The sequence below is a fragment of the Paucibacter sp. PLA-PC-4 genome (assembly GCF_026241155.1).
In the GTDB taxonomy this organism is placed as follows: Bacteria; Pseudomonadota; Gammaproteobacteria; order Burkholderiales; family Burkholderiaceae_C; genus Roseateles_E.
Map to the genome: position 1 here is coordinate 1 of NZ_JAPFGP010000013.1, position 55,392 is coordinate 55,392.

Below are 55,392 nucleotides of genomic sequence, written 5' to 3' on the forward strand. Positions count from 1 at the left end.
CAGCCGCAGCGCGTTCAGCCGCAGCGCGTTCAGCCGCAGCGCGTTCAGCCGCAGCGCGTTCAGCCGCAGCGCGTTCAGCCGCAGCGCGTTCAGCCGCAGCGCGTTCAGCCGCAGCGCGTTCAGCCGCAGCGCGTTCAGCCGCCTGCTGCTCGGCCCGGGCTTCGAGCGCACGACGGCGCTCGCTGATGTCTTCGACATCGCTAACATCGTCCATATTCCAGCGTCCGGCACCGGGTCGGCGCGCAACACAGGCCGGCGCTGGGCGCTGCGAGCCCTCCAGCCGAGCCAGGGAGATCGTTAGGTCGATCGGCTTGTCACGCTCGCGCAAGCGCTCACTGAAATCACTCAGCAGCGCATCGAGGTCGTCGGGCTCGAAGCCGTCCGACACCATTGCCGTGCCAGCCCGCTCAGACCCGTGCCTTGATAAAGGCCACATAGCGACCGACCCAGGCCTGCACAAAGGCACGACTGCCCTCGTTAATGCCGCTGTCTGCATCGAAGAAGTCCTTGCCGGCGTGGATGAAGGCCTCGGGCTGGCCCAGCGTGGGCACATCGAGATAGGCCAGGATATTGCGCAGATGCTGCTGCGCCAGCGCGGTGCCGATTGCGCCCACCGAGGCACCCAGCACCCCGGCCGGCTTGCCTGCCCAGACGCTCTTGCCATAGGGCCGCGAGCCATGGTCAAGCGCGTTCTTCAGCACGCCGGGGATCGAGCGGTTGTACTCGGGCGTGACGAACAGCAGGCCCTGGGCGGCGCTGATCTGGGCCTTGAAGCGCTGCACCGCCTCGGCCGGGCTGGCGTCGTCGTCCTGGTTGTAGAGCGGCAGCTCGCCGATTTCGACCTGGCCGAAGCTCAGCTCCGGTGGGGCCAGTTTGGCCAGCGCTGTAGCCAGTTGGCGGTTCAACGAGTCGCGGCGCAGGCTGCCGACCAGCACGGCAATATGGATCGTGGCCATCGGAAGCTCCTGGAGTGTGTTGACAGCGTCCGATGCTAACGGATGACCAGTCATGCTTCGATGCGCTGGCGAACCCGACCCGTAATTTGTTCGTCCGCGCAGCGGACGGGATGCCAATCAGGCCTGCTGCAGCAGCGGGCGCTTGTCGAAGCCGTCGCTGGCACGCGCCAGCGCCCCATAGGCCTCGCGCGACGGTGTCGTGGCGGCCGATGGCAACACCAGCAACGACGGGCAGACCCTGACCCTGCAGGTGCAGTAGACTGCCCTGCGCGGCCCTGGCCGACACCGACAGCTGCAGCGTGGCGGCCGGCGTCGGTACGATTAGTCTCGCGCCGTAGGCGGCCTCCCATGGCGCCAGCGCCAGCTCGGAGCTGCAACGCATGCGGCAGCAGCTCGATCCGCAGATACAGATCGCTGCCCCGGCAGGCACAGGCGGCCAGCCGCAGCACTTGGCCGTCGCGCACGCCTTTGGGCATGTCGACCCCAAAGCGGCGCAGCACACCGGCCAGGCTCAAGACAATGCCATGATGGCGCCCAGATAGGCATGCTTTAACGCTATCTTCCGCCCGGCCTGCTGATCGCAATAGGGGGCGCGGACACCGCGGTTGGCGAACAGAAGCTTGGAGAAGTATCGGGCTTGGTGGTCCCCGGCGCCCAGTCGTTTGCTGGTCTGAGGGGAGCAGCTGACTCGCATGCGACGCCAGGTCGTGCGCGACGCGCTTACCGGCGTCGCCTAACACCTCGTAGGCCTCGGCCACCGCCTTGAACTGCGCCTCGCCGGCGGCCAGCTGGCGGACATCCCGGGGGGGTTAGCGCCGTGCCAGCCGACGGCGGGCCTGTTTGATGTTGGCGGGCGAGGCGCAAACTTCGAGCCGCGCGTAATGATCCTTGGTGCTCATCGCGGAGCGCGGCAGGCGACGGCCAATCGTGCGCCCAGCCGGGTCGGGGCAGCGGTGCGCTCGGCCACACTGAGCCCTCTCACTTGAAGAACCAGTAGCCCACCAGGATGGCCGCCACCACGCCCACCACGTCGGCGATCAAGCCGCAGGTCAACGCGTAACGGGTCTTCTTGATGTTGACGCTGCCGAAGTAGACCGCCAGCACGTAGAAAGTGGTCTCAGTTGAGCCCTGGATGATGGCCGCCAGCTTGCCCTCGAAGCTGTCAACCCCGTAGGTCTTCATCACATCGACCATCAGCCCGCGTGCGCCGCTGCCCGACAAGGTCTTCATCAGTCCCACCGGCAAGGCCGGCACAAAGTCGGTGGGCAGCCCCACCGCCGCCACAGCCCAGGCGATGCCACCCACCACATAGTCCATGCATCCGGTCGTGCGGAACACCGAGATCGCCACCAGAATCGCGATCAGATAGGGAATGATGGTGACAGCGACGCCGAACCCTTCCTTCGCGCCCTCGACAAATGCCTCGTAGACATTGATGCGCCGCCAGGCCCCCACCGCGATGAACATCACGATGACCGACAGAATCACCAGACTGCCAAGCAGGCCGATGTACTTGGCCATCAGCTCGGGAGGGTAACGGTGCAGCCAGCCGAACAGCGCCGCCATGATGGCGATGAAGCCGCCGAAGAAGGCCAACACCGGTGCGCTGAGCAGGTTGATGCGCTGGTAGGCGGCCACCGCGACCAGACCAGCCGAGAAAGAGATGAAGGTGCCGATCAATGTCGGCAGGAAGATGTCGGCAGCGTTAAAGCCGACTAGGCCCTGGTCAACCGCCAGCGCCTGGCGGATTGCGATCACCGAGGTCGGGATCAAAGTGATGCCCGCCGTGTTGAGCACCAGGAACATGATCATGGCGTTGCTGGCCGTGTCCTTCTGCGGATTGATCTCCTGAAGCTCCTTCATTGCTTTGAGACCCAGCGGCGTCGCGGCATTGTCCAGGCCCAACATGTTGGCGCTGAAGTTCATCACGATAGAACCGCCGGCCGGGTGGCCCTTCGGGATCTCGGGAAACAGGCGCTTGAAGAACGGAGCCATGCCGCGCGCGAACAATTGGATCACGCCGGCATGCTCGCCGATCTTCATGATGCCCAGCCAAAGCGACATCACCCCGACCAAGCCCAGCGAGATGTCGAAACCAGTCTTGGCGGTATCAAAGATGCCGGTCAGGATCTGCGAAAAGATCTGCAGATCACCCTGCAGCAGCCGCGCCAGCGCCACGGCGAAGCCGATCAGGAAGAAGGCGATCCAGATGTAGTTGAGCACCATGCGCAGGACGGTCGGGGTTGGCCAAAGAAGGCGCCCATTATTCCGGCTGCGCGATCAAGAGCCATGCCAGCTTGTGGGGGGCGGGATAACCGTGGGTGATAGGTGAGCTTATCCGTCGATGAGGGCGGTTGGTGGGCAGATTCCGACGCACAGCTGACCTCCGGATCTCGGATATCAATGCCGCAAGCGGTCGGCCAACGTTGAAGCTAACCGGCCCGCAGCGCCTTGACCAGCAAGCCCAAATGGAACCATCGTGGCTCCATTTGGATGGAGAGTGCCATGTCCACAACCTTGACATTAAAGAATATCCCCGACACCGTATACGGCCGGCTAAAGCTTTCTGCGGAAATGCACCGACGAAGCTTGAATCGCGAGGCCATCGTGTGCCTTGAGTCGGTATTACAACCAACCAAGATGATGCAGAGCGAGCCGATTTCTCGTGCTCGAGAACTGCGGGCGGCCTTACCGGCTGGCAAGTTCCGCGTGCGCGACATTGATGCGGTGAAGCGCAAGGACCGGCCATGATCGTGGTCGAAACGACCGTACTCGCGTACTTGTACTTACCTGGCGGATACACAGTCGCAGCTGAAGCGCTGCTTGAGCAGGATTCCGATTGGGCCTCTTCATTTCTCTGGCGTGGAGAGTTCCGCAATATCTTGGCGGGATACATGCGACGCAAAACCATCTTGTTCGAACAAGCGAACAGCCTCCAACGAGACGCAGTAAGCTAGCTTGAAGGAGCAGAGTTCGAGGTCGAGTCGTCGGCAGTGCTGGAACTCGTTCGGAACAGCGACTGCTCCGCATACGATTGCGAATTCATTGCTCTCGCGATGGAGCTCGACACGAAGTTGGTCACCATGGACAAGAAGCTGCTGCGAGCATTTCCGATGCGCACCAGCGTTCTTTCTGAGGGCTGACGTCGGAGCTGCGCCGACCGCAGCGGCTGGCTGCTTAGGGCCGAGAATAAAACGATGGCCAGCAACGGACATGTGCTCATGTCGGACACACCATGAGTGCGCTCATGCGCACCAATGAAAATCGCCCGGCCGAGGCCGGGCGAATGACTCAAGACCGAGCCGCAGTTGCGGCCAGCCGAGCGCTGATCGGCCTCAGAACGCCGGCACCACCGCGCCGCTGTACTTGCTGGCGATGAACTGCTTGACCTCGGCGCTGTTCAGTGCGGCTGCCAGCTTCTTCAGCGCGGGCGCGTCCTTGTTGTCGGTGCGGGAGACCAGCCAGTTGGCATAGGGAGAGCGGGCATCCTCGATGGCCAGCGCATTCTTGACCGGATTCAGCTTGGCTTCGAGTGCGTAGTTGGTGTTGATCAGGGCCAGATCGACCTGGGGCAGGATGCGCGGCAGGGTCGCAGCCTCGATTTCGCGGAACTTCAGCTTCTTCGGGTTGTCGGCGATGTCGCGCGGCGTGGCCAAGATGTTGTCGGTATTCTTGAGCTTGATGACACCGGCTCGGTCCAGCAGCAGCAGCGCTCGGCCTGCATTGCTAGGGTCGTTCGGGATCGCGACCGTCGCGCCGCGGGGCAGCTCGGCCAGCGCCTTGAACTTGGCCGAATAGGCCCCGAAGGGCTCGACATGAACGGCCACCACGGCCTGCAGGTTCGCGCCCTTGCCCTTGTTGAACTCGGACAGATAGGGCTTGTGCTGGAAGAAATTAGCGTCCAGGCGCTTCTCGGCCACCTGCACATTGGGCTGCACATAGTCGGTGAAGACCTTGATCTCCAACTCCACGCCCTGCTTGGCCAGGCCCGGCTTGACGAACTCCAGGATCTCGGCATGCGGCACCGCGGTGGCAGCCACGCTGAGCTTCTCGGCGGCGGCGAAACCGCTGATGGCCAGGGCGGCCAAGGCAATTGTGATTTTCTTCATAAATCTACTCCTCTTGGTACAACAAAAATTCAGCGCCTGGTGAAACGGTGCACCAGCCAATCGCCCAGCATCTGCAGCAGCTGCACCAACAGCAGCAACAACACAACCGTCACCACCATCACCTCGGTCTGGAAGCGCTGGTAGCCGAAGCGGATCGCCAGGTCGCCCAGCCCCCCACCGCCGATCACGCCGGACATGGCCGTATAGCCGACCAGGGTGATCGCGGTCACGGTGGCGGCCGAGACAATGGCCGGTCGGGCCTCGGGTAAGAGACCCTGCCAGACGATCTGCCAGATGTTCGCACCCATGGCCTGGCCGGCCTCCACGATGCCGCGATCGACACCGCGCAGCGCGCCCTCGACCAGCCGGGCAAAGAAAGGCACGGCCCCGACCACCAGCGGCGGGATTGCACCGGCCACGCCGAGAGACGTGCCAGCCACCAGCAAGGTGAATGGGATCAGCACGATCAGCAAGATCACAAAAGGCAGCGATCGCAGCACGTTGACCACCAGCGACAGCAGCGCATAGGCGCGCGGCGCGGCCAGCAGCTGGCCCCTGTCCAGCAGGAACAGCAGCACGCCCAGCGGCAGGCCCAGCAGCAGCGTGAACAGCAGCGCGCCGCCCAGCATCAGCAGGGTATCGACACCGGCCAGGCCGATCTCGGCCCAGTCCATCGCAACAAAGATATTCAACATCAGCGCAGCACCTCCACAGTCACACCACGTTCACTCAGCAGGGCCTCTGCGGCGGCCAAATTCCCGCCGGTCACTGAGATCGTCAGCTGGCCATAGGGCACGGTCTTGATGCGGTCGATGCGGCCCGACAGGATGCCGAAGTCGATGCCGGTGCGCCGCGCCACCTCGCCCAGCAGTGGCTCATAGGTGCGCTCGCCCCGGAAGGTCAGGCGCAGCAGCCGGCCCGGCACGTGGGCGTAATCGTCCAATTGCGCCTGCTCGTCGACATGCTCGGCCTCCAGCACAAAGCGCCGCGTCACGGCTTCGCGCGGATGCAGAAAGACCCGCACCACCTCGCCCTGCTCGACGACGGCCCCGGCCTCCAGCACAGCGACCCGGTCGCAGACCCGCCGCACCACCTCCATCTCGTGGGTGATCAGCACGATGGTCAGACCCAACTCCTGGTTGATCTCGGCCAGCAGGTCCAGCACATCGCGGGTGGTCTCGGGGTCCAGCGCGCTTGTGGCCTCGTCGCACAGCAGCACCTGCGGTTTCGTCGCCAGCGCGCGGGCGATGCCGACGCGCTGCTTCTGGCCGCCGGACAGCTGGGCCGGGTACTTGTCGGCGTGGGCGCTCAGGCCGACGCGGGCCAGCAGCTCGGCCACGCGCGGGCCGATCTCGGCGACTGGCTGGCCGGCGATGACCAGCGGCCACGCCACGTTCTGAGCCACGGTCTTGCTGGCCAGCAGATTGAAGTGCTGAAAGATCATGCCGATGCGCTGACGCGCGGCGCGCAGCCCCGCCTCATCCAGGTCTAGCAGCTCGGCACCGGCCACCCGCACGGCGCCCCTGTCGGGCCGCTCCAGCAGATTGATCACGCGCAGCAGGGTGCTCTTGCCGGCGCCCGATGCGCCGATGATGCCGAACACCTCGCCGGGCTCGACTCGCAGGCTCAAGCCCCGCAGTGCCGGCACCTGGCGCTCGCCAAGGCGAAAGGATTTGTGGATGTCGTCGAGTTCTATCACCGGGGCGGCGGGGACTGGCCCCGTCAAATTCGCAGCCCGTGATGCTAGTGGAAAACCCTAGATTTCCAAGAAAGGAATCGCAATAAGCAAATTCAGCCGCCGCACGAGGCGGTCAATAGCGCTGATTGGCCAGATCGCGCAGCATCAACTGGATGGCCTGGCGGACCGCGCCCTCGTTGGCTAGACGCAGGCGCTCCGGATGCGACAGCAGGGCCTCGCTGAACTCCGCCTTGTACACCGTGCGCACGCTGCGCTGGTAGACCACGGCGCCGCTGCTCTGCTCGACCAAGCTGAAATGCACGGCGCTCGCGACCTCGGTGTCCAGCGACACCAGCGGCTGCGACAGCGCCAACAGTTGGGCCTTTAGCCGAAAGCGCGCCGTCGGCAGGCTCGGCGCCCACAGGCCGACGCCCCGCAAGGACTCCTCCAGCGCATGCTCCAGGGCCAAGCTGCTGACCTTGGAGCCCCACCAGCGGCCGGTCTCGGCGCCGCCGCTGACATCGGCCAGCGCCACCTGGCCACGCAAGCCCTCGGGCATGAAGCCGCGCAGCTGCAGCGCATCGGCCGGGGCCAGCGCCATCTTGTGCGACTGCGAGGCCGTGCCGCAGGCGGCAAGCCCGGCCAGACATCCGGTCGCGATCAGCAAATTCCGCCTGCTCGTCACCATCACAAACGCCTGTGTTGCAGCGCCGGCAGCTGCTGCCGCAACTGGGCCAGCCGTGCCGTGTCGATCTCCGCCAGCACCACGCCCTCGCCCTCGGGCAGGCATGCCAGCACCTCGCCCCAGGGGTCGACGATCATCGTGTGTCCCCAGGTCCTGCGTCCATTCTGATGCGTGCCGCCCTGGGCCGGTGCGATGAGATAGGCGAGGTTTTCGACCGCTCGCGCGCGCAGCAGCAGCTCCCAATGGGCCTGGCCGGTGGTGTGGGTGAAGGCGGCGGGCACGCTGATCAGGTCCAGCGGACCGAGGCCGCGGTAGAGCTCGGGAAAGCGCAGGTCGTAGCAGACCGACAACCCCACGCGCAGCCCCTCGACCTGGGCTGCCACCGGCGCCTCGCCGGCCTGCAGCACCCGGCCCTCGTCATAGCGCTCGCGGCCGTTGTCGTAGCAAAACAGATGCATCTTGTCGTAACGTCCGGCCTGGGTCCCGTCGGGCGCCCAGACGATGCAGCTGTTGCGCACCCGGGCCGGATCGGCCGTGCGCAGCGGCAGCGTACCGCCGATGATCCACAGGCCCAGCGCGCGCGCCGCGTCGGCCAGCGCCTGCTGGATAGGGCCTTGACCCGGGGCTTCGGCAATCGCCAGCTTGTCCTCGTCCTTCAGGCCGATCAGGCAGAAATACTCCGGCAGCGCCGCCAGCCGCGCGCCCTGCGCAGCGGCCTCGGCCAGCCAGTGACGCGCCCGCGCCAGGTTAACGGCCACATCGGGCCCGGACACCATCTGGATCGCTGCAATCTTCATCTTCCGTTCTCCTTTCAGGGCGCGGATGCCGCCGCTTCGGCGCCGGCCTTGCGGTCCACCTTCTCGACCTTGGGGTCATCCCAGCTGCCGGTGACATGGAACTCTCGGGTGTTGGCCGCCATCATCGGCTTGCGCAACACCAGCTGGGCGAGGAAGGTGCCCAGGCCGACCGCCGGATTGATGGCCGCATAGGCCAGCGAGGCGCCGCCGGCATTGATCTCCGGCACGACCACGACGCGCAGGTCCTGGGTCTCTCGCGCCAGGTCGGCATGGCCCTCCATCACGACCACCGCCTGCACACCGCTCATGCGCAGGTTCTCGCTGCTCGCCACGCCACGCTCTATTCTGATATCGCCGCCGAAGCCGTCGAAGGCAAAGCCCTCACTGAACACATCGCGGAAGTCCAGGGTCAGCCGGCGCGGCAGCGACTGCAGGCTCAGGATGCCCAGCAGCCGGCCCACGCCCGGCTCGGCCTGCAGGAACTGCCCGGCATCCAGCGCCACCTTGAGCTGGCCCGTCATGCTGGGGTAGTCCGGGCTCAGCGGCGAACCCTGCCAGCCGAGCTGGCCACCCAGCTCGCCCTTGCCGCCACGCAAGACCCGACCCTGGCCGAGGCGCTCGAGCAGATTGCCGGCGTCGACCACATCGAGCTTCCAGTCCAGCACCGTGCGACGCCGGCCCGCGCCGTCGGCCAGCCAGCGACCGCTGGCATTGAGCAACGCATCGGGATGCCTGAGCTGCAGCTTGTTCAGCCGCCACTCGCGCTGCGCCCCGTGCAGCGAGGCCTCGACCTCGACCCGGCCCAGGCGCTTGCCACGCAGCTCGAAGTCATCGATCACGATGTCCAGCGTCGGCACGCTGTCGCTGGGTTTTTCCAGCAAGGTGCTGACCCCGTCGGCCTCACTCTTGGGCAGCGACAGCCGCGCCAGCCGCGCATAGATGCGACCGGGCAGCTTGTCATGGGCACTGCGCAGCTCCAAATAGCCGTTGAGCTGCTCGGCATCCAGATTGATGCGCCAACTGTGCTGCTCGGGCGCATGGGTGATGCCGGCCACCAGCCGGGTGAGCGTACGCCCGCCCAGTTGCAGCTCGCGGGCGCGCAGCGCAATATGGGTCGGCACATAGCCGCCCGTCTCGCCCAGCCCGGGCGACGCGGCAGCCGCGCCGCCCAGCAGGCTTTGCGAGCGCGCCTGCCAGGCATCGAGATCGACCCGGTCCAGCGTTGCCTGCAGCGTCACGCCCTGGACCGGCAGTGCCGGCAGCTTGTCCTGCACCGCCAGAGCGCCGGTCAGCACCCGGGGCGGGTCGACGCTGATGTCGCGCTGGTACTGGGCCAGCACCAGGCTGCCGAGCTCCAGCCGCAGCTCGTCGCGCTTGCCGGCCAGCAGGGAACTCTGCAGGCGTAGCGGCAGCGCCGCGTCCGCCTCCTTGCGCAGTGGGGCCGGCAGATCCAGCGACAGGCCTTGCAGGCTGCTGGTCAAGGTGAACTCGGTCTGGCCCTCTTTGATGCCCAGCTGCAGGCGGTAGGCGGTCTGGCCGCCCATCTGCTGGGCCAGCCGCGCCGCCAGGCCCAGCTCGCCAGCGCGCCGCAGGCCCTCGGCCGTGACCAGGCCCTGGCCGGCAAAACGCAGGCTGCCGTCGCGCTGGCTGCCGCCCTCGAATGTCGCGTCACCGCCCAGCACCCGGGCCGCGCCGCCCTGCACCGCGACGCTGCGGCGGTCGAACTCGATGCGCGCCCGGGCGTTGGCCAGCAGCGGCAACTGCGGGCCTAGGCGCACATCATTGCCGCCCAGCACGACGCTGCCTTTGACCGTGCTACGCTCGACATCGTCGAGAGGGATCTGCAGCGCCAGCCTCAGCGTGGCGGCACCGCTGGCTGTGGCGTCTTGCAACCCTTTGCCTATCCACTCGCCCACCGGCGAGAGCTTGATAAAGCGCAGCAGCTCGGCCATGGGTCCGCGCCCGCTGCCCTCCAGCGCCAGCACCGGGTGCTGCACCAAATCCTTGATGCCGCCATTGACGGCGCTGAGCTCATAGCCCAGCACCTTGGCGCGGGCATTGCGGATGCGCATGCTGCCCCGCTCAAACACCAGCTCGCCGTTGACCTGCTCCATCGCCGGCCAGCTGGAATCGGGCACATAGGCCAGGTCCACATCATGGGCCTGGACCGCGATGCGGAACTGGCCAGCCGGGCTGCTGTCGAAAGGGAAGTCCCACAGATCGCCGCGAACCCGGAACTGCACCTGGCGGCCCTCGCCGCCGCGCACCGCGCGCCGCACATAGTCGCGTGCCTGGGTACCGACGCCCAGCGGCAGATAGCGCGCCACCCGCGCCGCCTTGGCCTGGTCGAGCCGGCCGTTTAGTTCCAGTTGGCCGGGGAAGCGGCCGCCGCGACCGTTGACCAACTCGCCGGCCGGCCCGCCCTCGCCGGTGCGCCACAAGAGCTCCAGCTCGCCGCGCAGATCGTCATTGGCGAGCTTGGCCTCGCTGAGCCGCAGCTCCAGGGCCGCAGGCTTGCCGGCACGGGGCTGGATGCGCCAGTTCAGCATCGCGTTGAAGCGCTGCAGCGGCAGCAGCGGTTCCTCGAACACACCGGGCAGGTCCAGCAGCCCGTCCTGCAGGCTCAGCCGGGCCTGGCCGCCACCCTCATGAGCTTCGAGCTGCAGGCTGGCGCCGGCCACGCCAGGCCGACCCACGCCCTGCTCGGCCGATTGGGCCGCCAGCTGCAAACCATCGACCTTGGCCTTGACGCGGTAGCTCGCGGGCGCATCCAGCGGGCCGTCCCAGCGCGCCGTCAGGGCGCTGATCAGGCCTTGCGGCGCCAGCTCGCCGAGCCAGTCGCGCTGGGCCTGGCCCAGCGGTAAGCGGGTCGCGATCTGGCTCATCAGGGCCAAATCCAGGCGTTGGGCCTGCAGCTCGCCGCCGCTGATAGGGGGCAGCGGCTGGCCGGGCCTGGCGGCGGCACGCTTGAGCGACAGCGACCAGTCCGAGCGCGGCCAGGCCAGGCCGTCCGCGCCTTCGAACCCGAGCTGGGTGGCGCTCAGCGAATAGCCGTCGGCGCGCCGCTGCACCGCGACCCGGCCCTGAATGCGGGTCAGATCCAGCGGCTCCATCTCGGCGCCCAGGCGCAGGCGCACGGCGCGCAGGCCCACATCGGCACTGACGCTTTGCGGCTGACCGTCCTTGAATTCTGCCCAGGCACGCAGCGCACCATCGCCCTCCTCCAGCTCGAAAGGCAGGTCCAGATGACGCTTGAGCTGGCGCAGATCGGCATGGGGCAGGTCGGCATAGAGCTGGCCGCTCCAGTGCTGCAGCTCAGCGGGCCGCTTCAGCAGCGACTGGGTGAAGCGCCCGCGCAGGCTGAAGCGCTGGCCCCAGGCCGCCGGCGGCGTAGCATCCAGGCGCAGATTGTGGCTGCGCAGGCCGTTGCGCAGCACCAGATCGACCGCGTTGAGCTCCAGCGGCGGCGCGGCGCGGCCCTCATCAATCCAGCGTAGCCGGCCTTGGCGGATCACGAACTCGGGCTGGGAAAAAAACCAGTCGGCCATGTCATCGCCGGCGCCGGCCGCCGTCGCGCCGTCGTCCAGGCTCAGGCCGGCGACAAACAGCCGGCCCCGGGCATCGCGGCGCACTTCTAGCTCGGGGCCGTCGATCAGCAGCTGCGAAAAGCGCAATTCCAAGGCCAGCAGCGAGCGCGCCGACAGAGCCGCCGAGACCCTCGGCAGGCGCAGCGCCTCGCGGCCGGCAGGGTCCAGCAGGCGCACATTGCGCAGCTCCAGCGCTGGGATCCAGCCGCCCGAGCGCACCTCGATCTGACCGATGCGCAGCGTCAGCCCCAGGCTTTGCGAGGCCATGCGCTCCAGGTCGGGGCGCCAATCATTGATGTGGGGCAGAATTGCCCAGTGCAAGACCAGCCAGGCCGACAGGAGCAAGCCCCAGGCGAGCAACACCAGACCGAGAGCCCAGCGGGTCCCCCGCAGCAGCCAGCGGGTGGGTCGCTGCGCAACCCGTCTTGCGGCGGCTGAAAAGCTTGCGATGAACGACATGTACGAGGGAGAAGCTCGCGATGGAGCAAAAAACAATATGACCGTGCTTGCATCTCCTTGGGTGCTGCATGCCCATGTCAGCGACGCAGCCCGGCGCTCCCAGGTTGGCGTCGAATCTAGCACAGCGGATCCCTTGCCATGACGCCGTCCGGGCATTCTTTGCAGTCTGAAACAGTCAGCGCCGCGCACAGCCGCTTCGTGCAGCGCATCCGACGCCGTTACGAGTCCGAGCTGGCGCTGCTGCCACCGGGCCTACCGGACCGCCCGGTGATCGAGGATCTGGTGGCCACCTTGCAGGCCGGCGGCCGGGCTTTGCCCAGCGCCTTGCGGGTGGCCCGTCATCTGGTGCTGGAGCGCCTGGCGGTGCTGGACATCGAGACCGGCGCGGCGATGGAAGACATCACGCTGGTGATGACCTTGCTGGCCGAGACCACGCTGGACCTGGCGCTGGCCGAGGCCCGCAGCGCCCAGGACGCGATCCACGGTGCGCCGCGCAATGCCGAGGGTCAGGTGATCGAGTTCTGGGTCATCGGCATGGGCAAGTTGGGCGCCCGCGAGCTCAATGTCTCGTCCGATATCGACCTAATTTACGTCTACGAAGACGAGGGTGTCACCGAAGGTGCGCTGTCGATCAGCGCTCACGAGTACTTCACCCTGGTGGCCAAGCGCCTGTACACGCTGATTGGCGAGGTCGGCGACGACGGACAGGTCTTCCGCGTCGACCTGGCGCTGCGGCCCAATGGCAACTCGGGCCCGCCGGTGGTCAGCCTGGCGATGCTAGAGGAGTATTTCCTGGTGCAGGGCCGCGAGTGGGAGCGCTTTGCCTGGCTGAAGAGCCGGGTCGTCGCTCCGCTGGCCAGCCGCAGCAATGGCCGGGCGCTGGCCTTGCGAGCGCTGGTGACGCCGTTTGTCTACCGGCGCTATCTGGACTACGGTGTGTTCGAGGGCCTGCGAACCCTGCACCGCAAGATCCGCGACGAGGCGCAAAAACGCGCGGCGGGCCGGCCCGAGCGGGCCAATGATGTGAAGCTCTCACGCGGCGGCATCCGCGAGATCGAATTCATTGTGCAGTTGCTGCAGGTGGTGCGCGGCGGCCAATTTCCGGAGATCCGCACCCGCTCCACCGTCAAGGCGCTGTCGCGGGTGGCGGCGCGCGGGCTGATGAAGCCGGCTACCGCCGACAAGCTGATCGAGGCCTATGTCTTCCTGCGCCGGGTCGAGCACCGCATCCAGTTCCTCGACGATCAGCAGACCCATTGCCTGCCCGGAGCCGACGAGGACCTGGGCTGGATCGCCCGCAGCCTGGGCCTGATCTGCCGCAGCGACACCTGCGAGTTGTTCGACAAACTCTGCGAGGTGCGCGAGCTGGTGGCCACCGAGTTCGATGCGCTCTTGCACGACGGTCAGGCGCCCAAGCCCGGCAGCTGCAAGAGTGGCGGCTGCGGCGGGCCGGCGCTGCCGGTCGATGCCGAGGAGTTCCTGGAGAAGCTGCCGCCCGAGTTGGCCAGCTCTGTGCGCCGCTGGGCCCAGCAGCCGCGGGTACAAGCGCTGCGCGAGGAGTCGCGGCTGCGCCTGGCCAAGCTGGTGGGTCGGGCGGCGCTGGGCGTGCGCGACGGCGAATGCAGCCTCGACGCGGCGCTGCGCTTTGTCGATTGGATCGAGCCTCTACTGCGGCGCGAGAGCTATCTGGCCTTGCTGGTTGAGCGGCCCTCGGTGCAAACCAGGCTGCTGCGCCTGCTGGGCCTGGCGCGCTGGCCGATGCGCTATCTGATGCTGCATCCGGGTGTCATCGACGAGCTGGCCGACAACCGGCTGCTGGGCGAACGCTTCAGTGGCAGCGAGTTCATCGGCGATCTGCAGGACCGCCATGCTGCTTGGGCCCGCTCGGGCGAGGCCGACGAGGAAGCGCTGCTGGATACCTTGCGGCGCGCCCACCATGCCGAGGTGTTCCGCACCCTGGTGCGCGATGTCGAGGCCAAGATCACGGTAGAGCAGGTGGCCGACGAGCTCTCGGCGCTGGCCGATGCCACGCTGCAATGCGTGATCGAGTGGGCCTGGGCGCGACTCAAGCAGGCGCATCGTCCGACCCCGGGCTTCGCGGTGATCGCCTACGGCAAGCTCGGCGGCAAGGAGCTGGGCTACGGCGGCGATCTCGATGTGGTCTTCCTGTTCGACGACGCGGACGAGAACGCGGGCGAGATTTACGGCGCCTTCGTGCGCAAGCTGATCACCTGGCTGACCCTGCGCACCGCGGCCGGCGAGCTATTCGACATCGACACCGCGCTACGCCCGAATGGCAACTCGGGTCTGCTGGTGACCAGCATCCAGTCCTTCGAGAACTATCAGACCGGCCGCGGCAGCAACACCGCCTGGACCTGGGAGCACCAGGCCATCACGCGGGCGCGCTTTTGCGCCGGCGACGCAGCGCTGGGCCAGCGCTTCGAAGAGGTTCGCCGCGCGGTGCTGACCGCGCCGCGCGACTGCGCCGCGCTGCGCCAGGAGGTGCTGGCGATGCGGGAGAAGGTGCGCCAAGCCAAGCCGGTTCGGGCCGGACAGTTCGACGTCAAGCACAGCCCCGGCGGCATGATGGACGCCGAGTTCGCCCTGCAGTACCTCGTGTTGATGTTCTCCGGCCAGCACCCGACGCTGTTGGACAACGCCGGCACCATCGCGCTGCTGCAGCGCGCCGAGAGCGTGGGCCTGTTACCGCCGGGCATCGGTCAGGCGGCAGGCGATGCCTACCGCGAGTTGCGCCGTATCCAGCACCGGGCCCGGCTTGATGAGCAGCCCACCGCCGTCGACGCCGCCAGCCTGGCCGAGCTGAGCCTGGATAAGCAGCGCGACGCCGTGCTGGCGCTATGGCGAGCGGTTTTCGGCTGAGCGCCTGGGCGGCGCTGGCCGCGCTGCTCGCGCTCGGGGCCATGCTGGCCCAATGCTTGCCGACGGCCGGGCTCGACTGGCAGCCAGTGCAGGCGTGGGCGGAGCCTTGGCGCTTCTGGAGCGCCGCCTTTGTGCACTGGAGCTCCCAGCATCTGCTGGCCAATCTTGCCGGCTGCGCGGTGCTGGCGCTGCTGGGCTGGGCGGCGCGACTGCCGGCACGAGCTGCGCTGGCCTGGGCCCTGGCGTGGCCGCTAACCCAGGCCGGCCTTCTGCTGCGGCCCGATCTGATGCACTACGGCGGCCTGTCGGGCGTGCTACATGCCGGCGTCGCGGTTGCGGTGCTGGAGTTGCTGCGCCGGCCCGGGCGCGAGCGCCTGGTCGCGCTGGCGATCGCGCTCGGCCTGATCGTCAAGCTAAGCCTGGAGCAACCGCTCGGGCCCGCACTGCGCGTGCTGCCCGGCTGGGACATCCTGATCGCGCCGGTCGCTCATCTGAGCGGTGCCGTCAGTGGTGCCGTCATGGGTGCCCTCATTGGTGCGATAGGCGCGCTTGCGTCGCCGCGCTGCTCCCGGTGGGCGGCATGATGAAGGCATGAGCCCCACCCAGCGCAAAACCCATCTCGACACCCTGGCTGTCGGCAGCCTGCTGGTTTGCTGCCTGCTGTGGGGACTGAACCAGGTGGCGGTGAAGGCGGCGCTGAGCGAGATCTCGCCGCTGTGGCAGGCGGGGCTGCGCTCGCTGGGCGCGGCCGGCCTGGTCTGGCTATGGGCGCTGGCACGCGGCATCAAGCTGTTCGAGCGCGATGGCACGCTGGCAGGTGGCCTGCTGGCCGGCGGGCTGTTCGGCCTGGAATTCGCCTGCATCTTTGCCGGACTGCAATACACCAGCGCATCCCGCATGGTGGTCTTTATCTATCTGAGCCCCTTTGTCGTCGCGCTTGGCATGCCCTTCATATCGAAATCGGAGCGGCTGAGCCTGCGCCAGAGTGCCGGCCTGTTCCTGGCCTTCGCGGCCGTGGCCTGGGCTTTTGCGGAAGGCTTCGGCCAGACCAGCACCAGCGGCCGCCAGTGGCTGGGTGATGCGCTGGGCCTGCTGGCCGCCTTGCTCTGGGGCGGCACGACGCTGGCGATACGGGCCACCAAGCTTTCTGCGGCCACCGCCGAGAAGACCTTGTTCTACCAGTTGGGGGTCTCGGGCCTGGGCCTGGTTGCTGGGGCGCTGCTGATCGGCGAGACACTGCCGCTGCAATGGTCGATGCGGCTCTCGGGCCTGATGCTGTTCCAGACCGTGGTCGTCAGCTTTGCCAGCTATCTGATGTGGTTCTGGCTGGTGCGGCACTATCCGGCAACCCGGCTGGCCAGCTTCACGCTGTCGACGCCGCTGTTCGGTCTGCTGGCCGGCGCGCTCTTGCTGGGCGAGAGCATTAGCCTGCGCCTGGGCGTGGCGCTGCTGGCGCTAACGGCCGGCGTGGCGCTGGTCAACAAAAAATAGCCTGTCTCCAGGGCGGCAGCCGCTGCCGTGAAGCACGCTTAGACTGCCGCCACCCCTAGACCTGCCGGAGACAAACCATGACGATCACGCTGTGCGGCTTCTCGCTGTCCAACTACTACAACAAGGTCAAGCTGGCCCTGCTGGAGAAAGGCATCCCCTTCCAGGAGGAGGTGGTGATGACCAAGTCGGCTGATGAGGCGGTGCTGAGCTGCACGCCGCTGGGCAAGGTGCCCTTCATTCGCACGCCACACGGCGCGCTGTGCGAGAGCCAGGTCATCTTGGACTATCTGGAAGCCATCCAGCCGACGCCGGCCCTGATGCCGGCCGACCCCTTCGAGGCGGCCAAGGTGCGCGAGCTGGTCACCTTTGTGGAGCTCCATCTGGAGCTGGTGGCGCGCGAGCTCTATCCGCAGGCCTTTTTCGGCGGCACGGTCAGCGAGGGCACGCAGACGCGTGCGCGCAAGCTGCTGGAAAAAAACATCGCCGGCTTCAAGCGTCTGACAAAGTTCTCGCCCTACATCGCCGGTGACAGCTTCACGCAGGCCGACTGCGCCGCTTGGGTCAGCCTGCCCCTGGTCGCGATGGCCTCCAAGGCGGTGCTCGGCGAGGATCTGCTGGCAGCCGGCGGCGTCGACTGGAAGCCCTATATCAAGCTGATCGGCGAGCGCCCCAGCGCGCAAAAAGTGGCGGCCGACCGCAAGGCCGACCAGGAACGTTTCGCCAAGGCCTGAGGTCCCAACAAGCAAAAAGCGGCGCAAACGGTCGTTAATTTGCGCAAACAAACCTTTGCGCACCCGGATTAGCAAAAACCTACCCCCTGCTTTGCGGGGGGTGAGGCCGGACCGTTGCGCAATGACACGGGATGTTCACGCTTTCCCTAGAGGATGGGCTCACGCTGCGATGCAGCATTGCAGCGGCATGTCTTTCAAGCCACTCGAACCACTGTCCACAGGGAAAACTCATCATGTCCACCTCGCGTTATCTCGCCCTCGGCGCGCTGGCCGCCGCCAGCCTTTCCGCCCACGCTGCCATTGAGCTCGGCGATGCGAACCTGAGCTACCAGCAAAGCTTCGACAGCCTGGCCGCCTCCGGCACCAGCAGCGTGCTGCCCGCCGGCTGGGCGTTTTTGGAAACGGGCACCAATGCCAACACGACCTATGCTGCGGGCACTGGCAGCGGCACCGCCGGCAATGTCTACAGCTTCGGCAGCGACGGCAGCAGCGAGCGCGCGCTGGGCGGCCTGCTGTCGGGCTCGCTGACCCCGGTGTTCGGCGCCTCATTCACCAACCAGGCCAGCCGCGCGATCGACAGCCTGGCGATCAGCTATACCGGCGAGCAATGGCGCCTGGGCGCCACTGGCCGCGCCGACCGCCTGCAGTTCCAGTACAGCACCGATGCCAGCTCACTGAGCACCGGCAACTGGATCAGCGTCAGCGCGCTGGACTTCGGCTCCCTGGTGAACAGCGGCCCCACCGGAGCGCTGAATGGCAATGTCAACAGTGCGTCGGTCTCCGGCAGCCTGAGCGGTCTGAGCCTGGCCCAGGGCGCCACTGTGTGGCTGCGTTGGACCGACTTCAATGCCAGCGGCTCCGACGACGGCCTGGCCGTCGACAACTTCAGCCTGAACGCAACCCTGGCCCCGGTGCCCGAGCCGAGCAGCTATGCGCTGCTGCTGGCCGGCCTGGGCGCAATCGGCCTGGTCGCACGCCGTCGCCGCAGTTGACGCCGCTGCAGGGTCCGGCACCGGGAGGTCGCCGGGCTCTGCAGTTCATCACGTCGCTGCTGCAGTCTGTCGGCCAGCGCTAGGTCGGCAAGTGGGCTCTTGTTATGGTGTGCTACATCAGCAACACACAAGGCCCACGCCATGCAGCGCTGGAACGATTCAAGTCCTATCTATCAGCAGCTCGCCGACCGTCTGGCCGTGCAGTTGCTGGACGGCAGCCCACCCGAGGGTGAGGCCCTTCCCTCAGTGAGGGCGCTGGCCAGCCAGTACCTGATCAATCCGCTGACCGTCAGCCGGGCCTTGCAGGCCCTGGTGGACAACGGCCTGGTTGAGCCGCGCCGCGGCCTGGGCATGTATGTGCAGCCCGGGGCCCGGTCACGCCTGCTGAAGAGCGAGCGCGAGCAGTTTTTGCGGCAGGAGTGGCCGGCTCTGCGTGCCAAACTGCGCCGCCTGGGACTGAGCGCCAAGGATCTGAACTGGGAAGAACAGCAATGAGCGATCACAACACCCCCCTCGTCGAGGCACGCGGACTGAGCCTGCGCTATGGCAGCAAAACCGCCGTCGATGACATCAGCTTCACGATCCCCAAGGGGCGCGTCGTCGGCCTGCTGGGTCACAACGGCGCCGGCAAAACCTCGCTGATGAAGGCCCTGGTGGGTCTGCTGCCAGCGCAAGGTGAGCTGTCGGTGCTGGGCCTGAACCCGGGCCGGCAGCGCGAGACACTGCTGCAAAACATGAGCTACATCCCCGACGTGGCCGTGCTGCCGCGCTGGGCCAAGGTGTCAGAGTTGATCACCTTGATGAGCGGGCTGCAGCCGCGCTTCTCGGCTGAGCGCGCCCGCGCCCTGCTCAAGCGCACCAGCGTGGGTCTGAACGATAAGGTCAAGAGCCTGTCCAAGGGCATGGTGACCCAGGCTCATCTGGCGCTGATCGCAGCGATAGACACCAAACTGATGATCCTCGACGAGCCGACGCTGGGCCTGGACGTGATGTCTCGCAAGAGCTTTTACGAGATGCTGATCGACGAGTGGTGCGACGGTGAGCGCAGCGTGCTGATCTCCACCCACCAGGTCGAGGAGATCGAGACCCTGCTGAGCGACGTGATGATGCTGGACATGGGCCGGCTGGTGCTGAACATCAGCCTGGAGGAGATGGACTCGCGCTTTATCGCGCTGAGCCATGACCCGGCCGCCGCCGATGCGGTGGCGGCCGCCCATCCGCTGCTGCGCTACCGCCAGCAGGGCCGACCGGCGGCGCTGTTTGATGGCGCGCCGCCGCCTCAGCTCGAAGCAATGGGCCAGCGCTTTCGGCCCAGCCTGGTCGACCTGTTCATGGCGCTGACGCGCAAGCCCGAAATGCAGTCATCCAGCAGCCAAGCCTGAGGAGCAAGAATCATGTGGACACGATTTCAAACCCTGATGCTGCGCGAGTGGATGCAGCACCACAAGGGCTGGCTGCTGGTGATGCTGTTGCCACCGGCGATCTTTCTGGCACTGCTGCCCTTCGGCCAGGTCGAGCTTGAGATGGCCGAGCTGTCGCCGCTAGCTCTGGCCGCGATGGCCACGGCCCTATGCGCCGTGGCAGTCACCGGTCTGAGCTGGGGCGCGGTGATGCTGCAGCTGCCCGGCCTGGCGCGACGCGACCGGCAGGACCGCTCGATCGAGTTCTGGCTCTCGCTGCCGGCCGGCCACAGCGAGAGCATCGGCGCAACCCTGTTGATGCATGTGCTGCTGGTGCCGCTGCTGGCGCTGATGGTGGGCAGCGTGCTCGGTCTGGTCATCGCGGCGGGCGTGGTCGTCAAGTTGGGCGGGCTCGCTGCGCTGGCCGAGGTGTCCTGGACGGCTCTGCTGGCCGCCGGCCTGGCCGGCCTGGCGCGCCTGGCTCTGGGACTGGTGCTGATGAGCTTGTGGTTGGCCCCGCTGTTCATGATCTTGATGGCCGCCTCGGCCTGGCTCAAGCGGTGGGGGGTGCCGGCGGTGATCGCCACGATCGTGATCGGTGGCAATGTGCTGGACAAGGTTTACGCCAACCCCATCATCTGGAAACTGCTGAACGCCCAGCTCCATGGTGCGGGGACAGCCTTCACCAACCACGAGGACGAGCTCGACGCTCTGCGCTACTCGAACGGAGGCGTGGCCGAGTTCGGCGGCGGCGTGGCCCGATGGGCACTGCAGGACTCGCTGGCCGCACTGCAGAATCTTGCCTCGCCCCATCTGCTGGGCGGCCTGCTGGTGGCGGCCGCCTGCTTCGGGTTGCTGGTGCTGCGCCGCAGTCGGCCCTGATCAGGCGCAAGCCCAAAACAAAGCCCGCTGCGGGCTTTCTTGACTCAGGCTGTCTGCGGCCCGGCCGCTGCGGCGGCCACCTTGGCCGCCATTTCCTTTCGAAAGCGGTTGAGCTCCTGCACGCTGGCGAAGCTGCGCTCCATCAGCAGGCTCATGTTGTGGAGGATGCGCTCCACCACCTTGGTCTCCCAGACCGCGTCGAACTGGATCTGCTTGTCCAGCCAATGTTCCAGCCAATCGGGATCGGGAACGCGGCTCTGAATGGTGTCGCGCGGGAACAGCGCAGCGTTGACATGCAGATTGGTGGGGTGCAGGGCCTGGGCCGTGCGGCGCGCGCTGGCCATGAGCACACCCACCTTGGCAAACGCGGCCCGGGCCTCGTCGCCGAACTTGCTCATTGCCCGCTTCATATAGCGCAGATAGGCACCGCCATGGCGGGCCTCGTCTCGCGCCAGGGTTTCGTAGATCGCCTTGATGACCGGCTCGGTATGCCACTCGGCAGCACGCCGGTACCAGTGATTCAGCCGAATCTCGCCGCAGAAATGCAGCATGAGCGTCTCCAGCGCCGGCGCCGGGTCGAAGTCGAAGCGCACCTCGTGCAGCTCGGCCTCGGTGGGCACCATCTCGGGACGGAAGCGCCGCAGGTATTCCATCAGCACCAACGAGTGCTTCTGCTCCTCGAAAAACCAGACACTCATGAAGGCCGAGAAGTCGCTGTCATCGCGGTTGTCACGCAGAAACATCTCGGTGGCGGGCAACGCCGCCCACTCGGTGATCGCGTTCATCTTGATGGTGCGCGCTTGATCGTCGCTGAGCCGGCCGGTGTCGAACTTGTCCCAGGGGATGTCCGTGTCCATATTCCAGCGCACCGCTTCCAACTGCTTGAAAAGTTCGGGATAAAGCATGGTCCGTCCTCGGTTGGTCGCTGCCGATTTTATGCCTGGCCCGCCCGCCAGCGCTGCACCTGGGGACCGATGGCCGCGAGATCGGCGATAAGTAACAGCCCACTATGGGGGCTGCGCTTTTGTAGCGCGGCGCTGTTGCCGCCGGCCCAGAGCTCGAGCGCAACCGGCAGGCGCCCGCGCAACTCGGCCAGCACCTCGGCAACCTGGCCGGCCGCCAGATAGCCGCTGAAGCTCAAAGCCACGATATCGGAGCGGTGGGCGGCAGCCGCCAGCACGATGTCGCCCAGTGGCGTCTGCACGCCCAAAGACAGGCATTGGCAGCCCTCCAGCGCCAGCAAAGCCTCCGCCATCAGCAGGCCCAGGCCATGCTGCTCGCCCGGCAAGGTGGTCAAGAGCACCCGCGGCCGCTCGGCCCGCGCAAGTTGCGGCACCGCCTGGATGGCCTGGCGCAGCACCAATTGCACCGACTCGCTGTAGATGTGCTCCTCGAACACCTGCAACTCGCCGCGCATCCAAAGCTCGCCCACCTGCGTAGTCAAAGGGGCGATGAGTGATAACACTCCTTCCCCCAGCCCCGAGCGCAGCAGCGCCTGCGCCAGCATGCGGCGCAGGCCGTCGACGTCATGAGCACGCAGCGCATCGACAAAAGGCTGCAACTCGGCCGCCGCCGGGCCGGCCAACCGGGTCTGCTGCTGCGCCTGATCGAGCAGGGATTGCAGGCTGACAACATCGGCCGGCACCAGGCGTCCGGCGCGGTGGCCCAGGTCCAGCAATCGCTTGATCAGACGCAGCTTCGCCACCTGCTCGGGCGGGTAGGCGCGCTCGCCCAGCGCATCGCGCAGCGGCTGCGGGAACTGGTAGCGACGCTCCCAGATGCGCAGGCTGTCCTTGCTGATGCCGGTATCCCGCTCGACGGCGGTGATGCCCAGCAAGACCGGCGACTCAGCCATGCGTGATCCCGAGGATTTGCTTTCGATTGAAAAACTTGTCTTGGACAAACATGAGACAAAACCAAAATATTGGCTTAGTATGGACGTAACAAGTCGATTTGACTAGGACAAACAATGAACAGACGACTCGCATTGTCCACCGCCAGCGCCCTGATGCTGGGACTGGGTAGCGCCTGGGGCCAGAGCTGCCCGGCCCTGCTGCAGCGAGAAATGCCGCGCCTGCAGGATGAAAAGCCGCAGCCGCTGTGCCAGTACGCCGGCAAGGTGCTGCTGGTGGTCAACACCGCCAGCTTCTGCGGCTTCACCGGCCAGTACAAAGCACTGGAGACCTTATCGCAGCGCTATAGCCCGCGCGGGCTGGTGGTGCTGGGCTTTCCATCCAACGACTTCAATCAGGAGGGTGGCAGCAACAAAGAGATCGCCGAGTTCTGCGAGAACACCTTCAACGTCAAATTCGCGATGTTCAGCAAAACCAGCCTGAGCGCAGGCAAGCCCGACAGCAACGGCCTGATCCTGGACCTCGCAAAACGCAGCGGGCAGGCGCCGAAGTGGAATTTCCACAAATACCTGGTGTCCCGCGACGCCAGTGAGGTGCTGAGCTATGCCTCGGCCACCGATCCACTGAGCCGGCCCTTCACGCTCGAACTCGAACGCCTGCTTGCCAAGCCTTGAAATGGCCGGAACCCGCCCCATGTCCATGACTGTTGTATCGCCCGCAGCGCTTGTACCCACTACCAGGGACAGTGCAACGGAACTCGCCGCCAAGCCCTCGTTCAGCGGTTACAAAAGCTTGGCGAAACTATCGTGGCCGCAGGTCTTGGAGGAGTCTGCAAAACAACTGTTCTCAGCCGCGCGTCAAAGCGCTAAAGTCAAACCAGAATTTAGGTCGCAAGATCGCCTCTGCGAAGAGGTCGAAATCCCGAAGCCCTTCTCCTCCTCCTCCCTCCCTCCCTCGTTGGCTTCGGGGCGTCTTGCAACCTCTTTTATGTCCGGGGCTTCCGCCGCAGGCGGAAGCCCTCTTCATCTGCGGCGCCAGCCACTGGGCGCTGCCGCCCACGCCGAAACACTGGCCCCCTTTCTCGCCGGCCTGAGCCAGCCCGACGCCGCGCCGGGCGGGTCGCAGCGACGCATAGCGGTGATTGGCTCGGGCATCAGCGGACTGTCGGCCGCCTGGGCGCTAAGCAGCCAGGCCCAGGTGAGCCTGTTCGAAGCCGGCGACTACTTCGGCGGCCACACCCATAGCGTCGACGTCGAGCTGGAGCGGCAGCACTGCGCGGTCGACACCGGTTTCTTGGTCTTCAATGAACGAACCTATCCGCTGCTGATCCAGTTGTTCGCGCAGCTGGGTGTGCAGACCGCAGCCAGCGAGATGTCCTTCTCGGTGCAACTGCCCAAACAGGATCTTGAGTGGAGCGGCAGCAACCTGAACACCGTGTTCGCACAGCGCCGCAATCTGGCTCGGCCCGCTTTCTGGCGCATGCTCAAGGACCTACTGCGCTTCAACCAATTGACAACAGCACTGGCTCAACAAGGCAGCGAGACCGCGCTGGCACAACCCATCGCAGCCTTTCTCCACGAGCAGCGTTTCGGCCCTGAATTCCGCGACTGGTATCTGCTGCCCATGGTCGCCTGCATCTGGTCCTGCCCGACCGCGCAGATGCTGAGCTTCCCGATCAGCACGTTGATCCGTTTCTGCCATAACCACGGCCTGCTGCAGGTCACCAACAGGCCGCAATGGTTCACGGTGCGCGGCGGCGCCCGCCACTATGTGGACCAGCTGTTGCCGCGCATCGCCGACCGCCGCCTCAACACGCCCGTCAGCGCTGTGCGCCGCCTGCCCGACGGGGGCGTACAGCTGGCCACGGCGCATGGCAGCGAGCGCTTTGACGCGGTGGTGCTGGCCACACACAGTGACCAATCGCTGCGTCTGCTCAGCGAGGCCTCGCAGGCCGAGCGCCAGATCCTCGGCGCCATCGGCTATCACCGCAACCGCGCCGTGCTGCATACCGACACCGCGCTGCTGCCCCGCCGCCACCGCGCCTGGGCGGCCTGGAACTACGAGCATGGCGGCGGCCAGCAAGAGCAGCAGGCCGTCTGCCTGCACTATCTGCTCAACAGGCTGCAGCCCCTGCCCTGGAAGCAGCCGGTTATCGTCTCGCTGAACCCAGTTCGCGAGCCCCGGGCCGAGCAGGTGCTGGGCGAGTACGACTACGCACACCCGGTCTTCGACCATGCCGCCACCCGGGCCCAGCAACGCCTGGGCGAGATCCAGGGCCAGGGCGGACTGTGGTTCTGCGGCGCCTGGACGCGATACGGCTTCCATGAGGACGGCCTGCTCTCGGGTCTGAGCGTGGCGCAGCGCCTGATGGCAAGTTGGGCCGCTGCCACCAGGACCGGCGCATGAGGACTTGGCCGACCCAACCCCTGATCGGAAGAGGCCCGGTGCATCACGGCCGGCTGCGCCCTCGGCCACACCGGTTCAGCTATGCCAGCTACTTCCTGATGCTGCCAATGCGCAAGCTGAGCACGAATGTCTGCGAGGCGCTAAATCGCAACAGCTGGGGATGGCTGAGCTTTCACGATGCCGACCACGGCGACGGTGGCACCGACGCACTGGCGTGGCTCGATCGGCTGCTGGCCAGCGAGGGCATCACGGACGCCGATGGCGAGGTCTGGCTGCACTGCTTCCCGCGTGTGCTGGGCTATGCCTTCAAGCCGGTCAGCTTCTGGTACTGCCACCGCACGGACGAGAGCCTGGCCGCCATCGTCGTCGAGGTCAACAACACCTTTGGTGAACGCCACTGCTATCTGCTGTCCGGGCCCGAGATGGCCTATGGCCGCGAGCTGAGCGCTGCCAAGGTCTTTCATGTCTCGCCCTTTTGCCGGGTCGAGGGCCGCTACCGCTTTCGCTTCCTGCACACCGGTCTGCGCACGGTCGCACGCATCGAACATGAGGACGAGCAGGGTCCGCTGCTGACCACTAGCATCTCCGGCCAACTGCAGCCGCTGACCAACGCCAGCGCGCGCGCGGCCTTCTTCGCCCACCCGGCTTTCAGCCTGATGCTGATGGCCCGCATCCACTGGCAGGCCTTGCGCCTGTGGCTCAAGCGCACACCCTTCTTCGGCAAACCCGCCGCACCGACCCAGTTTCTGACCCGCTAAGCAGCCCGTCCATGAACTCCTCCACGCTCACCCCTTCGATCAGCCTGCCGGACAGCGCGCCCGCAGCCGCACGCACTGTATTCAAGCTGCTGGCCCGACTGCAGCACGGCAGCCTGGATGTGCAACTGCCCGACGGCAGCTCGGCGCACTTCGGCGGCGCCGAGGGCCCGCGCGCCGCGCTGCGCATTCGTAACTGGGCCGTCTGCAGCGCCGCGCTGAAAAGCGGCGATATCGGCTTCGCCGAGAGCTATGTGGCCGGTCACTGGAGTACGCCCGATCTGTGCACGCTGATGGAGCTTTTCATCCGCAACCGCGAAGCGCTAGAGGCCGTGGTCTATGGTCGCTGGTGGGGCGCGCTGGCCTACCGGCTCAAGCACTGGCTCAATCGCAACAACCGCGCCGGCAGCCGCAAGAACATCCATGCCCACTACGACCTCGGCAACGACTTCTACCGCCTCTGGTTGGACCCAACGATGAACTACTCGAGCGCTTGGTTCGAGGGCGACCGGCGCCGGGCGCTGCCCGAGGCGCAGCAAGCCAAGATGCGCCGCGCGCTCAGTGAGTGCCAGGTCTTGCCCGGCCAGCGGGTGCTTGAGATCGGCTGCGGCTGGGGCGCGCTGGCCGAGTGCGCGACGCGTGACTTCGGCGCAAAGCTGACCGGCGTCACACTGTCCAGCGAGCAGCTGGCCTGGGGGCAGGACAGGCTGCAGCGCGCCGGCCTGGCCGATCAGGCCGAGCTGCGCTTCCAGGACTACCGCGACATCGCCGATCCGGCCTTTGATGCCATCATCTCGATTGAGATGTTTGAGGCGGTCGGCCGCGAGTACTGGGAGGGCTACTTCAGATGCGTGCACGACAAGCTCAAGCCTGGCGGCCGCGCCTGCATCCAGAGCATCACGATCCGCGACGATCTGTTCGAGCGCTACACCCGCTCCAGCGACTTCATTCAGCAGTACATCTTCCCCGGCGGCATGCTGCCCAGCCCGAGCCAGTTCCGCGCACAGGCGGCCAAGGCGGGGCTGCAGGTAGTCAAGGAGCTGGCCTTCGGTGCCGACTATGCCGAGACGCTGCGGCGCTGGCGCGAGGAATTCATGCAGCGCGATGCCGAAGTGCGCAAGCAGGGCTTCGACACCCGCTTCATGCGTTTGTGGGAGTTCTACCTCGCCTATTGCGAGGCGGCCTTTGCGACCGGCAGTACCGATGTCATGCAGTTCACCCTGCTCAGGGACTGAAATGGACCGCCGCCTTGCCTCACTGGCCCTGATCGCGCTCCCGCTGGCCGCTCAGGCCCAGCCCGCCGAGCTGCCCGGCTGGAAGCTGCAGGGCCAAGGCCAGATGCGCTTCTTCGGCCTGCTGGTCTATGACATCCGGCTCTGGGCTACAAGCCGCCCGGGTCCGCAGTGGTGGACCGCACCGCTAGCGCTGGAGCTGGAGTACGCGCGCAGCCTCAAGGGCGCCGAGATCGCCAAACGCTCGCTGCTCGAGATGCGCCGCCAGCAGGCGATTGACGAAGCCACCGCCAAGCGCTGGCTGGTCGAGATGGAGGCCGCCTTCCCCGACGTCAAGGCCGGCGACCGCATCAGCGGCCGGCACGAGCCTGAGGTCGGGGCCGACTTCTTCGTCAACGGAGCACTGTCTCGCCGCATCGCCGACCCGCAGTTCAGCCGCCTGTTCTTCGGCATCTGGCTGGCGCCGCAGACCTCGGAGCCCGCGCTGCGCACCCGGCTGCTCGGTCCAGGCTCATGAAGCCGCTGGACGGCCTGCGTTACGGGGCGCTGGGATATCCGCTGGCATTTGTCGCGCTGCCGCTCTACGTGACCTTGCCGGCCCACTACGCTCAGCAGTACGGCGTGGCGCTGGCCGCGCTGGGCGCGGTGTTGTTGGGCGCCCGGCTATTCGATGCGCTGGTCGACCCCTGGATAGGCCGACTGGCCGACTACTGGCTGAACCGGCGTAGCCCGCTGGGGCCGATGGCTGTGGCGGCCATGCTGCTAGCCCTGGGTTTCGTGCTGCTTTTCTTTCCGCCGGCGCTGAGCCAGGCCGGCTACCTGGCTTGGTGCGCAGCGACGCTGCTGGTCAGCTATCTGGGCTACAGCGTGATGGCCGTGATGCACCAGGCCTGGGGTGCGCGGCTGGGCGGCGACGGCCTACAGCAGACCCGCGTCGTGGCCTGGCGCGAAGGCCTGGCGCTTGCCGGCGTGATCAGCGCCAGCCTGCTGCCCTCGCTGGTCGGCATGGCCTGGACCAGCGCGGCGCTGGCGCTGAGCCTGCTGCTGGGCCTGGCCTTGCTGGCGCGGGCGCCGCGCGCACGCGCCAGCGAGCACACCGCGGCTCAGCAGGGGCTGGCGCTGGCCTGGCGCACACCGGGCTTTCGCCGGCTGCTGCTGGTCTTCCTGCTCAACGGCATTGCCGCGGCAATACCGGCGACGCTGCTGCTGTTTTTTGTGCGCGACCGGTTGCAGACGCCGGCCGCCGAGGGACTGTACCTTGCGAGCTATTTCGTGGCCGCCGCGCTATCGATGCCGCTGTGGCTGCGCGTGGTGGCCCGGCTGGGCCAGGCGCGTGCCTGGCTGGCGGCGATGCTGCTGGCGGTGCTGAGCTTTGCCTGGGCAAGCACCCTCGCCACCGGCGATCAGCTAGGCTTTGTGTTGGTCTGCTTGGCCAGCGGTGCGGCGCTGGGCGCTGATCTAGCCATCCCCGGCGCGCTGCTGGCCGGCGTGGTGCAACGCGCCGGCCTGGCCGGCCAGGCTGAGGGAGTGTTCTTCGGCTGGTGGAATTTCGCCAACAAGCTCAATCTCGCGCTGGCCGCCGGCCTGGCCCTGCCGCTGCTGCAATGGCTGGGCTATGCGCCGGGCCAGCGCGACCCTGCCGCTTTGCAAGCACTGACCTGGGCCTACTGCCTGCTGCCCTGCGCACTGAAGCTGGCCGCCGCTGGCGCGCTCTACGCACTGATCATCAAATCCCACCAGGAGGCCCCCTCATGCGCCCCGAACTGAATCGCCGTCATTGTCTGCTTGCTGGCGCCCTGCTGCTAGCCGGCTGCGCCTCGGCCCCGACGCCGGCCGACTACGCCGGCCAGACGCCGACGCTGGACCTGCGGCAGTACTTCAACGGGGCGCTGCTGGCGCATGGCGTGTTCACCGACCGCTCCGGCAAGGTGCAGCGCCGCTTCACGGTCGATCTAAAAGGCAGTTGGCAGGGCGATGAGGGCCTGCTGGAAGAGGACTTCAGCTACAGCGACGGCAAGACCGAGCGCCGCGTCTGGCGGCTGCGCCATCTGGGCGGCGGCCGCTACAGCGGTCGAGCTGACGATGTGGTGGGCGAGGCACGCGGCGAGGCAGCTGGCAATGCGCTGCGCTGGAGCTACACGTTGCGGCTGCCGGTCGACGGCACGGTCTACGAAGTCGATTTCGACGACTGGATGTATCTGATCGATGACAAGGTCATGCTGAACAAGGCGCAGATGAGCAAGTTCGGTGTGCGCCTGGGCGAAGTGACCTTGTCCTTCCAGAAGCGCTGAGCCATGTCGCTCAATCCCAAGCTGCAGCACTGGCAGGGCAAGACCGTCTGGATCGTCGGCGCCTCCAGCGGTATCGGGCGCGCGCTAGCCGAGGCCCTGCATGGCGCCGGCGCGCGCGTCGTGGTCTCGGCGCGTCAGGCAGCGCTGCTGCTGGAGTTCGCGCATGCTCACCCTGGCAGCACCGCGCTCCCGCTGGACGTGCAGGACGCACCGGCCCTGCGTTCGGCCGTCGCACAGCTGCAGTCCAGCCATGGGCAAATTGATGCCTGCATCTTCTGCGCCGGCCACTATCAGGCGATGCGCGCCCAACAGTTCGGACTCGACGAGGCCGTGCGCCATCTGCAGATCAACTATGTCGGCGCCTTAAACCTGCTCGATGCGCTGCTGCCACAGCTGCTGCGTCAGGCACAGGCGGGTCGAGGCGGGCATCTGAGCCTAGTCTCCAGCGTGGCCGGCTACCGCGCGCTGCCCAAGTCTATGGCCTATGGTCCGGCCAAGGCGGCGCTGACCCATCTGGCCGAGGCGCTCTACCAAGACCTGTCCCCCGAAGGCCTGGGGGTCTCGGTCGTGCATCCCGGCTTTGTCGCGACCCCGCTGACCGCCGGCAACGACTTCCACATGCCGGCCCTGCTGAGCCCCGCCGAGGCAGCGCAGGCCATGCTCGACGGCTGGGCCGACGGACGCTTCGAGATCCATTTCCCGAAGCGCTTCACGCTGTGGCTCAAGCTGCTGCGCATACTGCCCTACAGTCTTTACTTTCGTGCGGTGCGCCGCGCCACCGGACTCTGAATGGACCCACGCGCCCAAGCCATCGTCACGCTGTTCGAACAGCTGCAACCCACCGACATCGAGCGGCTGGGCCGGCACTACGACGAAGCCGCCTACTTCCGCGACCCTTTCAACGAGGTGCACCGCCTGAGCGCGATCCAGGCCATTTTTGCCCATATGTTCGAGACACTCGAAGCGCCACGCTTCAAGGTGCTGGAAACACTGGTGGAGGGAGATCAGTGCTTTATGTGCTGGGACTTTCAGTTCGGCCTGCGGGGCCGCGCGCAGGCCATCCACGGTAGCAGCCATCTGCGCTTCGGCACCGATGGCCGGGTGGTCTACCACCGCGACTATTGGGATGCAGCCGAGGAACTGTACGAGAAGCTGCCACTCGTCGGCGCCCTGCTGCGGCTGATCAAGCGACGAATGCGCGTACCGCAGCGCTTCAGTGAGACATGAGTACCGGCACCGTCATCGACTCCAGCATCGTCCGCGTGACACCGCCAAGCACCAGCTCCCACAGCCGGGTATGACCAAAGCCCCCCATCACGATCAGATCGGCGTCGCTGTCGGCCGCCTGCGACAGCAGGGCCTCGGCCACTGAGGCGTCCGGTGTCCATGGCGAGATCAGACGCTCACCCAGCGAGGGCACGGGCCGCTGCAAGACCTTAAGCTCGGCCTCGACGCCATGCAGTCGCAGATAGTCCCGGGCGCGCTGAAGCGGCTCGGGTCCGGCGAGCTCGCTCTCGGCAAAGCGCACCAGCTCGACTCGTTGGGCGCGCCGCAGCAAGGGCAGCGCATCGCGCAGCGCCCGCGCGCTCTCGCGCGAGTCGCGCCAGGCCACCAGCACCCGCTCGCCGCAACGCGGTGTCTCGTGCACATAGGGCACGAACAGGATCGGGCAAGCACCAGAGACCAGCAGGCGGCCGACCAGGCCCTCGGGCAGGCCGTGTTGCTGCCCGGGCTCCTGCTGGCCCATCACCAGCAGATCGCTGCTGCGCGCAGCCTGCACCATCTCGGTGGCCGCATCGCTCATCACGCTGGCGAAGGCAATCTCGCCGCCGGCTGCGGCCACCAGATCGGCCGCGCGCTGCTGGCGGGCTTTGTCGGTATCGCCACGCAACTGCACCGCCAGGCTCGAGGCCTCGGGCGAAATATAGGCGCCCGACGCGCTGGGCGCCACCGCGTGGATCGCGCTCAGCTGAGCGCCATGCAACTCGGCGAGCCTGCGGGCCAGCGCCAGCACCTGCTGCGCGCGCGGGCTATCAGAGACGTGAACCACCATTGATCGGATCGTTGTGTCCATTTGTGACCCCAGTTGTCGGCTCAACGCCTCAATGATAGGGTCAGCGCCCCTGGACAGCGACCATGTCAAACTCGGACCATGGAGAACAAGCACAACCTCACCGTCCTGATTCCGGCACTCAACGAGGAGCGCCAGATCGCCGATGTCATCGCGGTGGTGCGCCAGCAGGCGCCCAACGTGGAGATTATCGTGATCGATGATGGTTCGATCGACGCCACCATCGAGCGTGCCGAGGCCGCCGGCGCCCGCGTCTTCACCAGCACCTTGCTGGGCAAAGGTGCTTCGATGGAGGATGGCCTGAACCTGGTGCAGACACCCTGGGTGCTCTATCTAGATGCCGACCTGGGCGGCCTGCGCAGCGACCTGATCGAGCGCATGACCGCACCGCTGGCCGAAGGCTCCGCCGATCTGGTCAAAGCGCGCTTCTCGCGAAGCGGCGGTCGCGTTACCGAGCTGACAGCCAAGCCGCTGCTGCGTGTGTTCTTCCCCGAGCTGGCGCATTTCGTCCAGCCGCTGGGCGGCATCATTGCAGGCACCACCACCTTGCTGCGAACCCTGAGCTTCGATGATGACTACGGTGTCGATGTCGGCATCCTGATTGACGCCCATCTCAAGGGTGCGCGGGTGGTCGAGGTTGAGATCGGCGAAGTCATCAACGACAGCCAGCCGCTGGACCGGCTCTCGCTGATGGCGCAGCAGGTCAGCCGTGCCATCATGCACCGCGCCAAGGCGAGCAACCGCTTTTCCTTCGAGCAGTTCCTTGAGCTGGAGGAGATCGAGCGCCAGGCACGCGGCACCTTCGAGCGCGTAGCCCGCCGGCTGGCCAGCGCCCGCAAGGTGGCGCTGTTCGATATGGACGGTACGCTGATTGAGGGCCGCTTCGTCGAAGCGATGGCCAAACATAGCGGCCGCGAAGCCGAGCTGGCGCGCTGGCTGGACCGCCACGACATCGACGCCTCGACCCGCGGCGATTCGATCGCCCAGGTCTTCAAGTTTGTGCATCAGCGCGAGTTCGTGAGGGTCGCCCGCGAGCTACCGCTTAGAGAGGACGCGGTGGACGCGATCAAGCGCTTGCGCCGCGACGGCTGGCTGGTGGGCGTGGTCAGCGACAGCTATTTCATCGCCGCCGACATCGTGCGTCGACGCGTCTTCGCCGACTTCGCGATCGCCCACTTCATGACTTTCGGCAACGAGATCAGCAGCGGCAAGGTGCGCATCAATCCGGCTTTCCGGCACGGCGATTCACCGAGCCCCGAACTTGTCAGCAAGGCCAATGTGCTGCGCCATCTGCGCGACCAGGCGCGGCCCGGCAACTTGTTCATCGCAGCCATCGGCGACAACCTGAACGATGTGCCGATGCTGGCTGGCGCCGATGCCGGCTTCACGATCGCGCCCAAGCACGAGGAGCTGCGCCGAGGCCCATGGCGCGAGGTGCAGCGTCTGGGCGAGGTCAGCGACGCGCTGCTGGGCGAGGCGACTACCTGAGCCAGCCCTTGCGGCGGAAGTAGATGAACGGCGCAGCCACCGAAGCCAGCATCAGCCCGAGCGCGAAGGGGTAGCCCCAGGCCTGGTCAAGCTCGGGCATGTACTTGAAGTTCATGCCGTAGATGCTCGCGATCAGCGTGGGCGGCAGCAAGGCCACGCTGGCCACCGAGAAGATCTTGATGATCTTGTTCTGGTTGATGTTGATGAAGCCGACGGTGGCATCCATCAGAAAGTTGATCTTGTCGAACAAGAAAGCGGTGTGCGAGTCCAGTGAGTCGATGTCTCGCAGGATCTGGCGCGACTCCTCGAACTGCTCGGCATTGAGCATGCGGCTGCGCATCATGAAGCTAACCGCACGCCGCGTGTCCATCACATTGCGGCGGATGCGCCCGTTCAGGTCTTCCTCACGCGCGATCGCGGCCAGCACCTCGCCGGCCTCGGCATCGTTGACGTCCTTCTTCAAGACCCGCGCACTGACCTTCTCCAGGCTGTCGTAGATGCCTTCCAGCGCGTCGGCCGAGTACTCGGCATCGGCGTCATAGAGCTTGAGCAGCACGTCCTTGGCATCCTCAATCAGCGCTGGGATGCGGCGCGCACGCAGACGCAGCAGGCGGAACACCGGCAGGTCCTCGTTATGGACCGAGAACAGCACGTTGTTAAACAGGATGAAGGCAACCCGCACATTGCGCGGCGTCTCGTCGTCATCGATCAGGAAGTCCGAGCGGATATGCAGCTCACCGTTGTCTTCCTCGTAGAAGCGCGCCGACTCCTCCAGATCGTCATCGACGATGTTCTCCGGGATCACCAATCCGAAACGGTCGCGTATCCAGCCCTTTTCCTCGACGCTGGGGCTTTCAAGATCGACCCATACCGGACGCGACTGGGCCAGGGCCTCGGGGCTTTCGATTTCTTCCTGAAACAGCCCGCCCTTCAGGCGGCCATTGTCCAGAGTGAACACATTGAGCATGCAACAGATCTCCAGCGCCGCTGCGCCGTCGTAGCAGGGGACGGCATGGTCGCCATCCGGATAGGGATATGGGGTCCCGTCTCACTCCGGACTGGCGGCTGCGTCTGCACAAGCAAGAACGCAGCGGGCTGCAGGCACTGGAGGGACGGTCACCGAGGGTGATCGCTGTCCAAGGAAAACTCCAGAGATTGGGTGGCGCGATTATCACATCGCGCCATCGGCCGCAGCAAGCTAACAGCGCATTGAAGCACAGCTTTGGGCCCGCCGGGGCTCGGCACTGCGAAAGCCTCGGGCATTCATGTCAAACGCTTGTCACACAAGCCCTTCGGGCGCAAACTGACTTCGCCCTCTGTAGATTCTCAACCCCACCTCTGCTACCCCTCCCCACCCCCACATCTTCCCAACCCTGATCCCGACATCCCTGTCTATTCCCCGATTCCGTGTTCCCTGTCCACCCTGTGAAAGGAGGCTCTATGAACCTGACTATCAGCGGCCATCATCTTGAAGTTACGCCGGCCCTTCGTGAGTACGTGCTCACCAAGCTAGACCGGGTGACCCGCCATTTCGATCAAGTCGTCGACATCAACGTCTTGCTGATGGTGGAAAAGCAAAAGGAGAAGGAGCGCAGGCAGAAGGCCGAAGTGACCGTCCATGTGAAGGGGCGCGATATTTTCGTTGAGCAGTCTCATGAGGATCTTTATGCCGCGATTGACCAATTGATGGATAAGCTCGATCGTCAGGTATGCCGTCACAAGGACCGCGTGCAGGATCACCACCACGCCTCGGCAAAGCGGCTTGAAATCGGCGCGCCCTGAAGCGCCAAGGGCTCATTGCCCCGACGAAAGCGGCCTGCGGGCCGCTTTTTTGTGGGTGCAGCAAGCCCAATTCGGTATGCGCACAAGGCTGTTGCTGCGCCGCCGCAAAATCGCGCAATACTGCACCCCGCCCCGAACTGCGGGGCCCACAGGACTTGTGCGCCTTCCTATAATCCCCTCCCTAGCTACCGAACAAGCGTCTCGCCCAAGGCCTCTCAGCCGTAATCGGCGCTGTGACACGATGAACCGTCTCGCCGCTATCCTGCCGGCCAGCAATGTGCTGGTGAATGTGGACGCATCCAGTAAAAAGCGCGTTTTTGAACAAGCAGGCCTGCTGTTCGAAAACAACCACGCGATCTCCCGAGCTTCGGTCACGGACAACCTGTTCGCCCGCGAGCGCCTGGGCTCGACCGGCCTGGGTCATGGTGTGGCCATCCCGCATGGCCGCATCAAGGGCCTGAAGAATCCGCTGGCCGCCGTGCTGCGCGTGCAGCAGGCCATCGGCTTCGACGCCCCGGACGATGAGCCGGTCAGCCTCTTGATCTTTTTGCTGGTGCCCGAGGCGGCAACGCAACGGCATCTGGAAATCCTGTCCGAGATCGCCGAGATGCTGTCCGACCGAGAGTTGCGCGAACGTCTGAAGACCGAGACCGAGGCCAGCGCGGTGCACCGCCTGATTTCGGAATGGGAACCGCTGAAGTCCGTGGCCTGACGATTCGCCGACTTAGTGAAAGCCACCTCGATCAGCGCAGACCGGCTCTTTGAAGAGCACCGAGAGGCCTTGCGTTGGGAGTGGATTGCCGGCCACGCCCATCCAGAGCGCCGCTTCGACGAGGCCGCGCTGCGCGACGCGCAGTCCGCCGCCGACCTGGTCGGCTATCTGAACTACATCCATCCTTACCGGGTCCAGATCGTCGGCCGCCGTGAGGTGGCCTATCTGAGCCAGGCCTCCGGCGAGGTGCTGGATCGCCGAATCGCCCGCATCGTGACGCTGGAGCCACCGGTGATCATCGTGGCCGACGACCAGCCGCCACCGGATCGGCTGGTGGCGATGTGCGACCGCGCCGAGATTCCACTGTTCGTAACGACCGAATCGGCCGGCCATGTGATCGATCTGGTGCGCGCCTATCTGGCCCATGTCTGCGCCAACCGCACCACCCGCCACGGCGTCTTCATGGACATCCTCGGCCTAGGCGTACTCTTGACCGGCGAATCAGGCCTGGGCAAGAGCGAGCTGGGGCTGGAGCTGATCTCGCGCGGCCACGGCCTCGTGGCCGACGATGCGGTCGACTTCTTCCGCATCGCACAGACCGCGATCGAGGGCCGCTGCCCCGAGCTGCTGATGAATCTGCTGGAGGTGCGCGGCATCGGACTGCTGGACATCAAGGCCATCTTTGGCGAGACCGCGGTGCGCCGCAAGATGCGGCTCAAGCTGATCGTGCACCTGGTGCGCAAGGAAACGATGGAGCGCGATTTCGAGCGTCTGCCTTACGAACCGCTGTACGAAGAAGTGCTGGGCATGCCGGTGCGCAAGGTGGTGATCGCGGTGGACGCCGGCCGCAATCTGGCTGTGCTGGTCGAGGCGGCGGTGCGCAACACGATTTTGCAGCTGCGCGGCATCGACACCTATCGCGAGTTCGTCGAGCGTCACCAGCGCGCCATCGAGGGCGGGCATAGCGAAGACTGAGCGGTAGCTGCCTCAGCTGCGGTGGTGGGGGCAGTTCTTCTTGATGCAGGACGCGTAAAGCGCCAGCGAGTGCTCCTGCAACTCGTAGCCACGATCCCTGGCGATCGCGTGTTGGCGCTCCTCGATCTGGGGATCGAAGAACTCCTCGACCCGGCCGCAAGTCAGGCAGACCAGATGGTCATGGTGATGGCCTTCATTGAGCTCGAACACCGCCTTGCCGGATTCGAAATGATTGCGCGACAGCAAGCCGGCCTGCTCGAACTGAGTCAGCACCCGGTAGACCGTGGCTAGGCCGATATCGGCGCCTTCGGTCAGCAGGGCCTTGTAGACATCTTCGGCCGTCATATGGCGCTGCGCCGTCTTCTGGAAGATCTCCAGAATCTTGATACGGGGCAGCGTCGCCTTCAGGCCGCTGTTCTTGATCTCGTCGGTGCGGTTCATCGCTTCGGTGTGGGCCAGCCCGCCATGGGCCTGCCGCTAGAATGTGCCAATCATAGCCAGCTCCGGGCGACCAGCGCCCCCAGGCCTTAAAGATATGCAAGCAATCTCTCGTCCCGCCATTCCGCTCGTCCTGCTGAGCCTGCTGGCCGGCTGCGCCCAGCTGCCGTCCCTGCCCTCGCTGGACGTGCTCCCCTCGGTGGCCGGTGACAAGGTGCTGGGTCTGGTGACGCCCTACCGTGTCGAGGTGGTGCAAGGCAATGTGCTGACCAAGGAGCAGGTGGCGCAGGTCAAGCCGGGCATGAGCCGCGCTCAGGTGCGGGATCTGCTGGGCTCGCCGCTGTTGACCGACATCTTTCATGACAACCGCTGGGACTACGCCTTCTCGATCCGCCGCCAGGGCGCGCCGCATCAGGCCCGCCATCTGGTGGCCTGGTTCGACGGCGACCGCCTGAAATCTCTGGACGTGCCCGAGGACCTGCCGGGCGAGAACGAGTTCATCGCCTCAATCAATACTTTCAAGCCCGGGCGGGCCGTACCCAAGCTGGCGCTGACCGAGGACGAGCGCAAGGCGCTGCCGATTCCCCCTAAGCCTGAGGCCACCGCGATCGAGCCGGTCGGCCCGGTGCGCAGCTACCCGCCGCTGGAGCCACGCTCGTGAGCCTGAAGATCGCGATTGCCGGCGCCTCCGGGCGCATGGGCCGCATGCTGATCGAAGCCGTCGTCAACGCCCCCGATTGCCAGCTCAGCGGCGCGCTGGACCGTGCGGACAGCCCGGCCCTTGGCCAGGACGCCAGTGCGTGGCTGGGCCAGGCCAGCGGCACCCGGATCACGGCCGACCTGCGTCAGGGTCTGGAGGGCGCCGATGTGCTGATCGACTTCACCCGACCCGAAGGCACGATGGCCCATCTGGCCCTCTGCCGCGAGCTCGGCATCAAGGCCGTGATCGGCACGACCGGCTTCAGCCCCGCGCAGAAGGCCGAGATCGGCGAGCAAGCCCGCCATATCGGCATCATGATGGCGCCGAATATGAGTGTCGGCGTCAACGTGGTGCTGAAGCTGCTGGACCTGGCTGCGCGCTCGCTCAACGAGGGCTACGACATCGAGATCATCGAGGCCCATCACCGCCACAAGGTCGATGCCCCCAGCGGCACAGCGCTGGCGATGGGCGAGGTGGTGGCGGCCGCACTCGGCCGCGATCTTAAGGACTGTGCCATCTATGGCCGGGAGGGCGTGACTGGCGAGCGAGCCCCCTCCACCATCGGTTTCGCCACCGTGCGCGGCGGCGACATCGTCGGCGACCACACAGTGCTGTTCGCCGGCATCGGCGAACGCATAGAGGTTACGCACAAGTCCAGCAGCCGCGTGACCTATGCCCAGGGCAGCCTGCGTGCGGCGCGCTTCCTGGCAGCGAATGGGCCGGGCCTGTACGGCATGGACGATGTGCTGGGCCTGAAGCACTGATCATCCGAATCCATGGGCGGTTTCGCGCATTTCTGGGAACTGGCCGACGGCGTTTCGCGCGCAGTGGCCCTGCTGCTCTTGATGATGTCGATCAGCGCCTGGATCGTGATTCTCTGGAAGGGCTGGCTGCTGCGGCGCACGCGACGCGACATGGCGCGAGCAGTGCCGGCCTTCTGGGCCGCCACCCGCCTGGACGAAGGCCGGCTCGCGCTGCAGAACTTGGACCGCGAGCAGGTGCTGCTGCCCCTGCTCGAAGCCGCGATGGCCGGTAGCCACGGCGGCACCCTGGAGGCCGCCGGCCGGCGCGAGTCGCAGCTGACACGGCGTCTGCGCGACGCGCTGCACCAGGTGCTGGCCCGGCTGCAATTCGGCCAAGTACTGCTGGCCTCGATAGGTGCCACCGCCCCATTTGTCGGCCTGTTCGGCACGGTCTGGGGCATCTACCACGCACTGCAGAGCATCTCGGCCTCGGGCAATCTCTCGATCGACAAAGTCTCGGGACCGGTCGGCGAGGCGCTGATCATGACGGCCGCCGGTCTGGCGGTCGCGATTCCGGCGGTGCTGGCCTACAACATCTACGGCAAGTTCGTGGCAAGCAGCGAAGCCGAGCTTGAAGGCTTTGCCCACGATCTGCGCGAGCTGCTCGATCAGCCGGTCGACTGAGCGACCCATCATGGCTTTTGGCAGATTGGAACGCCGCGACATGCCCAAACCGATGGGCGAGATCAATATGACGCCGCTGATCGATGTGATGCTGGTGCTGTTGATCATATTCATGATCAGTGCGCCGCTGATGACCTCGTCGCTGCGCCTGGACTTGCCGCAGAGCGAGGTCGCCACGCCAGGCGATGCGCCGGCCGTCCTCAGCATCGCGCTGCAGTCCGATGGCAGCCTCTATCTCGGTGACGAGAAGCTGGCGCCTGCGCAGTTGCAGCATCGCATCGCGGCCCTGGCCAAGGACAGCGCCGGGATGGAAGTGCAACTGCGCGCCGACAAGACCGCGCCCTACGGCTCGGTAGCCGAGCTGATCGGCTGGTGCCAGGCGGCAGGGCTCAACCGCATCGCCTTCGTTACGCAGACCGAGTAGCGAGTGTCCGAGCCGGCGGCCCTCCTACAATCGCCGCTTCCGCGCCCGATTGCCATCATGAACGAAAAGTACACTCCGTCCGAAGTCGAACAGGCCGCCCGCAGCCATTGGCAGGCCCGCGACGCCTATCGCGTCGTCGAAGACGCCAGCCGCCCCAAGTTCTATGCCTGCTCGATGCTGCCCTACCCCAGCGGCAAGCTGCATATGGGCCATGTGCGCAACTACACGATCAACGATATGTTGACCCGTTCGCTGCGCATGAAGGGATACAACGTGCTGATGCCGATGGGCTGGGACGCGTTCGGCCTGCCGGCCGAGAACGCGGCGATGAAGAACAAGGTGCCGCCCGCGAAGTGGACCTACGACAACATTGCCTACATGAAGACCCAAATGCAGGCCATGGGTCTGGCGATCGACTGGTCGCGCGAGATCGCCACCTGCAAGCCCGATTACTACAAGTGGAACCAGTGGCTGTTTCTGAAGATGCTGGAGGCCGGCATCGCCGAGCGCCGCACGCAAGTGGTCAACTGGGACCCGGTCGACCAGACCGTGCTGGCCAATGAGCAGGTAGTCGACGGCAAGGGCTGGCGCAGCGGCGCCGTGGTCGAGAAGCGCGAGATCCCAGGCTACTACCTGAACATCGTCAAGTACGCCGATGAGCTGCTCTCGGCCGTTGCCAATCCCGAGGACAAGAGCTATCTGCATGGGTGGCCCGAGCGCGTGCGCTTGATGCAGGAAAACTGGATCGGCAAGAGCGAGGGCGTGCGCTTCGCCTTCCCGCACCAGATCAGCGGCACCGACGGTGCGCTGATCCAGGAGGGGAGGCTCTATGTGTTCACCACCCGTGCCGACACCATCATGGGGGTAACGTTTTGCGCGGTCGCGCCCGAGCACCCACTGGCCACCCATGCGGCTGCCGGCAATGCCGAACTGGCCGCCTTCATCAATGAATGCAAGAGTGGCGGCACCACCGAGGCCGAACTCGCCACGCAGGAGAAGAAGGGCAAGCCTACTGGTCTGTTCGTCACCCATCCGCTGACCGGCGCCCAAGTCGAGGTCTGGATTGGCAACTATGTGCTGATGAGCTATGGCGACGGCGCCGTGATGGGCGTGCCGGCGCATGACGAGCGCGATTTCGAGTTCGCCAACAAATACGGTCTGGCGATCAAGCAGGTCGTCGGCGTCGAGAGCGAAAGCTACAACGACAAGGTCTGGGCCGAGTGGTATGGCGACAAGCAACGCGGCGTCTGCGTTAACTCGGGCGTGCTCGATGGCCTGGGCCACAAGGCTGCCGTTGGCAAGGTGGCAGAGATGCTCGGCGCCCAGGGCCTGGGCGAGAAGAAAACCACCTGGCGCCTGCGCGATTGGGGCATTAGCCGCCAGCGCTACTGGGGCACACCCATCCCCATCATCCACTGCGAGGACTGCGGCGCCGTGCCGGTGCCGGCCCAGGACCTGCCAGTCGTGCTGCCGGAAGACTGCATTCCGGACGGCAGCGGCAACCCGCTGAACAAGCGCGCCGACTTCCTGAACTGCGCTTGCCCCAAGTGCGGCAAGCCGGCGCAGCGCGAAACGGACACGATGGATACCTTCGTCGATTCGTCCTGGTACTTCATGCGCTATTGCGACGCCAGCAACGATCAGGCCATGGTCGGCGACGGCACGCAGTACTGGATGCCGATGGACCAGTACATCGGCGGCATCGAGCACGCAATTCTGCACCTGCTGTACGCACGCTTCTGGACCAAGGTGATGCGCGATCTGGGCCTGGTCAAGATCGACGAGCCCTTCACCAAGCTGCTGACCCAGGGCATGGTCTTGAAGGGCGCGTTCTCGCACAAGCCGGCCGATGCCGGCAAGAACTACTACTGGGAGCACGAGGTCGACGTGCAGACCAACGAGCATGGCCAGATCGTCGGCGGCACGCTGAAGGCCGACGGCACCAAGCTGGACTACGAGATGACGACTATGTCGAAGTCCAAGAACAACGGCGTCGACCCGCAGCAGCTGATCGACCAGTACGGCGCCGACACGGCCCGGCTGTTCGTGATGTTCGCCTCGCCGCCCGAGCAGACGCTGGAATGGAACGATGCCGGCGTCGAGGGCGCCCACCGCTTCCTGAAGCGGGTCTGGGGCTTCGGCGCGAAGAATGCCCAGGCCATCAAGGCCGGCGGCCGCGACTTCGCGGCGCTGAACGGCGATGGCAAGTCGCTGCGCCGCGAGGTGCATCTGGCGCTCAAACAGGTCTCGTACGACTACGAGCGCATGCAGTACAACACCGTCGTCTCCGGCGCGATGAAGCTGCTGAACGCACTGGAAGGCTTCAAGTCCCAGGGCCAGGACGCCGCCGTTCGCGAGGGCTTCTCGGTGCTTTTGCGCGTGCTCTACCCGGCCTGCCCGCATATCGCGCATGCGCTGTGGGTCGATCTCGGCTTTGCTGCAGAGCTGGGTGATCTGCTTGACACGGCCTGGCCGGTGGTCGACGAGGCCGCCCTGGTGCAGGACGAGGTCGAGCTGATGCTGCAGGTCAACGGCAAGCTGCGCGGCAGCGTCAAGGTGGCCGCAAGTGCCGACAAGGCCGCGATCGAGGCTGCCGCGCTGGCCAACGAGGAGTGCATCAAGTTCAGCGAAGGCAAGCTGCCGAAGAAGGTCATCATCGTGCCCGGCCGCCTCGTCAACGTGGTGGTCTGAAGACCATGCTGCGCCGCACCGCCCTCCTCGGTTTGATGTCCGCTTCGATGGTCGGCTGCGGCTTCGCACCGCGACGCGAGCCCGAGCTGCAGTTCCGCACCCTTGGCCTGAAGGGCTTTGCGCCCGACTCGGCCCTGGCCGCTGAGCTGCGGCGCCAGCTGGGCCGCACCAAAGTCAGCCTGCTGGCCGACTTCAACCGGGCGGAGGTGGTGCTGGAGGCGCAGCGCGATACGCGCGACCGCACGGTCGTCGTCTCGACCAGTGCCGGCCAGGTGCGCGAGTGGCAGCTGCAGCTGCAGCTCGACTATGTGCTGCGCACACCGGCCGGCGAGATCCTACAGCCACTGACCGAGATGCGCCTGAGCCGTGAGATGAACTACACCGAGACCGCCGCGCTGGCCAAGGAGCAGGAAGAGGCCTGGCTGTACCGCTCGATGCAGTCCGATGCGGTGGCCCAGGTGATGCGCCGGCTTGCCGCGATCAGACTCCCATCCTGAGATGCAGATCCGCGCCGACGCCCTCGCCCCGCAGCTCGCCAAGGGCCTGAGGCCCATCTACACCGTGTTCGGCGACGAGCCGCTGCTGGCCCAGGAGGCCTGCGACGCGATCCGCGCCGCCGCGCGCGCCCAGGGCTATGGCGAGCGCAAAGTCTTCACCGTGTCCGGCGCCTATTTCGACTGGGGGCCAGTGCTGGGCGCGGCCCAAGCGCTGAGCCTGTTTGCCGAGCGCCAGTTTATCGAGATCCGCATCCCATCGGGCAAGCCCGGCAAGGACGGCTCTGAGGCCTTACAGCGCTATTGCGAACGCCTGCCCGAGGACGTAGTGACCCTGGTCAGCCTGCCGCGGCTGGACAAGACTCAGATGAACGGCGCCTGGTTCGGTGCTTTGGATGTCGCCGGCATCACGGTGCGGGTCGACCCGGTCGATCGTCGCGCGCTGCCGCAGTGGATCGCACAGCGCCTGGCAGCCCAGGGCCAGCCGGTGCAGGACGGTGAGGATGGTCAGCGCACACTGTCCTTCTTCGCCGACCGTGTCGAAGGCAATCTGCTGGCCGCGCACCAGGAGCTGCAAAAGCTCGCGCTGCTACATCCCAAGGGCGAGCTGAGCTTCGAGCAGATCGAGGCGGCCGTGCTGAACGTGGCCCGCTACGACGTCTTCAAGCTCAGTGAGGCCGTGCTGGCCGGTCAGCTAGGCCGGGTGCTGCGCATGCTGGACGGGCTTCAGGCCGAGGGCGAGGCGGCCGTGTTGGTGCACTGGGCGTTGGCCGAGGATATCCGCGCGCTGCGCCGAGTGCGCGAGGCGGTCGACGCCGGCAAGCCGCTGCCGATGGCGCTGCGCGAGGCCCGGGTATGGGGTCCGAAAGAACGCATGTTCGAGCGCATCGTGCCCGGCATCAAGCCACACAGCCTGAGCCCACTGGTCGAGGCCGCGCAGATTTGCGACGGCATCGTCAAGGGCCTGCGCCACCCTGGCTGGCCGCTGGACCCTTGGGCCGCCTTGCAGCGTCTGGCGCTGATGCTGGTCGAAGTGGCTGCGGCGCCGCGCGCGCCCAAACTTGCCCTGCGCCCCTGATTCAGCCGCCGCTGCGGCGGCATATACACGGTTTTGCGGCCGCAGCGCTGACGCCGGCCAGGCGAAGCGGATAGAGTGTGTCAAGGTGCTTTTTTCTCGCCATGATGCCACCACTCGCACTCCACTCCGCCCTGCTGCTCACCGCCATGATTGCCGGCCCCGCGCTGGCCCTGCCCTGGACCGTCCTGGTCAAGAGCACGGCCGGCGAGCCGCTGGCCGATGCGGTGGTGGCGGTGGAGTTACGCGCCCAGACAAGCCGCGCGGCGCCCGGCGCCAAGGCCGACATGGCCCAGCGTGAGCGCCAGTTCCAGCCCCATGTGCTGGTGGTGCAGACCGGCACTGCGGTGAACTTCCCGAATTTCGACACGGTGCGCCACCATGTCTACTCCTTCTCGCCGGTCAAGACGTTTGACATCAAGCTCTACAGTGGCACGCCAGCCGAGCCGGTGCTGTTCGACAAGCCCGGCATCGCGACCCTGGGCTGCAATATCCACGACAAGATGAGCGCTCACATCGTCGTGGTCGATACGCCGCTTTTCGCCAAGACCGATGCCCAGGGCCTGCTGAAGCTGGACCTGCCGGCCGGTGAACACAATCTGAAAGTCTGGCATCCACGCGTCGGCAGGCCGGTCCTGCTGGGTCAGCGCATCGGCGTGACGGCCGCCGGCGGCCAGAGCCAGGTCATCCTCAACATCGAATGAGCACGCTGCCGGCTTTTCTGAACCTTCGTCGGCTCGAAGGCCGCATCGTCGCGCTCTTCCTGGCCCTGCTGCTGGTGGTGCAGCTGGCCAGCTTCGCGGTGATACGCACCAGCATCGAGCGCAATGCCAATGGCTCGATCGCCGCAGAGCTGAAGACCGGTGAGCGCGTGCTGCGCCGGCTGCTGGCGCAGGAGGCGGCGCGGCGCGGGGATGCGGCCGAGCTACTGGCCATGGACTATGGCTTCAAGGAGGCCATCGGCCTGCCGCTGGCCGAGGAGGGCACGGCCGAGACCATCCGTGACGCGCTCAGCAACCAGGGCGAACGCATCGGCGCCAGCGTGGTCGTCTATGCTGACAACGAGCTGAGGCTGGTGGCTGCCACCCGCAAGGACGCCGGCCGGTTTCTCGGCCTGCTGCAGGCCAGGGTCAACAAGCCCGGGCCGGGCGGTGATATGCAGCTGGCCCTGCTAGACGGCCAGGCCTATCAGGTGGTGGTGGCGCAGGTGCGCACGCCGGCCCCAGTGGGCTGGGTGCTGATGGGCTTCGCGCTCGACGCCACCGCGCTGCAAGACCTCAAAAGCCTGTCCGATCTGCGGGCGGTGGTCGTCATCAGGACTGGCACGGAAGGCGCATGGCGGCCGTTGGTCAGCAATTTCGACACCGAGGCGGCGCTGAGCCTGGCCGGGCAGATCCCGGCGGCCGGCGGCCTGTTCGCAGCCGAGGTCAACGAGGAGCAGTGGCGCGGCCGTTTCGCGCCACTACTCGAGCCGCAGCAGCCCCTGGCCGTCGTACTGCTGCGATCCTTCGATGAAGCAATCGCCCCCTATCGGCAGTTGCAGCTGACCCTGCTGGCGCTGACTTTGATCGGGGTCAGCGTGTTTGCGCTCGGCGCGGTGCTCACGGCGCGGCGCATCAGCGGGCCGATCAAGACCCTCTCCGACTCGGCCGAGCGCCTGGGCCGGGGCGACTACAAAACGCCGGTACGGCGCCATAGCAGCGACGAGGTCGGCGATCTGGCCGATGCCTTCGAGGCGATGCGCCAGGGCATCCGCAGTCGCGAGGAGCAGGTGCACCGGCTGGCCTTCTGGGACCCACTGACCGGCCTGCCCAACCGCGAGCAGTTCAGCCAGCAACTGGCCTTGCGTCTGGCCCGCGACAGCAGTCCTTGCGCCGTGCTGATGTTGGATCTGGACCGCTTCAAGCATGTCAACGATGTGCTGGGCCATGCTTTCGGCGACCGCCTGCTGTGCAGCGTCGCGCAGCGGCTGCAGGCCCTGCAGCGGGATCGCGGCGCCCTGCTGGCGCGCCTGGGCGGCGACGAGTTCGTGCTGCTGCTAGAGGGAGCCGACCAGGCCGCCGCGCAGGCCTCCGCGGCGCGCATCCAGGCCGATTTCGAGGCGCCGCTGCATATCGATGACCAAACCGTCGACCTGGGGGCCGGCATCGGCATCGCTCTGGCACCCGAGCACGGCAGCGAGGTCAGCCAGTTGCTGGCACGCGCCGAGCTGGCCATGTATGCGGCCAAACGGCGCCAGCAAGGCAGCATGGTCTACGAGGCGGCGCTGGATGCCGGCAGCCAGGAATCGCTCTCGCTGCTGGGTGAACTGCGCCGCGCCATCGAGAGCCAGGAGCTGCGCCTGTATCTGCAGCCCAAGGTCGATCTGCGCGACGGCACCATCGTCAGCGCCGAGGCCCTGGTGCGCTGGCAGCATCCGAGCCGCGGCCTGGTGCCGCCGATGCAGTTCATCCCCTTTGCTGAGCAGACCGGCTTCATCCGTGCGCTGACCGCCTGGGTCATCGAGGAGTCGGCCCGCATGACCCAGGAGGCGCGCCGGCGTGGCATGGCGGTGCGTATCAGCGTCAATCTATCGACCCGCGACCTGATGGACCAAGAGCTGCCGGCCAAGATCATGAGCCTGCTGGCGCGCCACGGTGCGGCGCCGGCCGATCTGTGCCTGGAGATCACCGAGAGCGCCATCATGGACGACCCGCAGCGCGCGCTGCACACGCTGGAGCGCCTGTCCGAGCTGGGCTTCAAGCTTTCTATTGACGACTTCGGCACCGGCTACTCATCGCTGGCCTATCTGAAGCGCCTGCCGGTCAACGAGCTGAAGATTGACAGCAGTTTCGTGATGGCGATGGAGCGCGACCTCGATGACGCCAAGATCGTGCGCTCCACCATCGAGCTGGCCCACAACCTGGGCTTGAGTGTGGTGGCCGAGGGCGTCGAGACTGGCAAGGCATGGAAGTTGCTGGCCGAGCTGGGATGCGACGAGGGGCAGGGTTACTTCATCGGACGCCCGGCGCCGGCCCAGCAGTTCATGGACTGGCTGCCGAGCTGGCTGCCGCCCGACCTCAGCCACGAATCACTCGACACGGTGATGGCCGGCCTCACCTAAGGCGCCACCAGCGGCAGCTCGATGATGAAGCGGCTGCCCTGCCCCGGTGCGCTGACCACGCTGAGTCGCCCGCCCAGCAGGCCATGCACGATGTGATGGCAGATGCTCAGCCCAAGGCCGCTTCCGCCCTGGCCGAAGCGTGTCGAGAAAAAGGGCTCGAAGACGCGCAGCAGCACCGCCTCGCTCATGCCCCGACCGTTGTCAGCCACTTCGATGCGGCAGCGGTCGCCGCTCAGCGCCTGGGCCCGCAGCACAATCTCGCCCGGCTGCTCGGGCTGCAGCCCATGCAGCAAGGCATTGCCGACCAGCACCTCCAGCGCCTGGCCCAGCGGCCCGGGGTAGCTGTCGAGCTGCAGATCGGCGTCGAGCTGAAGCGCCAGCCGGTGGCCGGCCCGCGATACCTGCGGCGCCAGCGCATGCAGGGCCTGCTCGCACAGCAGGGAGAACGCGAAGCGGCGACGCTGCTGGGTGTCGCGGTCCTGGGCCACTTGCTTGAAGTTGTCGACCAGCTGAGCTGCCCCCTGCATGCTGCGCTCGATAACCTGCAGGCCCTCGTGCGAGCTGCGGGTGTAGCTCTCGAGCTCGCTGCGCCGCAGCTGGCCTTGCTGCAGGCGCTGCGTCAGGGTCTGGGTGTGCTCCAGCAGGGTCGAGGCGGTCAGCAGGCTGTTGCCTATCGGCGTGTTCAGCTCATGGGCGACGCCGGCCACCAGCGCTCCCAGCGCGGCCAGCTTTTCCTGAGCCATCACCTGGCGCTGCAGCTCGGACAGGCGCAGATAGGCGCGCGCATTGTCCAGCGCGATCGCCGCATAGGCGCTGAGGCTGCGCAGCACCAACTGCTCGCGCTCGCCGTAGGCCTGGCGGCGCGGCGACTGCACGGTGATTACGCCGGTAATGCGCTCGGCCACGCGCAGCGGCACGAACAGCAAGCTCTGCATCTGGCTGGTGCCCTCGATCTGGGCGGGCGCCGCCTCGGCCCCGTCGAGCAGCAGCTCGCGGCCCTCGCGCACGCACAGCGCGCAGAAGGACTGGGGGTCGTCCAGCGGGATCGGCGCGTCGGCAAAGCGCTCGCCGTCCTCGCGGCCATAGGCGCATTGCATCTGCTCGCCGGCCTCGTCGAGCAGATAGACGGCCAGGCTGGGCGCATCGAGCAAGGCATGGACGCGCCGCTCCAGCACCTCGATGACGCGCTCGGTCTGCAGCTCGGCGGTGATCTCCTGGCCGATCTCGCCCAGGTGCTGCAGCACCTGGTGGGCGCTCTGCAGGTCAGCAAAGCGTGCCGCCTCCGACGCGGCCAGGCGACGCAGATGCTCGCTCTCGGCGCGGGCCCGCTCGATCTGGTGGTGCGCATGCATCGCGCGCGAGCGCTGGCCAGCTTCCTCGCCATAGCGGCGCAGCCGGACCTGGCTAGCTCGGTGCGCGCAACCAAAGGCCGCCTCGAAGCGGCCTGCTGCCGCGAAGGCCTGGGAGGCACCGTCCAGCAGCTCGGGCGGCGTCGCATAACCGGCCAGCGCCTCGGCGGCGGCCAGCGCCTGCTCATACAACACCAGGGCCTCGTCGACACGGCCCTGGGCTCGTGCGATGTCGCCGAGCAGCGCGCGCAGCTCCAGAGCTGTGCTGCGCTCATGCTGGGCATCGGCCATCGCCAGCGCCTGCTCGCCGGCTGCGCGCGCAGCATCGGCACGGCCCAGCCCCAGCAGCGCCCGTGCGCGGCCCTGCTGCGCGTCAAGCTGTAGGTCCAGGGAGCCGGCCGTTGCTGCGCCCCGCGCCAGTTGTTCAAACGCGCCCAAGCCGGCGACAAAGTCGCCGCTGTCCATCTCGGTCTGGGCCAGGAAGCGACACGCCAGCGCGGCGGTGCGAGCCTGCGGTTGACTGGCGCTGAGCTGCAAGCATTCGCGCAGCAGCTCGCGGGCGTTATCGAGCTGGCCCAGGCGACGCAGGGCCTCCCCCGTATGGGCCAGACATAGCCCGATCATGCCGGGCCAGCGGGCGCCGCGCGCCAGATCCAGCGCCCGCTTGAGCCACTCCATCGCACTCTCGAAATCGCTCATCCGGGTGTAGGTAAAGCCCAGATTGGTGGCCAGCGCGATGGCCCGGCGCAGCTGACCGCAGCGCATCGCCAGCCCGAAGGCGCCGGAGAAGGCCTCGATGGCGGGCAGGTAGTCGGCTTGCATGGCCGCCAGCAGGCCGCGGAAGTCGGCTAGCGCCGCGCCGCAGGCCGGCTCAGGGGAGGATGCAGGCAGACGCTGGCCCCAGTCGCGCTCGGCAGCCGCCGCGTCGCGCATCACCTCGGCGCGCGCCAGGCTGGCCTCCATCATCAGCAGACGCAGCGCGTCGCCACTGGCGCGGGCGTGGACGATTGCCTGCTGCAGACTGGCCCGCAGCGCTGGAGCGTCGCCCCGGTCGGCCGCCAGGTAGTAGGCCAGCCAGTGGGCATCGGCACAGCCGCGCGCGTCGGCGCATGCCTTGAAGCGGCGCAGTGCCTCGCTCAGCAGGGCTTCGGACTCGTCGAGCCGGCCCTCCAGCAGCAGGCATTCGGCCTCCACCAGCAGGCGCCGCGCCTGCGCCGGGGCATCCTCGGGCCAGGCTTCGCCCAGGCCCCGTGCCAGGGTCAGCGCCCGCGTGCTATCGCGCTGGCGCAGCGACCAGGCCAGCCACAGCCGCAGCTCGACATCGTCGGGCGTGGCCTGCAACAGCGCTTCACAGCGCTGCACCTGCTCATCGAGCGCAAACATCGCGATCGTGTCCAGCCGGTGCTCAACCATGCGCCTAGGCTACCCCAGGCGCGCCGGCCGCGCTGCCCCCCGAATCAGTAGCCGCGCCGTCGCTCCACCCGATGGGCCAGCGGCGCGCCGGCCCGCCAGGCCCGCACATTCGCAGCCACCACGGCCACCGCGCTGCGCGCATCGGTCTGCGCCGCCGTGTGCGGCAGCACCGTGACGCGCGGATGGCGCCAAAAGGCATGGTCGGCCGGCAGCGGCTCGACCTGGAACACATCGAGCACCGCATGGCGCAGCCGCCCGCCGTCCAGCGCGGCCAGCAAATCCGCCTCGACCACGTGGGCGCCGCGCGCCAGATTGACCAGGCTGGCCTCGGGCTTGAACTGAGCCAGCCGCGCCGCGTCGAAAAAGCCGCGCGTGGTCGGCGTCAGCGGCAGCAGATTGACCACCGTGTCGGCCCGGCCCAGCTCAGCCGTCAGCGCCTCATCGCCGTGCACGCCGGTGATACCTGGCAACTCGAGCGGTCGTGTGCTGTAGCCGGCCACCGCATAGCCCTGAGCCTGCAAGGTGCGCGCGACGCGACCGCCCAGCTCGCCCAGGCCCAGCACCAGCACCCGCCATTCGGCCGCACGGCGCTGCTCTGGCTGGCGCCACAGGCCCTCGCGCTGCTGCGCCTGGACCTCGAAGAAACGCCGGTGCAGGCCCAGCACGGCCCATAGCGCCGTCTGCGCCATTGCCTCATTCATCGCCGGATCCACCATGCGGGCCAGCGGTACGCCCTCGGGCAGAGTCGGGTCTTGCAGGAGCCGGTCGACCCCCGCCCACAGCGACTGAATCAGGCCCAGCATGGGCAAGCCCTGCAAGCTGCCGGACGGCGGGTTCGCAACGATAGCAATCTCGACATCCTCGTGAGGGGCCAGGCGCCAGGCCTCATCCGGCAAGGCCTCTTGCAGCAAGGCCAGCCACTGCTCGCGCTCCGAGTCGTCCCAGCTGCCGATCAACAACACACTCATCAAGCTTCCTTGTCTTCGAGTGCTTCGCACAAAGCCAGCAGGCCCGAACGCAGGGTGGCCGCGCGCACCGCATGGCGGTCGCCGGGAAAGAGTTCGCGCCAGACCCGGGGCGACGCGCCGGCACGGGCCAGTGCCAGCCAGACCGTGCCTACCGGCTTATCGGCGCTGCCGCCGGTGGGGCCGGCCACGCCGGTGACCGCCAGCGCCCAGTCCAGCGGCGCATGGGCCAGCAGGCCCTGGGCCATCTGCTGCGCCACCTGGGCACTGACAGCGCCATGCCGGGCGATCAGCGCGGCCGGCACGCCCAGCAACTCGGTCTTGGCCTCATTGCTGTAGCTGACCACGCCGCGCTCGAACCATTGGCTGGAGCCCGACAAGCTGGTGCAGGCGGCAGCGATCAGCCCACCGGTACAGCTCTCGGCCGTGCCCATTCGCTCGCGGCGCTGTATCAGCGCCAGCGCGATGCGGTCTATCAATTCATGTTCTTCGGGAAACAACAGCATGGTCTTCACCCCACAAGGGCGCGCCACAGCGCGATTACCAGCAGCGTACAACCGGCCGCGACGAAATCGTCGAACAGGATGCCAAAGCCCTGCGCCCAGCCGACCGGCTTGCCACGATCGCCCTTGAACAAGCGGTCAGCCCAGCCCACCGGGCCGGGCTTGGCTGCGTCGAAAAAGCGGAACAGGCCGAAGGCAAGGGCCTGGCCCCACAGCCCCATTGGCATCGCAAGCCACAGCACCAGCCAAAACGCCAGCACCTCGTCCCAGACGATGGCGCCGGGGTCGGGCGTGTTCAGATGCCGCGCGGTCAAAGTACAGGCCCACCAGCCGACCAGCGTGCCGAGCGCAATCGTCAGCCCCCATTGCAGGTCGCCCAGCCAGGGGTCCAGCGCCAAGAAGGCAACCCAGGCCCACAAAGTGCCCACCGTGCCCGGCGCCTTCGGCGACAGCCCGCTGCCGAAGCCCAAGGCGATCCAGTGCGCCGGATGGCCCCACATGAAGCGGGCGGTGGCGCGGCGCGGTGCGGCGCCCGATGCCTCGTCCATCGTCATGACTTGAAATGATCAAAGGCCGCCGGCGTCTGCGGCAAGACCTGGCTCTGGTCGTCGAGCACGCGCAGACCCGGTTCGGCCTCCAGCCGGCCAATCAGGGTCACCGGCGTGCCGCAGGCGGCAGCGGCGGCCTGCACAGCCGCGCGGGCCGTGGCCGGCGCGCTGAACACCAGCTCGTAGTCGTCGCCACCGGCCAGCGTGCACAGGCGCTGCAGCGCCAGCGGCTGACGGGCCAGCAGCGCGCTGCGCGGCAACCTGTCGGCCAGCAGCGTGGCGCCGAGGTTCGAGCGCTTCAGCAAATGGCCCAGATCGCCGAGCAGGCCGTCCGAGACATCGATGGCGCTGTGGGCGATGCCGCGCAGCGCCTGGCCCAGCGCGACGCGCGGCGTCGGGCATTCCATCGCGCGGCGCGCGCGCTCGAAGTCCTCACCCGAGTCCAGCGCCGCCATGCCGCGGAACACCTCCAGTGCCAGCCGCGCATCGCCCAGCGTGCCCGAGACATAGAGATCATCGCCGGCCTGGCCGCCGCTGCGCAGCAGGGCCGCACCTGCCGGCACCTCGCCCATCACCGTGATGCAGATGTTCAGCGGTCCGGCCGTCGTGTCGCCGCCCACCAGCGCGATGCCGTGCGCATCGGCCAGCGAGAACATGCCACGCGCGAAGCCCGCCAGAAACTGCTCGTCCGCTCTGGGCATCGCCAGCGCCAAGGTGAAGGCGCGCGGCCTTGCACCGCAGGCCGCCAGGTCCGACAGATTCACCGCCAGCGCCTTGTGGCCCAGTCGCTCGGGCACAACGGTCGACAGGAAATGCCGGCCCTCGACCAGCATATCGGTCGACACCAGCCACTGCATGCCCGGCGTGGCCGCGATGACCGCGCAGTCGTCGCCGATGCCCACCGGCACGCCCGGCTGCACCTCGGTCTCTCGTGTGAAGAAGCGCTTGATCAGATCGAATTCACCCATGGGGGGATTGTGTCAGCACGGCCTCCAGGCAAGGGCCTGGCCCAGCCACGGAGAGAATCGACGATTCCCGGCCACACACTCACCGTTGACCATGCAGTTGAAGTTCAGCCATATCGATGTCCTGGTCAGCAACCTTGCAGAGGCCTGTTCCTACTACCAAAGAGTCTTGGATGCGCAGGTGTCTAAGACTCTGGTCTGGCGGCGCGATGGCCTGCATGTTCGCTATGCCATCGTCCGCATGGCGCAAGAGCGCTTCATGCTGGTGCAACCGATCACCGGCAATCTGAAGGACCTGATGGACGTCCGCGGCCCGGGCACCATCTACCGCCATTGCTACAGCACGCCCGATATCGAGGCGGCCTACGACGAACTGATGGCTCGCGGCGTGCAGCCGGAGGACGAAAACGGCAAACCCCTCGCCCGTGACTGCCTGCAAACTCCCAGCGGCGCAAGAATTCTGTGGCTGCCCAAGCAGTTCGGAAACTTTTCGATCGAGCTGCTGGAAGAGGCAGAGTTGGAGAACTTTGTTGAAGAGGCGTTTGACGGTGTTGGCGTCGGCGCTGAAGATCGGAGCTGACGGGCTGGGGGCAGGTGACCGTATGCAGATGGAGCGCTCGTTGGGAGCTGGGAGGACTGAGCGCCGAGCCTGTGGTCGATACGCTTCGGCAGCAATCACCAACCGACGTGCGATGGCTTTCCCTCGCACGCGCATGGCTGCGGTCCGGCTCGATGCCCTGCACGGTCTGGTAGAACGCGCCGGAGAACCTCGCCATCTCCGCGCTGGTCAGGCGCATGGTCTTCTTGAGTTGCGAACCGACTGCGCCAGCGACTCATCCGGATGTGCCAGAACGTCCTCGACGGACTGCTTGCGCAAGCCAAGCTGTTCAGAGGACTACGGCTGATCAGTGAGGGACCTGATGCTGGTGCGACGCTCGCATGCTAAGCGCGAGGCCGTCAGAAGACAAGCACCGGTCGCCACCTCCAGTTGCGAGAGCGGCCCTATCGATGGCACCCGCGAGGTCGTACTCAATGGCCTCAGGCGGGCGCCCCTTGTTGGAAACTCCGGAGTGGTGCGTTCGCTCCCTCGTCCTACATCGAATCAGGCATTCCTCTGGTGTGGCGCATTTTCATACCCGGCGACAGTGGGAGCCCGCCTCTTTAATCCATGCAACCCGGAGAATTCAGCATGATTTTCGACGCCATCCGTGAGAGTCACGACCTGCAACGCGATCTGTGCCGCAAGCTGACGGCGTCACGCGGGGACATGGCTTCGCGCGAGCTGCTCTTCCTGCAGCTGAAGGTCGAGCTGATGGCGCACGCAGCGGCAGAGGAACGACACCTGTACGTTCACCTGCTGATGGAGGACGGCGGTCTCGACGCGTCGCGCCACGCGCTTCATGAGCACCACGAAGTTGACGAATTGCTGGACGACTTGTCCGTGCGCAACAAGAAGCAGGATGTCTGGATAGCGACCGCCAAGCAGCTGAGCTTCAAGGTGCGCCACCATCTGAAGGAGGAGGAATCAAAGTTCTTCCAGCTCGCCGGGCGTCTGCTGTCGGATACGAAGAAGAAGAAGCTGGCGCGTCAGTACGCGAAAGAGATCGTGAGAATGCGCGAGCACTACGCGGCCGAGTACCAAACGGTGGCGGTCAATCCGGCAAGCGGTCTGCTCAAGCCCGCGAAACCCAAGGTCGACAAGCCTTCAACGCGCGGCAGCGCCAGCGCAGGTGCTCAACTGCGCGGCAAGAGCGAACCGCGCCGAACGCGCTGACTGGCAGGGCACCTCAACGGCGCAGATCCGGCCGGCGATGCGCGTGCAGGTCGAAGAAAAGCGGGGGGCAGGTCCTGATGCAGGAACACTTCCCGTCTCAAGCCTCGCCACCACTGCCCGAGCCCCGCACCTCGCGCACAACTCCCCAGCTTCAAGCCCAGCATCCCAAAGATTCGGTTCATGGTCTGAACCGTGCCTTCGCTGCGGTCCTGCTCGATGTCCTGCATGGTCCGGTAGGACACGTCGGAGAGCTTGGCCATCTCGGCGGTGGTCAGGCGCACGGTCTTCTTGAGGTGGCGAATCGACTGCGCCAGCGCCCATTTCGAGTGCGCCATAGCGTCCTCGACGGCCTCCTTGCGCAAGCCGAGCTGTTCAGAGATCGACAGGGTGTTGAAGCGCTTGTCCATGGTAGTTAGGCGATCGCCGCCAACTCGTCGGCTCTAGCCAGGATGTGCGGACGCAGGTGATGGGAGACGGCAGGCCCCAGGCCTATCGCCTCCCCATCCGCCGCGATCTTGCGTAGGGTCGGTTCCTTCGCCTTGACTCCGGCGACAAGCGGCTGGCGAGCGATCAGTGCCAGGCTCTTGCTCTTCTTCTTGCGGCGCGTCTGCTGCTGATGGTGGACTTGCGCGCCGAGCTCGCAAGCGCGGCCCAGCACGCGATGCCAGTCCGGTTGGCCGTTGTCGTTGCTGTCTTATCTGATCCGCCGAGCGATACCGTCCGGATGCAGATACATCGGCGCGAAGTCATAGAGCGGTGTCAGTGCGATGCGGCCGTTGAGGTCGCGCTGCACGGCGGTGTTGCGCGCGTGGCTGTCCTTGCTGTGCTGGGCCAGATTGGCGATATCACGCTTGATGTACTCGAGCACTTCCGCCTGCGGGTAGGTGCAGTGCCGGATCAAGGCTTCGCAGACTTGGTCTGGCTTGGCACCGCCTCGAAGCCCGGCATGCCTGTCAGCGTGGCAATGCTCTCCTGGGCAAGCCGATACGGCGCGACAGTTCCTGACGACCAAGGCCCAGCGGCAGCATGTCGATCAGAAAGACCGGCCAGTACGCCTGCTCGAAGGACTGCAGACCGACCGGCCAGCCCGCGCAAGCAGCGTGCGCGTCAGTCACGCCCGGGTAGGCAAAAGCCCAGTCGACCGTGTAGCCGGTGTACGTCTTGGCCTTCCAGCCCTCTTCCTCAGCATGCAGCAGGCTCACGCTGGCCACATCGCACCAAGCGCCGGCGGCGTGAAGCTGAAGCGTGCAGTGATTTGTCATTTGCACAGAAATTTAGACGTAGTGAATCAGGCTGTCGCTGCAATTCACC

Annotated in this window: 56 protein-coding genes; 33 read left to right on the forward strand and 23 right to left on the reverse strand. The window is 66.5% G+C overall.

Translation table 11 applies throughout. The annotated features are described in order from the left end of the window. From OOZ63_RS19080 to OOZ63_RS19090, 3 genes are all read right to left on the reverse strand, one after another. Positions 1 to 207 (reverse strand): hypothetical protein (locus OOZ63_RS19080; protein ID WP_266007184.1); only part of this gene is annotated, 207 nt, incomplete at its 3' end. Between the two features lie 200 nt (positions 208 to 407). Further along, on the reverse strand, positions 408 to 956 hold the full coding sequence (locus OOZ63_RS19085; RefSeq protein ID WP_266007185.1) for an NADPH-dependent FMN reductase: 549 nt from the start codon (positions 954 to 956) through the stop codon (positions 408 to 410). Positions 957 to 1,934: 978 nt separating this feature from the next. Beyond that, positions 1,935 to 3,182, reverse strand: a complete 1,248-nt coding sequence (locus OOZ63_RS19090; RefSeq protein WP_266007186.1) for a nucleoside recognition domain-containing protein — start codon at positions 3,180 to 3,182, stop codon at positions 1,935 to 1,937. Positions 3,183 to 3,461: 279 nt separating this feature from the next. On the opposite strand from OOZ63_RS19090, the gene OOZ63_RS19095 reads away from it, so the two are divergent. Beyond that, positions 3,462 to 3,707, forward strand: a complete 246-nt coding sequence (locus OOZ63_RS19095; RefSeq protein ID WP_266007187.1) for a FitA-like ribbon-helix-helix domain-containing protein — start codon at positions 3,462 to 3,464, stop codon at positions 3,705 to 3,707. A 584-nt stretch (positions 3,708 to 4,291) separates the two neighbouring features. On the opposite strand, the gene OOZ63_RS19100 is transcribed toward OOZ63_RS19095, so the two are convergent. The 6 genes from OOZ63_RS19100 to OOZ63_RS19125 all read right to left on the reverse strand — a co-directional run bounded on the left by OOZ63_RS19100 (position 4,292) and on the right by OOZ63_RS19125 (position 12,271). Continuing rightward, positions 4,292 to 5,065 (reverse strand): MetQ/NlpA family ABC transporter substrate-binding protein, encoded by a 774-nt coding sequence (locus tag OOZ63_RS19100; RefSeq protein ID WP_266007188.1) that lies wholly within the window; start codon positions 5,063 to 5,065, stop codon positions 4,292 to 4,294. Positions 5,066 to 5,094: 29 nt separating this feature from the next. Beyond that, entirely contained in the window at positions 5,095 to 5,760 is a 666-nt protein-coding gene (locus OOZ63_RS19105; protein WP_266007189.1) for a methionine ABC transporter permease, read from the reverse strand. Continuing rightward, positions 5,760 to 6,764, reverse strand: a complete 1,005-nt coding sequence (locus tag OOZ63_RS19110; protein ID WP_266007190.1) for a methionine ABC transporter ATP-binding protein — start codon at positions 6,762 to 6,764, stop codon at positions 5,760 to 5,762. Before OOZ63_RS19110 ends, OOZ63_RS19105 begins: the two co-directional genes overlap by 1 nt. A 112-nt stretch (positions 6,765 to 6,876) precedes the next feature. Then, entirely contained in the window at positions 6,877 to 7,410 is a 534-nt protein-coding gene (locus tag OOZ63_RS19115) for a hypothetical protein (RefSeq protein WP_266007191.1), read from the reverse strand. Between the two features lie 20 nt (positions 7,411 to 7,430). After that, entirely contained in the window at positions 7,431 to 8,225 is a 795-nt protein-coding gene (locus tag OOZ63_RS19120) for a carbon-nitrogen hydrolase family protein (protein ID WP_266007192.1), read from the reverse strand. A gap of 14 nt (positions 8,226 to 8,239) precedes the next feature. Continuing rightward, positions 8,240 to 12,271 (reverse strand): YhdP family protein, encoded by a 4,032-nt coding sequence (locus tag OOZ63_RS19125; RefSeq protein WP_266007193.1) that lies wholly within the window; start codon positions 12,269 to 12,271, stop codon positions 8,240 to 8,242. A gap of 138 nt (positions 12,272 to 12,409) precedes the next feature. On the opposite strand from OOZ63_RS19125, the gene glnE reads away from it, so the two are divergent. The 8 genes from glnE (at position 12,410) to OOZ63_RS19165 (ending at position 20,647) form a co-directional block, all read left to right on the forward strand. Beyond that, positions 12,410 to 15,151, forward strand: a complete 2,742-nt coding sequence (gene glnE, locus OOZ63_RS19130) for a bifunctional [glutamate--ammonia ligase]-adenylyl-L-tyrosine phosphorylase/[glutamate--ammonia-ligase] adenylyltransferase (RefSeq protein ID WP_266007194.1) — start codon at positions 12,410 to 12,412, stop codon at positions 15,149 to 15,151. After that, positions 15,130 to 15,735: a rhombosortase gene (rrtA, locus tag OOZ63_RS19135; RefSeq protein ID WP_266007195.1), complete on the forward strand. Its 606-nt coding sequence runs from the start codon at positions 15,130 to 15,132 to the stop codon at positions 15,733 to 15,735. The genes glnE and rrtA overlap by 22 nt, the downstream gene beginning before the upstream one ends. A gap of 7 nt (positions 15,736 to 15,742) precedes the next feature. Continuing rightward, positions 15,743 to 16,642, forward strand: a complete 900-nt coding sequence (locus OOZ63_RS19140; RefSeq protein WP_266007196.1) for a DMT family transporter — start codon at positions 15,743 to 15,745, stop codon at positions 16,640 to 16,642. A 77-nt stretch (positions 16,643 to 16,719) separates the two neighbouring features. Continuing rightward, a complete protein-coding gene (locus OOZ63_RS19145) occupies positions 16,720 to 17,373 on the forward strand; it encodes a glutathione S-transferase (RefSeq protein ID WP_266007197.1) in 654 nt (217 codons plus the stop codon). A gap of 233 nt (positions 17,374 to 17,606) precedes the next feature. Then, the gene (locus OOZ63_RS19150) at positions 17,607 to 18,365 is read left to right on the forward strand and encodes a PEP-CTERM sorting domain-containing protein (RefSeq protein ID WP_266007198.1); all 759 of its coding nucleotides are present in this window, start codon (positions 17,607 to 17,609) and stop codon (positions 18,363 to 18,365) included. A gap of 141 nt (positions 18,366 to 18,506) precedes the next feature. Beyond that, positions 18,507 to 18,860 carry a GntR family transcriptional regulator gene (locus OOZ63_RS19155; protein ID WP_266007199.1) on the forward strand — a complete coding sequence of 118 codons (354 nt, stop codon included), beginning with the start codon at positions 18,507 to 18,509 and terminating at the stop codon, positions 18,858 to 18,860. Further along, on the forward strand, positions 18,857 to 19,747 hold the full coding sequence (locus OOZ63_RS19160; RefSeq protein ID WP_266007200.1) for an ABC transporter ATP-binding protein: 891 nt from the start codon (positions 18,857 to 18,859) through the stop codon (positions 19,745 to 19,747). Before OOZ63_RS19155 ends, OOZ63_RS19160 begins: the two co-directional genes overlap by 4 nt. A gap of 12 nt (positions 19,748 to 19,759) precedes the next feature. After that, entirely contained in the window at positions 19,760 to 20,647 is an 888-nt protein-coding gene (locus OOZ63_RS19165) for a hypothetical protein (protein WP_266007201.1), read from the forward strand. A 44-nt stretch (positions 20,648 to 20,691) separates the two neighbouring features. On the opposite strand, the gene OOZ63_RS19170 is transcribed toward OOZ63_RS19165, so the two are convergent. Together OOZ63_RS19170 and OOZ63_RS19175 are read right to left on the reverse strand one after the other, a co-directional pair. After that, entirely contained in the window at positions 20,692 to 21,552 is an 861-nt protein-coding gene (locus OOZ63_RS19170; RefSeq protein ID WP_266007202.1) for a ferritin-like domain-containing protein, read from the reverse strand. 29 nt (positions 21,553 to 21,581) lie between these two features. Then, on the reverse strand, positions 21,582 to 22,502 hold the full coding sequence (locus tag OOZ63_RS19175; RefSeq protein ID WP_266007203.1) for a MerR family transcriptional regulator: 921 nt from the start codon (positions 22,500 to 22,502) through the stop codon (positions 21,582 to 21,584). Positions 22,503 to 22,616: 114 nt separating this feature from the next. Here OOZ63_RS19175 and OOZ63_RS19180 point away from each other — a divergent pair, with 114 nt between their 5' ends. From OOZ63_RS19180 to OOZ63_RS19220, 9 genes are all read left to right on the forward strand, one after another. Beyond that, positions 22,617 to 23,174, forward strand: a complete 558-nt coding sequence (locus tag OOZ63_RS19180; protein WP_416234761.1) for a glutathione peroxidase — start codon at positions 22,617 to 22,619, stop codon at positions 23,172 to 23,174. 313 nt (positions 23,175 to 23,487) lie between these two features. Continuing rightward, positions 23,488 to 24,906 (forward strand): NAD(P)/FAD-dependent oxidoreductase, encoded by a 1,419-nt coding sequence (locus OOZ63_RS19185; RefSeq protein WP_266007204.1) that lies wholly within the window; start codon positions 23,488 to 23,490, stop codon positions 24,904 to 24,906. Beyond that, positions 24,903 to 25,664 (forward strand): DUF1365 domain-containing protein, encoded by a 762-nt coding sequence (locus tag OOZ63_RS19190; protein WP_266007205.1) that lies wholly within the window; start codon positions 24,903 to 24,905, stop codon positions 25,662 to 25,664. The genes OOZ63_RS19185 and OOZ63_RS19190 overlap by 4 nt, the downstream gene beginning before the upstream one ends. Positions 25,665 to 25,675: 11 nt before the next feature. After that, positions 25,676 to 26,896, forward strand: a complete 1,221-nt coding sequence (locus OOZ63_RS19195; RefSeq protein ID WP_266007206.1) for an SAM-dependent methyltransferase — start codon at positions 25,676 to 25,678, stop codon at positions 26,894 to 26,896. Position 26,897: 1 nt separating this feature from the next. Beyond that, a complete protein-coding gene (locus OOZ63_RS19200; protein ID WP_266007207.1) occupies positions 26,898 to 27,410 on the forward strand; it encodes a chalcone isomerase family protein in 513 nt (170 codons plus the stop codon). After that, the gene (locus OOZ63_RS19205) at positions 27,407 to 28,660 is read left to right on the forward strand and encodes an MFS transporter (protein WP_266007208.1); all 1,254 of its coding nucleotides are present in this window, start codon (positions 27,407 to 27,409) and stop codon (positions 28,658 to 28,660) included. Before OOZ63_RS19200 ends, OOZ63_RS19205 begins: the two co-directional genes overlap by 4 nt. After that, complete coding sequence (locus OOZ63_RS19210; protein WP_266007209.1) at positions 28,645 to 29,184, forward strand: DUF3833 domain-containing protein; 540 nt, start codon at positions 28,645 to 28,647, stop codon at positions 29,182 to 29,184. The genes OOZ63_RS19205 and OOZ63_RS19210 overlap by 16 nt, the downstream gene beginning before the upstream one ends. 3 nt (positions 29,185 to 29,187) lie before the next feature. Beyond that, a complete protein-coding gene (locus tag OOZ63_RS19215; RefSeq protein ID WP_266007210.1) occupies positions 29,188 to 29,973 on the forward strand; it encodes an SDR family NAD(P)-dependent oxidoreductase in 786 nt (261 codons plus the stop codon). After that, positions 29,974 to 30,411 carry a nuclear transport factor 2 family protein gene (locus tag OOZ63_RS19220; protein ID WP_266007211.1) on the forward strand — a complete coding sequence of 146 codons (438 nt, stop codon included), beginning with the start codon at positions 29,974 to 29,976 and terminating at the stop codon, positions 30,409 to 30,411. Here the strand turns inward: OOZ63_RS19220 and OOZ63_RS19225 are convergent. Next, complete coding sequence (locus OOZ63_RS19225) at positions 30,398 to 31,258, reverse strand: universal stress protein (protein WP_266007212.1); 861 nt, start codon at positions 31,256 to 31,258, stop codon at positions 30,398 to 30,400. The two genes, OOZ63_RS19220 and OOZ63_RS19225, sit on opposite strands and share 14 nt — an antisense overlap. Before the next feature lie 78 nt (positions 31,259 to 31,336). Between OOZ63_RS19225 and OOZ63_RS19230 the strand changes: the two genes are divergently transcribed. After that, entirely contained in the window at positions 31,337 to 32,743 is a 1,407-nt protein-coding gene (locus OOZ63_RS19230; protein ID WP_266007213.1) for an HAD-IB family phosphatase, read from the forward strand. Here the strand turns inward: OOZ63_RS19230 and corA are convergent. Next, complete coding sequence (gene corA, locus OOZ63_RS19235; protein WP_266007215.1) at positions 32,736 to 33,710, reverse strand: magnesium/cobalt transporter CorA; 975 nt, start codon at positions 33,708 to 33,710, stop codon at positions 32,736 to 32,738. The genes OOZ63_RS19230 and corA overlap by 8 nt on opposite strands. A 473-nt stretch (positions 33,711 to 34,183) precedes the next feature. On the opposite strand from corA, the gene hpf reads away from it, so the two are divergent. The 3 genes from hpf (at position 34,184) to hprK (ending at position 36,212) form a co-directional block, all read left to right on the forward strand. Next, positions 34,184 to 34,525: a ribosome hibernation-promoting factor, HPF/YfiA family gene (hpf, locus tag OOZ63_RS19240; protein WP_137942681.1), complete on the forward strand. Its 342-nt coding sequence runs from the start codon at positions 34,184 to 34,186 to the stop codon at positions 34,523 to 34,525. A gap of 241 nt (positions 34,526 to 34,766) precedes the next feature. Then, entirely contained in the window at positions 34,767 to 35,237 is a 471-nt protein-coding gene (locus OOZ63_RS19245; protein WP_137942680.1) for a PTS sugar transporter subunit IIA, read from the forward strand. A 15-nt stretch (positions 35,238 to 35,252) separates the two neighbouring features. Next, entirely contained in the window at positions 35,253 to 36,212 is a 960-nt protein-coding gene (hprK, locus tag OOZ63_RS19250) for an HPr(Ser) kinase/phosphatase (RefSeq protein ID WP_266007217.1), read from the forward strand. 12 nt (positions 36,213 to 36,224) lie between these two features. Here the strand turns inward: hprK and fur are convergent, their stop codons facing one another. After that, a complete protein-coding gene (fur, locus tag OOZ63_RS19255; RefSeq protein WP_266007218.1) occupies positions 36,225 to 36,653 on the reverse strand; it encodes a ferric iron uptake transcriptional regulator in 429 nt (142 codons plus the stop codon). Between the two features lie 94 nt (positions 36,654 to 36,747). On the opposite strand from fur, the gene OOZ63_RS19260 reads away from it, so the two are divergent. The 9 genes from OOZ63_RS19260 to OOZ63_RS19300 all read left to right on the forward strand — a co-directional run bounded on the left by OOZ63_RS19260 (position 36,748) and on the right by OOZ63_RS19300 (position 46,564). Next, the gene (locus OOZ63_RS19260; RefSeq protein ID WP_266007220.1) at positions 36,748 to 37,311 is read left to right on the forward strand and encodes an outer membrane protein assembly factor BamE; all 564 of its coding nucleotides are present in this window, start codon (positions 36,748 to 36,750) and stop codon (positions 37,309 to 37,311) included. Further along, a complete protein-coding gene (gene dapB / locus OOZ63_RS19265) occupies positions 37,308 to 38,114 on the forward strand; it encodes a 4-hydroxy-tetrahydrodipicolinate reductase (protein ID WP_266007221.1) in 807 nt (268 codons plus the stop codon). The genes OOZ63_RS19260 and dapB overlap by 4 nt, the downstream gene beginning before the upstream one ends. A 12-nt stretch (positions 38,115 to 38,126) precedes the next feature. Next, on the forward strand, positions 38,127 to 38,777 hold the full coding sequence (locus OOZ63_RS19270) for a MotA/TolQ/ExbB proton channel family protein (RefSeq protein ID WP_266007222.1): 651 nt from the start codon (positions 38,127 to 38,129) through the stop codon (positions 38,775 to 38,777). 40 nt (positions 38,778 to 38,817) lie between these two features. Beyond that, positions 38,818 to 39,201, forward strand: coding sequence for a biopolymer transporter ExbD (locus OOZ63_RS19275; RefSeq protein WP_323055770.1), 384 nt, complete (start codon positions 38,818 to 38,820; stop codon positions 39,199 to 39,201). Positions 39,202 to 39,258: 57 nt separating this feature from the next. Continuing rightward, positions 39,259 to 41,892: a leucine--tRNA ligase gene (leuS, locus tag OOZ63_RS19280; protein WP_266007224.1), complete on the forward strand. Its 2,634-nt coding sequence runs from the start codon at positions 39,259 to 39,261 to the stop codon at positions 41,890 to 41,892. A 5-nt stretch (positions 41,893 to 41,897) separates the two neighbouring features. Continuing rightward, positions 41,898 to 42,389 (forward strand): LPS assembly lipoprotein LptE, encoded by a 492-nt coding sequence (gene lptE, locus OOZ63_RS19285; RefSeq protein ID WP_266007225.1) that lies wholly within the window; start codon positions 41,898 to 41,900, stop codon positions 42,387 to 42,389. A gap of 1 nt (position 42,390) precedes the next feature. Continuing rightward, positions 42,391 to 43,464: a DNA polymerase III subunit delta gene (holA, locus tag OOZ63_RS19290; protein ID WP_266007226.1), complete on the forward strand. Its 1,074-nt coding sequence runs from the start codon at positions 42,391 to 42,393 to the stop codon at positions 43,462 to 43,464. Between the two features lie 146 nt (positions 43,465 to 43,610). Continuing rightward, positions 43,611 to 44,165: a methylamine utilization protein gene (locus tag OOZ63_RS19295; protein WP_266007227.1), complete on the forward strand. Its 555-nt coding sequence runs from the start codon at positions 43,611 to 43,613 to the stop codon at positions 44,163 to 44,165. Beyond that, positions 44,162 to 46,564, forward strand: a complete 2,403-nt coding sequence (locus OOZ63_RS19300; RefSeq protein WP_266007228.1) for a putative bifunctional diguanylate cyclase/phosphodiesterase — start codon at positions 44,162 to 44,164, stop codon at positions 46,562 to 46,564. Before OOZ63_RS19295 ends, OOZ63_RS19300 begins: the two co-directional genes overlap by 4 nt. Here OOZ63_RS19300 and OOZ63_RS19305 read toward each other — a convergent pair. Genes OOZ63_RS19305 through thiL form a run of 5 tightly spaced genes read right to left on the reverse strand, consistent with a single transcriptional unit; the run spans position 46,561 to position 52,310 of the window. Further along, positions 46,561 to 49,326, reverse strand: coding sequence for an ATP-binding protein (locus tag OOZ63_RS19305; protein ID WP_266007229.1), 2,766 nt, complete (start codon positions 49,324 to 49,326; stop codon positions 46,561 to 46,563). The two genes, OOZ63_RS19300 and OOZ63_RS19305, sit on opposite strands and share 4 nt — an antisense overlap. Before the next feature lie 44 nt (positions 49,327 to 49,370). After that, on the reverse strand, positions 49,371 to 50,294 hold the full coding sequence (locus OOZ63_RS19310) for a 2-hydroxyacid dehydrogenase (RefSeq protein ID WP_266007230.1): 924 nt from the start codon (positions 50,292 to 50,294) through the stop codon (positions 49,371 to 49,373). Further along, on the reverse strand, positions 50,294 to 50,797 hold the full coding sequence (locus tag OOZ63_RS19315) for a CinA family protein (RefSeq protein WP_266007231.1): 504 nt from the start codon (positions 50,795 to 50,797) through the stop codon (positions 50,294 to 50,296). Before OOZ63_RS19315 ends, OOZ63_RS19310 begins: the two co-directional genes overlap by 1 nt. Positions 50,798 to 50,802: 5 nt before the next feature. Then, the gene (locus tag OOZ63_RS19320) at positions 50,803 to 51,342 is read right to left on the reverse strand and encodes a phosphatidylglycerophosphatase A (RefSeq protein WP_266007232.1); all 540 of its coding nucleotides are present in this window, start codon (positions 51,340 to 51,342) and stop codon (positions 50,803 to 50,805) included. A gap of 2 nt (positions 51,343 to 51,344) precedes the next feature. After that, positions 51,345 to 52,310, reverse strand: a complete 966-nt coding sequence (thiL, locus tag OOZ63_RS19325) for a thiamine-phosphate kinase (RefSeq protein ID WP_266007233.1) — start codon at positions 52,308 to 52,310, stop codon at positions 51,345 to 51,347. Between the two features lie 91 nt (positions 52,311 to 52,401). Between thiL and OOZ63_RS19330 the strand changes: the two genes are divergently transcribed. Beyond that, positions 52,402 to 52,887 (forward strand): VOC family protein, encoded by a 486-nt coding sequence (locus OOZ63_RS19330; RefSeq protein ID WP_266007234.1) that lies wholly within the window; start codon positions 52,402 to 52,404, stop codon positions 52,885 to 52,887. Between the two features lie 609 nt (positions 52,888 to 53,496). Then, entirely contained in the window at positions 53,497 to 54,081 is a 585-nt protein-coding gene (locus OOZ63_RS19335) for a hemerythrin domain-containing protein (protein ID WP_266007235.1), read from the forward strand. Here the strand turns inward: OOZ63_RS19335 and OOZ63_RS19340 are convergent. The 4 genes from OOZ63_RS19340 to OOZ63_RS19355 form a co-directional block, all read right to left on the reverse strand. Further along, positions 54,042 to 54,488 carry a hypothetical protein gene (locus tag OOZ63_RS19340; RefSeq protein ID WP_266007236.1) on the reverse strand — a complete coding sequence of 149 codons (447 nt, stop codon included), beginning with the start codon at positions 54,486 to 54,488 and terminating at the stop codon, positions 54,042 to 54,044. The two genes, OOZ63_RS19335 and OOZ63_RS19340, sit on opposite strands and share 40 nt — an antisense overlap. A gap of 5 nt (positions 54,489 to 54,493) precedes the next feature. Then, a complete protein-coding gene (locus OOZ63_RS19345; protein WP_266007237.1) occupies positions 54,494 to 54,739 on the reverse strand; it encodes a hypothetical protein in 246 nt (81 codons plus the stop codon). Positions 54,740 to 54,775: 36 nt separating this feature from the next. Then, the gene (locus tag OOZ63_RS19350; protein ID WP_266007238.1) at positions 54,776 to 54,949 is read right to left on the reverse strand and encodes a HipA domain-containing protein; all 174 of its coding nucleotides are present in this window, start codon (positions 54,947 to 54,949) and stop codon (positions 54,776 to 54,778) included. Between the two features lie 85 nt (positions 54,950 to 55,034). Next, complete coding sequence (locus OOZ63_RS19355; RefSeq protein ID WP_266007240.1) at positions 55,035 to 55,343, reverse strand: hypothetical protein; 309 nt, start codon at positions 55,341 to 55,343, stop codon at positions 55,035 to 55,037. Positions 55,344 to 55,392 lie beyond the last annotated feature (49 nt).

Coding starts and splice junctions, on each gene's coding strand:
- OOZ63_RS19085 (WP_266007185.1), bottom strand. CDS start 956: ATGGCCACGATCCATATTGCCGTGCTGGTCGGCAGCCTGCGCCGCGAC.
- OOZ63_RS19090 (WP_266007186.1), bottom strand. CDS start 3,182: ATGGTGCTCAACTACATCTGGATCGCCTTCTTCCTGATCGGCTTCGCC.
- OOZ63_RS19095 (WP_266007187.1), top strand. CDS start 3,462: ATGTCCACAACCTTGACATTAAAGAATATCCCCGACACCGTATACGGC.
- OOZ63_RS19100 (WP_266007188.1), bottom strand. CDS start 5,065: ATGAAGAAAATCACAATTGCCTTGGCCGCCCTGGCCATCAGCGGTTTC.
- OOZ63_RS19105 (WP_266007189.1), bottom strand. CDS start 5,760: ATGTTGAATATCTTTGTTGCGATGGACTGGGCCGAGATCGGCCTGGCC.
- OOZ63_RS19120 (WP_266007192.1), bottom strand. CDS start 8,225: ATGAAGATTGCAGCGATCCAGATGGTGTCCGGGCCCGATGTGGCCGTT.
- OOZ63_RS19125 (WP_266007193.1), bottom strand. CDS start 12,271: ATGTCGTTCATCGCAAGCTTTTCAGCCGCCGCAAGACGGGTTGCGCAG.
- glnE (WP_266007194.1), top strand. CDS start 12,410: ATGACGCCGTCCGGGCATTCTTTGCAGTCTGAAACAGTCAGCGCCGCG.
- rrtA (WP_266007195.1), top strand. CDS start 15,130: ATGGCGAGCGGTTTTCGGCTGAGCGCCTGGGCGGCGCTGGCCGCGCTG.
- OOZ63_RS19140 (WP_266007196.1), top strand. CDS start 15,743: ATGAGCCCCACCCAGCGCAAAACCCATCTCGACACCCTGGCTGTCGGC.
- OOZ63_RS19145 (WP_266007197.1), top strand. CDS start 16,720: ATGACGATCACGCTGTGCGGCTTCTCGCTGTCCAACTACTACAACAAG.
- OOZ63_RS19150 (WP_266007198.1), top strand. CDS start 17,607: ATGTCCACCTCGCGTTATCTCGCCCTCGGCGCGCTGGCCGCCGCCAGC.
- OOZ63_RS19155 (WP_266007199.1), top strand. CDS start 18,507: ATGCAGCGCTGGAACGATTCAAGTCCTATCTATCAGCAGCTCGCCGAC.
- OOZ63_RS19160 (WP_266007200.1), top strand. CDS start 18,857: ATGAGCGATCACAACACCCCCCTCGTCGAGGCACGCGGACTGAGCCTG.
- OOZ63_RS19165 (WP_266007201.1), top strand. CDS start 19,760: ATGTGGACACGATTTCAAACCCTGATGCTGCGCGAGTGGATGCAGCAC.
- OOZ63_RS19170 (WP_266007202.1), bottom strand. CDS start 21,552: ATGCTTTATCCCGAACTTTTCAAGCAGTTGGAAGCGGTGCGCTGGAAT.
- OOZ63_RS19175 (WP_266007203.1), bottom strand. CDS start 22,502: ATGGCTGAGTCGCCGGTCTTGCTGGGCATCACCGCCGTCGAGCGGGAT.
- OOZ63_RS19180 (WP_416234761.1), top strand. CDS start 22,617: ATGAACAGACGACTCGCATTGTCCACCGCCAGCGCCCTGATGCTGGGA.
- OOZ63_RS19185 (WP_266007204.1), top strand. CDS start 23,488: ATGTCCGGGGCTTCCGCCGCAGGCGGAAGCCCTCTTCATCTGCGGCGC.
- OOZ63_RS19190 (WP_266007205.1), top strand. CDS start 24,903: ATGAGGACTTGGCCGACCCAACCCCTGATCGGAAGAGGCCCGGTGCAT.
- OOZ63_RS19195 (WP_266007206.1), top strand. CDS start 25,676: ATGAACTCCTCCACGCTCACCCCTTCGATCAGCCTGCCGGACAGCGCG.
- OOZ63_RS19200 (WP_266007207.1), top strand. CDS start 26,898: ATGGACCGCCGCCTTGCCTCACTGGCCCTGATCGCGCTCCCGCTGGCC.
- OOZ63_RS19205 (WP_266007208.1), top strand. CDS start 27,407: ATGAAGCCGCTGGACGGCCTGCGTTACGGGGCGCTGGGATATCCGCTG.
- OOZ63_RS19210 (WP_266007209.1), top strand. CDS start 28,645: ATGCGCCCCGAACTGAATCGCCGTCATTGTCTGCTTGCTGGCGCCCTG.
- OOZ63_RS19215 (WP_266007210.1), top strand. CDS start 29,188: ATGTCGCTCAATCCCAAGCTGCAGCACTGGCAGGGCAAGACCGTCTGG.
- OOZ63_RS19220 (WP_266007211.1), top strand. CDS start 29,974: ATGGACCCACGCGCCCAAGCCATCGTCACGCTGTTCGAACAGCTGCAA.
- OOZ63_RS19225 (WP_266007212.1), bottom strand. CDS start 31,258: ATGGACACAACGATCCGATCAATGGTGGTTCACGTCTCTGATAGCCCG.
- OOZ63_RS19230 (WP_266007213.1), top strand. CDS start 31,337: ATGGAGAACAAGCACAACCTCACCGTCCTGATTCCGGCACTCAACGAG.
- corA (WP_266007215.1), bottom strand. CDS start 33,710: ATGCTCAATGTGTTCACTCTGGACAATGGCCGCCTGAAGGGCGGGCTG.
- hpf (WP_137942681.1), top strand. CDS start 34,184: ATGAACCTGACTATCAGCGGCCATCATCTTGAAGTTACGCCGGCCCTT.
- OOZ63_RS19245 (WP_137942680.1), top strand. CDS start 34,767: ATGAACCGTCTCGCCGCTATCCTGCCGGCCAGCAATGTGCTGGTGAAT.
- fur (WP_266007218.1), bottom strand. CDS start 36,653: ATGAACCGCACCGACGAGATCAAGAACAGCGGCCTGAAGGCGACGCTG.
- OOZ63_RS19260 (WP_266007220.1), top strand. CDS start 36,748: ATGCAAGCAATCTCTCGTCCCGCCATTCCGCTCGTCCTGCTGAGCCTG.
- OOZ63_RS19270 (WP_266007222.1), top strand. CDS start 38,127: ATGGGCGGTTTCGCGCATTTCTGGGAACTGGCCGACGGCGTTTCGCGC.
- OOZ63_RS19275 (WP_323055770.1), top strand. CDS start 38,818: ATGCCCAAACCGATGGGCGAGATCAATATGACGCCGCTGATCGATGTG.
- leuS (WP_266007224.1), top strand. CDS start 39,259: ATGAACGAAAAGTACACTCCGTCCGAAGTCGAACAGGCCGCCCGCAGC.
- lptE (WP_266007225.1), top strand. CDS start 41,898: ATGCTGCGCCGCACCGCCCTCCTCGGTTTGATGTCCGCTTCGATGGTC.
- holA (WP_266007226.1), top strand. CDS start 42,391: ATGCAGATCCGCGCCGACGCCCTCGCCCCGCAGCTCGCCAAGGGCCTG.
- OOZ63_RS19295 (WP_266007227.1), top strand. CDS start 43,611: ATGATTGCCGGCCCCGCGCTGGCCCTGCCCTGGACCGTCCTGGTCAAG.
- OOZ63_RS19300 (WP_266007228.1), top strand. CDS start 44,162: ATGAGCACGCTGCCGGCTTTTCTGAACCTTCGTCGGCTCGAAGGCCGC.
- OOZ63_RS19305 (WP_266007229.1), bottom strand. CDS start 49,326: ATGGTTGAGCACCGGCTGGACACGATCGCGATGTTTGCGCTCGATGAG.
- OOZ63_RS19310 (WP_266007230.1), bottom strand. CDS start 50,294: ATGAGTGTGTTGTTGATCGGCAGCTGGGACGACTCGGAGCGCGAGCAG.
- OOZ63_RS19315 (WP_266007231.1), bottom strand. CDS start 50,797: ATGCTGTTGTTTCCCGAAGAACATGAATTGATAGACCGCATCGCGCTG.
- OOZ63_RS19320 (WP_266007232.1), bottom strand. CDS start 51,342: ATGGACGAGGCATCGGGCGCCGCACCGCGCCGCGCCACCGCCCGCTTC.
- thiL (WP_266007233.1), bottom strand. CDS start 52,310: ATGGGTGAATTCGATCTGATCAAGCGCTTCTTCACACGAGAGACCGAG.
- OOZ63_RS19330 (WP_266007234.1), top strand. CDS start 52,402: ATGCAGTTGAAGTTCAGCCATATCGATGTCCTGGTCAGCAACCTTGCA.
- OOZ63_RS19335 (WP_266007235.1), top strand. CDS start 53,497: ATGATTTTCGACGCCATCCGTGAGAGTCACGACCTGCAACGCGATCTG.
- OOZ63_RS19340 (WP_266007236.1), bottom strand. CDS start 54,488: ATGGACAAGCGCTTCAACACCCTGTCGATCTCTGAACAGCTCGGCTTG.
- OOZ63_RS19355 (WP_266007240.1), bottom strand. CDS start 55,343: ATGACAAATCACTGCACGCTTCAGCTTCACGCCGCCGGCGCTTGGTGC.